This window comes from Eikenella sp. HMSC061C02 (assembly GCF_001809035.1).
Lineage (GTDB): Bacteria > Pseudomonadota > Gammaproteobacteria > Burkholderiales > Neisseriaceae > Eikenella > Eikenella corrodens.
In genome coordinates, this window is record NZ_KV795572.1 from 1 (window position 1) to 57,671 (window position 57,671).

General features: G+C 56.3%; 49 protein-coding genes and 1 tRNA gene (1 of these 50 running past the window's edge). 26 read left to right on the forward strand and 24 right to left on the reverse strand.

From position 1 onward, the window contains the following. The 5 genes from HMPREF2541_RS09870 to HMPREF2541_RS09890 all read left to right on the forward strand — a co-directional run. The coding region (locus HMPREF2541_RS09870) for a tyrosine-type recombinase/integrase (protein WP_168161113.1) at positions 1 to 281 on the forward strand (281 nt) is incomplete at its 5' end. Between the two features lie 151 nt (positions 282 to 432). Beyond that, the gene (gene lpxB, locus HMPREF2541_RS09875) at positions 433 to 1,587 is read left to right on the forward strand and encodes a lipid-A-disaccharide synthase (protein ID WP_070543442.1); all 1,155 of its coding nucleotides are present in this window, start codon (positions 433 to 435) and stop codon (positions 1,585 to 1,587) included. After that, the gene (gene rnhB, locus HMPREF2541_RS09880; protein WP_070543444.1) at positions 1,584 to 2,168 is read left to right on the forward strand and encodes a ribonuclease HII; all 585 of its coding nucleotides are present in this window, start codon (positions 1,584 to 1,586) and stop codon (positions 2,166 to 2,168) included. The genes lpxB and rnhB overlap by 4 nt, the downstream gene beginning before the upstream one ends. 227 nt (positions 2,169 to 2,395) lie before the next feature. Next, positions 2,396 to 2,472: transfer RNA gene (locus tag HMPREF2541_RS09885), tRNA-Met, on the forward strand. A 346-nt stretch (positions 2,473 to 2,818) separates the two neighbouring features. Continuing rightward, positions 2,819 to 4,237, forward strand: coding sequence for an OmpP1/FadL family transporter (locus HMPREF2541_RS09890; RefSeq protein ID WP_070543446.1), 1,419 nt, complete (start codon positions 2,819 to 2,821; stop codon positions 4,235 to 4,237). A gap of 234 nt (positions 4,238 to 4,471) precedes the next feature. Here HMPREF2541_RS09890 and hpf read toward each other — a convergent pair whose 3' ends face one another. The 8 genes from hpf to HMPREF2541_RS09930 all read right to left on the reverse strand — a co-directional run bounded on the left by hpf (position 4,472) and on the right by HMPREF2541_RS09930 (position 9,553). Next, the gene (hpf, locus tag HMPREF2541_RS09895; protein WP_003824407.1) at positions 4,472 to 4,792 is read right to left on the reverse strand and encodes a ribosome hibernation-promoting factor, HPF/YfiA family; all 321 of its coding nucleotides are present in this window, start codon (positions 4,790 to 4,792) and stop codon (positions 4,472 to 4,474) included. Between the two features lie 43 nt (positions 4,793 to 4,835). After that, positions 4,836 to 6,206, reverse strand: coding sequence for an RNA polymerase factor sigma-54 (gene rpoN, locus HMPREF2541_RS09900; RefSeq protein WP_003824408.1), 1,371 nt, complete (start codon positions 6,204 to 6,206; stop codon positions 4,836 to 4,838). 18 nt (positions 6,207 to 6,224) lie between these two features. Then, positions 6,225 to 6,959 (reverse strand): LPS export ABC transporter ATP-binding protein, encoded by a 735-nt coding sequence (lptB, locus tag HMPREF2541_RS09905; protein WP_003824410.1) that lies wholly within the window; start codon positions 6,957 to 6,959, stop codon positions 6,225 to 6,227. An 80-nt stretch (positions 6,960 to 7,039) separates the two neighbouring features. Then, positions 7,040 to 7,423: a hypothetical protein gene (locus HMPREF2541_RS09910; protein WP_064088203.1), complete on the reverse strand. Its 384-nt coding sequence runs from the start codon at positions 7,421 to 7,423 to the stop codon at positions 7,040 to 7,042. A gap of 116 nt (positions 7,424 to 7,539) precedes the next feature. Next, on the reverse strand, positions 7,540 to 7,920 hold the full coding sequence (locus HMPREF2541_RS09915) for an MmcQ/YjbR family DNA-binding protein (RefSeq protein WP_003824413.1): 381 nt from the start codon (positions 7,918 to 7,920) through the stop codon (positions 7,540 to 7,542). Positions 7,921 to 7,930: 10 nt separating this feature from the next. Next, positions 7,931 to 8,449: a lipopolysaccharide transport periplasmic protein LptA gene (gene lptA / locus HMPREF2541_RS09920; RefSeq protein WP_088383463.1), complete on the reverse strand. Its 519-nt coding sequence runs from the start codon at positions 8,447 to 8,449 to the stop codon at positions 7,931 to 7,933. Beyond that, positions 8,427 to 9,008: an LPS export ABC transporter periplasmic protein LptC gene (lptC, locus tag HMPREF2541_RS09925; RefSeq protein WP_070543448.1), complete on the reverse strand. Its 582-nt coding sequence runs from the start codon at positions 9,006 to 9,008 to the stop codon at positions 8,427 to 8,429. Before lptC ends, lptA begins: the two co-directional genes overlap by 23 nt. Continuing rightward, positions 9,005 to 9,553: a KdsC family phosphatase gene (locus HMPREF2541_RS09930; RefSeq protein ID WP_003824416.1), complete on the reverse strand. Its 549-nt coding sequence runs from the start codon at positions 9,551 to 9,553 to the stop codon at positions 9,005 to 9,007. The genes lptC and HMPREF2541_RS09930 overlap by 4 nt, the downstream gene beginning before the upstream one ends. 683 nt (positions 9,554 to 10,236) lie before the next feature. Here HMPREF2541_RS09930 and putP point away from each other — a divergent pair. The 3 genes from putP to HMPREF2541_RS09945 all read left to right on the forward strand — a co-directional run bounded on the left by putP (position 10,237) and on the right by HMPREF2541_RS09945 (position 16,485). Then, complete coding sequence (putP, locus tag HMPREF2541_RS09935) at positions 10,237 to 11,754, forward strand: sodium/proline symporter PutP (RefSeq protein WP_003824420.1); 1,518 nt, start codon at positions 10,237 to 10,239, stop codon at positions 11,752 to 11,754. A 274-nt stretch (positions 11,755 to 12,028) separates the two neighbouring features. Continuing rightward, a complete protein-coding gene (gene putA / locus HMPREF2541_RS09940) occupies positions 12,029 to 15,628 on the forward strand; it encodes a bifunctional proline dehydrogenase/L-glutamate gamma-semialdehyde dehydrogenase PutA (RefSeq protein ID WP_003824421.1) in 3,600 nt (1,199 codons plus the stop codon). 104 nt (positions 15,629 to 15,732) lie between these two features. Continuing rightward, positions 15,733 to 16,485, forward strand: coding sequence for a hypothetical protein (locus HMPREF2541_RS09945; protein WP_070543450.1), 753 nt, complete (start codon positions 15,733 to 15,735; stop codon positions 16,483 to 16,485). 573 nt (positions 16,486 to 17,058) lie between these two features. On the opposite strand, the gene HMPREF2541_RS09950 is transcribed toward HMPREF2541_RS09945, so the two are convergent. The 5 genes from HMPREF2541_RS09950 to HMPREF2541_RS09970 all read right to left on the reverse strand — a co-directional run bounded on the left by HMPREF2541_RS09950 (position 17,059) and on the right by HMPREF2541_RS09970 (position 20,842). Further along, entirely contained in the window at positions 17,059 to 17,925 is an 867-nt protein-coding gene (locus HMPREF2541_RS09950; RefSeq protein ID WP_003824424.1) for a DUF808 domain-containing protein, read from the reverse strand. A 233-nt stretch (positions 17,926 to 18,158) separates the two neighbouring features. Further along, positions 18,159 to 18,458, reverse strand: coding sequence for a DUF6968 family protein (locus HMPREF2541_RS09955; protein WP_003824425.1), 300 nt, complete (start codon positions 18,456 to 18,458; stop codon positions 18,159 to 18,161). An 83-nt stretch (positions 18,459 to 18,541) separates the two neighbouring features. Further along, a complete protein-coding gene (locus HMPREF2541_RS09960) occupies positions 18,542 to 19,375 on the reverse strand; it encodes an HlyC/CorC family transporter (protein WP_070543452.1) in 834 nt (277 codons plus the stop codon). 1 nt (position 19,376) lies between these two features. Then, complete coding sequence (gene ybeY, locus HMPREF2541_RS09965) at positions 19,377 to 19,904, reverse strand: rRNA maturation RNase YbeY (RefSeq protein ID WP_003824428.1); 528 nt, start codon at positions 19,902 to 19,904, stop codon at positions 19,377 to 19,379. 104 nt (positions 19,905 to 20,008) lie between these two features. Then, positions 20,009 to 20,842 (reverse strand): hypothetical protein, encoded by an 834-nt coding sequence (locus tag HMPREF2541_RS09970; protein WP_070543453.1) that lies wholly within the window; start codon positions 20,840 to 20,842, stop codon positions 20,009 to 20,011. A 186-nt stretch (positions 20,843 to 21,028) separates the two neighbouring features. Here HMPREF2541_RS09970 and HMPREF2541_RS09975 point away from each other — a divergent pair, with 186 nt between their 5' ends. The 8 genes from HMPREF2541_RS09975 (at position 21,029) to gnd (ending at position 32,207) form a co-directional block, all read left to right on the forward strand. After that, positions 21,029 to 23,866 (forward strand): valine--tRNA ligase, encoded by a 2,838-nt coding sequence (locus HMPREF2541_RS09975; protein WP_070543455.1) that lies wholly within the window; start codon positions 21,029 to 21,031, stop codon positions 23,864 to 23,866. 61 nt (positions 23,867 to 23,927) lie between these two features. Beyond that, positions 23,928 to 24,341, forward strand: coding sequence for a hypothetical protein (locus tag HMPREF2541_RS09980; protein WP_023887468.1), 414 nt, complete (start codon positions 23,928 to 23,930; stop codon positions 24,339 to 24,341). Positions 24,342 to 24,649: 308 nt separating this feature from the next. Further along, positions 24,650 to 25,174, forward strand: coding sequence for a 3-hydroxyacyl-[acyl-carrier-protein] dehydratase FabA (gene fabA, locus HMPREF2541_RS09985; RefSeq protein WP_035580833.1), 525 nt, complete (start codon positions 24,650 to 24,652; stop codon positions 25,172 to 25,174). Positions 25,175 to 25,267: 93 nt separating this feature from the next. Continuing rightward, positions 25,268 to 26,479, forward strand: coding sequence for a beta-ketoacyl-ACP synthase I (fabB, locus tag HMPREF2541_RS09990; RefSeq protein ID WP_070543457.1), 1,212 nt, complete (start codon positions 25,268 to 25,270; stop codon positions 26,477 to 26,479). Between the two features lie 458 nt (positions 26,480 to 26,937). Beyond that, the gene (hpaR, locus tag HMPREF2541_RS09995) at positions 26,938 to 27,384 is read left to right on the forward strand and encodes a homoprotocatechuate degradation operon regulator HpaR (protein WP_003824437.1); all 447 of its coding nucleotides are present in this window, start codon (positions 26,938 to 26,940) and stop codon (positions 27,382 to 27,384) included. 223 nt (positions 27,385 to 27,607) lie between these two features. Next, positions 27,608 to 28,405 carry a phosphatidate cytidylyltransferase gene (locus HMPREF2541_RS10000; RefSeq protein ID WP_070543459.1) on the forward strand — a complete coding sequence of 266 codons (798 nt, stop codon included), beginning with the start codon at positions 27,608 to 27,610 and terminating at the stop codon, positions 28,403 to 28,405. A 150-nt stretch (positions 28,406 to 28,555) separates the two neighbouring features. Next, entirely contained in the window at positions 28,556 to 30,424 is a 1,869-nt protein-coding gene (locus HMPREF2541_RS10005) for a ribonuclease catalytic domain-containing protein (protein ID WP_070543461.1), read from the forward strand. A 316-nt stretch (positions 30,425 to 30,740) separates the two neighbouring features. Then, on the forward strand, positions 30,741 to 32,207 hold the full coding sequence (gene gnd, locus HMPREF2541_RS10010; protein ID WP_070543463.1) for a decarboxylating NADP(+)-dependent phosphogluconate dehydrogenase: 1,467 nt from the start codon (positions 30,741 to 30,743) through the stop codon (positions 32,205 to 32,207). Positions 32,208 to 32,307: 100 nt separating this feature from the next. On the opposite strand, the gene lpxC is transcribed toward gnd, so the two are convergent. Further along, positions 32,308 to 33,225 (reverse strand): UDP-3-O-acyl-N-acetylglucosamine deacetylase, encoded by a 918-nt coding sequence (gene lpxC, locus HMPREF2541_RS10015; RefSeq protein ID WP_035580838.1) that lies wholly within the window; start codon positions 33,223 to 33,225, stop codon positions 32,308 to 32,310. Positions 33,226 to 33,420: 195 nt separating this feature from the next. Here lpxC and waaC point away from each other — a divergent pair, with 195 nt between their 5' ends. The 10 genes from waaC to lpdA all read left to right on the forward strand — a co-directional run bounded on the left by waaC (position 33,421) and on the right by lpdA (position 47,133). After that, the gene (waaC, locus tag HMPREF2541_RS10020; protein ID WP_003824447.1) at positions 33,421 to 34,410 is read left to right on the forward strand and encodes a lipopolysaccharide heptosyltransferase I; all 990 of its coding nucleotides are present in this window, start codon (positions 33,421 to 33,423) and stop codon (positions 34,408 to 34,410) included. A gap of 119 nt (positions 34,411 to 34,529) precedes the next feature. Continuing rightward, the gene (locus tag HMPREF2541_RS10025) at positions 34,530 to 35,279 is read left to right on the forward strand and encodes an electron transfer flavoprotein subunit beta/FixA family protein (protein WP_003824449.1); all 750 of its coding nucleotides are present in this window, start codon (positions 34,530 to 34,532) and stop codon (positions 35,277 to 35,279) included. Between the two features lie 10 nt (positions 35,280 to 35,289). Beyond that, the gene (locus tag HMPREF2541_RS10030; protein ID WP_070543465.1) at positions 35,290 to 36,225 is read left to right on the forward strand and encodes an electron transfer flavoprotein subunit alpha/FixB family protein; all 936 of its coding nucleotides are present in this window, start codon (positions 35,290 to 35,292) and stop codon (positions 36,223 to 36,225) included. 113 nt (positions 36,226 to 36,338) lie between these two features. Next, positions 36,339 to 36,977 (forward strand): IMPACT family protein, encoded by a 639-nt coding sequence (locus HMPREF2541_RS10035; protein ID WP_064088192.1) that lies wholly within the window; start codon positions 36,339 to 36,341, stop codon positions 36,975 to 36,977. A gap of 66 nt (positions 36,978 to 37,043) precedes the next feature. Beyond that, positions 37,044 to 38,309 (forward strand): phosphoribosylamine--glycine ligase, encoded by a 1,266-nt coding sequence (gene purD, locus HMPREF2541_RS10040; RefSeq protein WP_064088191.1) that lies wholly within the window; start codon positions 37,044 to 37,046, stop codon positions 38,307 to 38,309. A gap of 177 nt (positions 38,310 to 38,486) precedes the next feature. Continuing rightward, positions 38,487 to 43,151: an ATP-dependent RNA helicase HrpA gene (gene hrpA / locus HMPREF2541_RS10045; RefSeq protein WP_070543467.1), complete on the forward strand. Its 4,665-nt coding sequence runs from the start codon at positions 38,487 to 38,489 to the stop codon at positions 43,149 to 43,151. A gap of 136 nt (positions 43,152 to 43,287) precedes the next feature. Continuing rightward, positions 43,288 to 43,587, forward strand: coding sequence for a toxin-antitoxin system YwqK family antitoxin (locus tag HMPREF2541_RS10050; RefSeq protein WP_070543468.1), 300 nt, complete (start codon positions 43,288 to 43,290; stop codon positions 43,585 to 43,587). A gap of 201 nt (positions 43,588 to 43,788) precedes the next feature. Continuing rightward, a complete protein-coding gene (locus HMPREF2541_RS10055; protein ID WP_064088188.1) occupies positions 43,789 to 44,550 on the forward strand; it encodes a hypothetical protein in 762 nt (253 codons plus the stop codon). 160 nt (positions 44,551 to 44,710) lie between these two features. Beyond that, on the forward strand, positions 44,711 to 45,598 hold the full coding sequence (locus HMPREF2541_RS10060) for a toxin-antitoxin system YwqK family antitoxin (protein ID WP_064088187.1): 888 nt from the start codon (positions 44,711 to 44,713) through the stop codon (positions 45,596 to 45,598). A 104-nt stretch (positions 45,599 to 45,702) separates the two neighbouring features. Continuing rightward, positions 45,703 to 47,133, forward strand: a complete 1,431-nt coding sequence (lpdA, locus tag HMPREF2541_RS10065) for a dihydrolipoyl dehydrogenase (RefSeq protein ID WP_064088186.1) — start codon at positions 45,703 to 45,705, stop codon at positions 47,131 to 47,133. 268 nt (positions 47,134 to 47,401) lie between these two features. Here the strand turns inward: lpdA and HMPREF2541_RS10070 are convergent, their stop codons facing one another. The 10 genes from HMPREF2541_RS10070 to HMPREF2541_RS10115 all read right to left on the reverse strand — a co-directional run. Then, positions 47,402 to 48,067 (reverse strand): YiiX/YebB-like N1pC/P60 family cysteine hydrolase, encoded by a 666-nt coding sequence (locus HMPREF2541_RS10070; RefSeq protein ID WP_064088185.1) that lies wholly within the window; start codon positions 48,065 to 48,067, stop codon positions 47,402 to 47,404. A gap of 2 nt (positions 48,068 to 48,069) precedes the next feature. Continuing rightward, positions 48,070 to 48,474 carry a DUF4878 domain-containing protein gene (locus tag HMPREF2541_RS10075; RefSeq protein ID WP_035580848.1) on the reverse strand — a complete coding sequence of 135 codons (405 nt, stop codon included), beginning with the start codon at positions 48,472 to 48,474 and terminating at the stop codon, positions 48,070 to 48,072. Between the two features lie 144 nt (positions 48,475 to 48,618). Beyond that, on the reverse strand, positions 48,619 to 49,302 hold the full coding sequence (locus HMPREF2541_RS10080) for a hypothetical protein (RefSeq protein WP_003824467.1): 684 nt from the start codon (positions 49,300 to 49,302) through the stop codon (positions 48,619 to 48,621). 50 nt (positions 49,303 to 49,352) lie between these two features. After that, positions 49,353 to 50,126: a ParA family protein gene (locus HMPREF2541_RS10085; RefSeq protein WP_023887486.1), complete on the reverse strand. Its 774-nt coding sequence runs from the start codon at positions 50,124 to 50,126 to the stop codon at positions 49,353 to 49,355. A gap of 60 nt (positions 50,127 to 50,186) precedes the next feature. Then, entirely contained in the window at positions 50,187 to 50,816 is a 630-nt protein-coding gene (gene rsmG, locus HMPREF2541_RS10090) for a 16S rRNA (guanine(527)-N(7))-methyltransferase RsmG (protein WP_003824470.1), read from the reverse strand. Between the two features lie 123 nt (positions 50,817 to 50,939). Then, positions 50,940 to 51,365, reverse strand: coding sequence for a PACE efflux transporter (locus tag HMPREF2541_RS10095; protein WP_064088184.1), 426 nt, complete (start codon positions 51,363 to 51,365; stop codon positions 50,940 to 50,942). Between the two features lie 161 nt (positions 51,366 to 51,526). Continuing rightward, positions 51,527 to 52,438: a tRNA glutamyl-Q(34) synthetase GluQRS gene (gluQRS, locus tag HMPREF2541_RS10100; protein ID WP_064088183.1), complete on the reverse strand. Its 912-nt coding sequence runs from the start codon at positions 52,436 to 52,438 to the stop codon at positions 51,527 to 51,529. An 84-nt stretch (positions 52,439 to 52,522) separates the two neighbouring features. After that, positions 52,523 to 53,767: an NAD(P)/FAD-dependent oxidoreductase gene (locus HMPREF2541_RS10105; RefSeq protein WP_070543470.1), complete on the reverse strand. Its 1,245-nt coding sequence runs from the start codon at positions 53,765 to 53,767 to the stop codon at positions 52,523 to 52,525. A 244-nt stretch (positions 53,768 to 54,011) separates the two neighbouring features. After that, positions 54,012 to 55,361 (reverse strand): TIGR00341 family protein, encoded by a 1,350-nt coding sequence (locus HMPREF2541_RS10110; RefSeq protein WP_064088181.1) that lies wholly within the window; start codon positions 55,359 to 55,361, stop codon positions 54,012 to 54,014. 180 nt (positions 55,362 to 55,541) lie between these two features. After that, positions 55,542 to 57,671, reverse strand: partial view of an MMPL family transporter gene (locus tag HMPREF2541_RS10115; protein WP_064088180.1) — the 3' portion only. The gene runs 183 nt beyond the window's last position; the window shows 2,130 of its 2,313 coding nt (coding positions 184-2,313); the start codon falls outside the window, past its right edge; it ends in the stop codon at positions 55,542 to 55,544.

A 57,671-nucleotide genomic window follows, 5' to 3' on the forward strand; every position in this document is an offset into this window, starting at 1 on the left:
AAGATAACGGCTACCTGTTTCTCAACAGCCACGGAAAACCACTGACCCGCGACTCTTTGGGCAGACAGTTTCTGGAGTTGCGCAAAACCGTTATGCAACAACGACCGGAGCTAGCGGAAGAGTTGTCCAATTTCCAGTTTCGAGATTTGCGCGCCAAAGCCGCCACGGATATTTACTTATCTGCCGATACCCGCAGCGCTTCTGACCAACTTGGCCACACCTCTGAGCAGATGACCAAAACCTATATCCGGCGCGGTAAAATACTCAAGCCGCTAAAATAGCGTTTTGCGGAACGCTTCTAAAAATTGCGGAAATATAACGGCTGCCAAAAGATGAATTATGCTTATGCAGCATATATTTATCTATGGCAGCCATCTTGATGTTTGATTATTCGGTACAATACCGCATCTTCATTTTCCAGCCGCTCCCACCATGAACACTTCCCCCCTTATCGCCCTGTGTGCCGGCGAAGCTTCGGGCGACCTGCTCGGCGCACACCTGATTGAGGCCATCCGCGCGCGCTGCCCGCAGGCGCGGTTTACCGGCATCGGTGGCCCGCGTATGCAGGCGGCAGGGCTGGAGAGCCTGTTCGACCAAGAAACGCTGGCGGTGCGCGGCTACGTGGAGGTGTTGAAAAACCTGCCGGCGATTTGGCGCATCCGCAAAGGCTTGATTGCAGAAATGAAACGGCAACGGCCAGATGTGTTCGTTGGCATCGATGCACCGGATTTCAACCTAGGCGTGGCTGCCGCACTCAAGGCTGCGGGCATCCCCACGCTGCATTATGTGAGCCCTTCGGTGTGGGCGTGGCGGCGCGAGCGGGTGCATAAAATTGTGCAGCAGGCAGATGAAGTGCTGTGCCTGTTCCCGATGGAGCCGGAGCTATACCGGCAGGCCGGCGGGCGGGCGCGATTTGTGGGACATCCGTTGGCGCAAACCCTGCCTTTGGAAGCCGACCGCGCCGCCGCACGCCGCGAATTGGGGCTACCTGAAAAACAGCCCGTATTCGCCCTGCTGCCCGGCAGCCGAGTGAGCGAAATCGACTATATGGCACCGCTGTTTCTGCAAGCCGCTCAGCTGGTGCGGCAACAAATTCCCGAGGCGCAGTTCCTGCTGCCCTACGCCACCGAAGCCACCCGCACGCGCCTGCAAAGTCTGCTCGCCGCCGAGCCGTATTGCCGCCTGCCCTTGCAACTGCTCCCGGGCGGCACGGCGCAAGCCTGCACGGCGGCGGATGCGGTGTTGGTCACCAGCGGCACCGCCACGCTGGAAGTGGCGCTGTGCAAACGGCCGATGGTAATCAGCTACAAAATCTCGCCGCTCACCTATGCGCTGGTGAAGCACAAAATCAAAGTGCCCTATGTGGGGCTGCCCAACGTGCTGCTCGGCCGCGCCGCCGTGCCGGAGCTGCTGCAGCACGATGCCGAGCCGGAAAAGCTGGCCGCCGCGCTGCTGGATTGGTATCGCTCGCCGGAGAAAACCGCCGCGCTGCAGCAGGATTTCACCGAGCTGCACCATTTATTGCGCAAAGACACCGCCGCCGAAGCCACAGCGGCAGTATTGGCCGCCGCGGGGGCAACCCCATGATTTGGCAGGCCGGTGTGGACGAGGCCGGACGCGGGCCATTGGTCGGCAGCGTGTTTGCCGCCGCAGTGGTGTTGCCAAACAAATACGATTTGCCGGGGCTTACCGACTCGAAAAAACTGAGCGAACGCCGCCGCGACGAATTGGCGGTGTTGATTAAACAGCAGGCACTGGCTTGGTGCGTGGCCGCCGCCTCGGTGGAAGAAATCGACCGGCTCAATATCCTGCACGCCACCATGCTGGCGATGCGCCGCGCCGTACACGGGCTGGAAAGGCTACCTGAAAAAGTGTGGATAGACGGCAACCGCGTGCCGCCCGATTTGGGCTGCGAAGCCGAAGCCGTAATAAAAGGCGACAGCAAAATCATCCAGATTTCCGCCGCCTCCGTGCTGGCCAAAACCGCGCGCGACGCGGAAATGTATGCCCTGGCCGAACGTTATCCGCAATACGGCTTCGAGCGGCACAAAGGCTACGGCACCGCCGAACACCTCGCCGCCCTGCAACGCCACGGCGCGCTGCCCGAACACCGCCGCAGTTTTGCTCCGGTGCGGGAAATCTTGGCGCAGGGGCGGCTGTTTGAGTGAATCAGGTTTGCGCCCGCAGAAACTTAGCTTTGCCTTCGTCAAACCATCGCTTTAGCTTCGCAGAAGCTCGGCCTTGGCTTCGCCAAGACATCGCTTTCAGGTAGCCTGCTGGGCAGAACAGCCAAATTGCGCAAACAAGATTAATCAAACAATGCAGGCCAATAGCCTTTATCTTGCGCACAAACTTGACAAGCTCCACCAAGGCGCGTATAGTCCACTTTCCCTGACGCGGGGTGGAGCAGCATGGTAGCTCGTCGGGCTCATAACCCGAAGGTCGTAGGTTCAAATCCTGCCCCCGCAACCAATTTCAAACCTCTCGGCAGATTGCCGGGAGGTTTTTGCATTCCGGCAATCTTATGCCCGTATATGGCTCAAAAATAAAACGATGTGTCGCAGTTCGGCCGAGAGCTGGCAATCTGTTGGAATTTTACCAATCCTAACATTACCAACCCCAGCTGTTTTGGCCGCTGGGTTTTATTTTTGTACAAAATTTCCTGTAGAATAGTTATTCAACGTTAATAGCCAAACAACTGCGAAAGGATGCAGATGTTTAGCTATATGGCGTAATGTTTCAGGTAGCCCCTTCACAAGGCTACCTGAAAATATGCCTGTTAATTGATAAATAGCTTTTTTCTTCAACCAAATACATCATGACAACCCGCCATTTCTCCCGCCTAGCCCTGTTGCTGGCCACCGCTTTTTCCGCCCAAGCCTGGGCTTCCGGCTACCATTTCGGCACTCAATCCGTGAGTAGCCAATCCACGGCCAATTCATCCGCCGCCGAAGCTGCCGATCCTTCCACCCTGTTCCACAACCCCGCCGGCCTCACCAAACTCGAAGGCACGCAGGTTAGCATCAACGTCAACCTTGTTGCGCCCAGCGTGAAATACAGCGATGCCGAAGCCTACTACCCCGGCACCAACCAACCCGTGCAAGGCGCCACTTCCGGCAATATCCGCCCGAAGAGCATAGTGGTTGCGCCACATTTTTATTTGTCGCACCGCCTAAATGATAACGTTGCCCTCGGCTTGGGCATGTATGTTCCCTTCGGCTCCGGCACCGAATACCAGCATGACTCTGTTTTGCGCTACAACCTGAACGAGTTGAGCGTGAAAACCATCGCCATCCAGCCCACCGTTGCCTATAAAATCAACGATCAGCACTCCGTTGCCCTCGGCCTGGTGGCGCAGCACACCACCGCCAAGCTGCGTCAATACGCCAACTTCGGCGCCTTCCCCCCACTGCGCCGCAACGGCTTTGCCGATGGTTATGCCAGCGTGGAAGGCAGCGATTGGGGCTTCGGCTACAACCTCGCCTGGCTGTGGGACGTAAACGACTCCCTGCGTTTGGGCGCAAACTACCGTTCCAAAGTAAGCCACAACCTGCGCGGCGATGCCGAATGGAAACTGGTGGGCGCAGCCTTCCAAACTCCGATGGGCGGCACCCTTTCCAACGCCATTCGCGCCAATGGCTACGCCGAATCCGAAGCCGCCAACGTACGCATCGTTACCCCCGAATCCTTCTCCCTGCACGGCATGTACAAACTCACGCCGCGCTGGTCGCTCTATGGCGACGCCACCTGGACACGCCACTCCCGCTTCAACCGTGCCGAACTGAATTTCGGCAACAGCAAAGCCGTGGCCAACCCGCAGAATCCTGCCGCACCCGCCCGCAGTAACCAAACCATCCTCACCCCCCAGTGGCGCAACACTTATAAACTCTCCCTTGGTGCGTCTTACCAAATCACCGATCCCCTGCAACTGCGCTTCGGCATCGCCTACGACCAATCCCCCGTACGCGGCGCCAACACCCGCATGAGCACCCTGCCCGATGCCGACCGCCTCTGGCTCTCCCTAGGCGGTAAATACGACATCAATCAGCAGCACAGCCTCAACCTCGCCTACAGCTATGTGCACGTGAAAAACACCTCTGCCAACGTAAACGGCTGGTGCGGCGGCACAGCCTCCGGCCCCGGCTCGCAAGCCTGCGTGTCCAGCCGCACCCACGGCTCCGCCAAATTCAGAAGCCACTCCCATATCTTAGGCTTGCAGTACACTTACAAATTCTAATTCGATTCATGGCAGTAAAAAGGCTACCTGAAAGCATGGCTTCAGGTAGCCTTGTCTAATCCTCCCATCCCTAGTATAGTGAATTAAATTTAAACCATTACAGCGTTGGCTCGCCTTGCCGTACTATCTGTACTGTCTGCGGCTCGCCTCCTTGTCCTGATTTAAATTTAATTCACTATAAAAAAGCAGGCTTTTCAGCCTGCTTTATCTATACCCTATTGGGCGGTTCAAAGCTTATTCGATGCTCACCTTGCCGCTGGGTTCAGCGCGGTGCTGTTGTTTTTTCTCTTTGTGTTTGAGTACGGCGCGGTCGAGTTTGTCTACCAAGAGGTCGATGGCGGCGTACATATCTTTGTCGGTTTGGTCGAGGTGCAGGTCTTTGCCGGCCATATGCCAATCCACTTCTGCTTTCTGCACCAGTTTGTCCACCGATAGGGTTACGGTGGCGGAAATCACGTTGTCGCTGTGGCGGACGATGCGTTCAAGTTTACCGCTGATGTAATCTCTCAGGGCTTCGGTAACCTCGATGTTGATTCCGTTGATTTTTAGGTTCATAGCTCACTCCTTTACAGGTGGGTTGGCTGCGCACGGCGGCAAGCTAAGCTTTCTGCTTGCGTTGGTGCGCAGGCGGGAAATTCAGTTCTTCGCGATATTTGGCTACGGTGCGCCTGGCGAGCATGATGCCTTGCAGGGCGAGCCGGTCGGACATGGCTTGGTCGGAGAGCGGTTTGCGTTTGTCTTCGCCGGCAATCAGACTTTCGATCAGGGCTTTCACGGCGTTGGCGCTGATGCCGTCGCCGTCTTCTTCGCTGCTGTAGGCGGCTGCCTGGCTGAAAAAATAGCGTAGCGGAAATACGCCTTGCGGGCAAGCCAAATATTTTTGGTTTACGGCGCGGGACACGGTGCTTTCGGCCAGGCCGAGGTTGGCAGCGGTTTCTTTAATGGTGAGCGGCACGAGGCCGATGGCGCCGAAAGAGAAGAAGTCGGCCTGACGCTCCAGAATGGTTTCGGCCAGCCGCAACACGGTGCTTTTGCGCTGTTCCAGCGAGCTTAGCAATACTTTAGCTTCATTGAGCTTTTGTTTCAACTCCGGCGCTTCGCTGCCGTATTCGGCGAGCAGGTCGGAATATTCCTGATTGAGCTGCACCTGCGGCCAGGCTTGGCGGTACATGCCCACCGTCCATTTGCCGGTTTCGGGATCTGGGCGGATCCACACGTCGGGATCGACGTATTCGGTATGACCGGAGCCGGAAAGGCCGTAGGCGGGGAAGGGGTTGAGGGAGGCGACGAGGGCTTGGGCGGCTTCGATGGTGGCGGCGCTGTATTGGGGGAATTTTTTGCGCACTTGCTGCGGCAGGCTGCTTTTGGCGATGTCGAGCAGGAAGTGTTTCACCAGCTGCACGGCGCAGAATACGGTGTCGTCCGGCTGCCGCCGCGCCAGTTGGAGCAATAATGATTCGCCCAAATCACGCGCGCCCACGCCGGGGGGGTCGAACTGTTGCAGGTGGCGCAGGGCTTCGGCCATATCGTCTTCATCGAGCATCCATTCCAGCGGGGAATTTTCCACGATGTCGGTGAGGCTGTCGTTCAGGTAGCCTTGATCATCGAGGTAGTCGATGAGCAAATGCACGCGGGCGGCCTGGTCTTCGTCTAGCGGGTGTTCGCACACCTGCTCGTGCAGCATGCGGCGGAAATCGGCTTCGTCGGCCACGGTTTCCCACACGTCGCTCTCTTCCATGCTGTTGGTTTTGCGGGTAACCGGTATGGCGGCGGAGTAATGGGGTTCGGGCTCGCCGCTGTCGGCCGGATCGTGTTCCGGCCGTTCGAGCAGTGGGTTGTCGGCCAGCCAGCTTTCCACTTCTTCAGCCAATTCCAGCGACGACATATGCAAAATGCGCAATGATTGCTGCTGCTTCTGGTTGAGCTGCTGGGTTTGGCGCAGTTTGAGTTTGACGGATTGCTGGGTCATGTGAGGCTACCTGAAACCTTAGTAATCGAAGTTTTCGCCCAGATACACGGCGCGTACTTCTTCGTTGCCCACCAATTCTTCGGGGCGGCCGCTGGCCAGCACGGCGCCGTTGTTGATGATATAGGCCCGGTCGCAGATGCGCAGGGTTTCGCGCACGTTGTGGTCGGTAATCAGCACGCCGATGCCGCGCTGTTTGAGGAAGTTGATGATGTTTTGAATGTCGATAACGGCAATCGGATCGACGCCGGCGAAGGGCTCATCCAACAGGATGAAACGCGGGCTCATGGCCAGCACGCGGGCAATTTCCACACGGCGCCGTTCGCCGCCGGAGAGGGCGGGGGCGGGGCTTTGCCGCAGGTGGGTGATGTTCAGGTCGCCCAGCAGGTCGTTGAGGCGCGATTCGATGGTATGGCGGTCGGTTTCGTGCAATTGCAAGATGGCGCGGATGTTTTCTTCCACCGTCATCTTGCGGAAAATTGAGGCTTCCTGCGGCAGATAGCCCAGGCCTAAGCGGGCGCGCTGATACACGGTCATGTGGCGCAGCTCGTGCTCGTCCAGCCGGATGGTGCCGTGATCGGCAGCCACCAGGCCGACAATCATATAAAAGCTGGTGGTTTTGCCCGCGCCGTTGGGGCCGAGCAGACCGACTACTTCGCCGCTTTCGATATCGAGCGAGAAATCCTGCACCACTTGGCGCTGTTTGAAGCTTTTGCGCAGCTGTTTAACACTGAGGCGGCTGTGCGGTGTGGTCATGGTTTGGTTTTCCCTTGTGTTTGTTGGGTATCACGGGCAGCGCTGAGGCTACCTGAAAAATAGGGCTGCCATACGCAGGTTCAATGTGCGGCAGGGTTTTGCAGCTGCATTATTTGGTCGCGTTGCACCTGCAACACGCCCGGTACGCGCTCCAAGCGGCGCATGGCCTGTGCCATATCCTGCGGCGGCGGGATGCGGGCGGCAATGCCGTTGATGTTTGTATAACGGTACACCAGCTCGGCCTGCATTTCGCATACGGCTTGAAGCAGCGGCTCCGCGCCGACGGCAGGGTCGTATAACACAATCAGCACGCGGTCGGCTGCCTGTTCCGGCTGGCTGCTGGGCGTGTTTGGCGCGGCAGGCTGCGGGGCAGCGCAGGCGGTAAGCATGGCTAGGCAGGCGAGGAGGAGGACGCGGATATTCATGGTTGCTTGGTTTTCGGTTTCAGGTAGCCTGTGCGGCATGGGGCTACCTGAACATCTTGTTCAGCGATGCAAAAAGCGTTTTATTTTTTCAGGTAGCCTCAAATGCGGGCTGCCTGAAACTGTTTGAGGCTACCTGAAACCGGTATTGCAGGCTTTCAGGTAGCCTGTTTTCTGATCTTGGCTTTGCCCTGCGTGAGGCGGAAGCTGTCGTCGATCAGCTGGCGGATGAGCGCGTCGTCGGCCTGTTCCAATTCGATGCTCAGCCAGTGTTCTTTGCTCATGTGGTAGGCGGGCAGGATGCCGGCTTGGGCGCGCATGGCACCGATGTGTTCGGGGCGGCATTTCACATTGAGCAGGGGCACGGTGCGGCCGGGGGTGCGCCCGAGCTTTTCCGCCGGCACGGGCAGGTACACGCCAAACCATTTGCGGCTGCCGCCGTGGCGGAATACGGCGTATTCGGGAAAGCGGGAAAAGGGATGGTCGGGCGCGGCGTGGTAGCGTTCGGCCATTTCGGCAAACAGGGTCTCGGCCTTCATCCCGCCTCCCTTATTTCTGCTGCGGCTGGATGGTGATGCTCACGCGGCCTTTGTTAGCGTTGCTGCGACTGCCGCCCAGCACGGTATAAACTTCGGTGCGGGTGTTGTAGGTAATGGTGTCGCCGCTGGCCCGGTCGCCGCCGCGCTCGAGCTTGGCGCCGCCGCTGAGTTTCACGATGCCAGTGGCGGATTGGTATTCCACGCGGGCGGCCTGGCCTTTCACGGTGCCTTGGCGGTCAAGCTGCTGGCCGAAGTGTACCGGGCTGCCGGAGGCGGTCATGGTTTGCGCGCCGTCGGCGGCTTTCACCACGCGCACCTTGGCGGCGCGGATATACATGGTGCCCTGCTGGATAACCACGTTGCCGGAAAATTCGGTACTGCGGTTGCCTTGGTCGAGCGAGCCTTGGTCGGCTTCGATTTGGATAGGCTGGTTGCGGTCGGAGGTGAGCGCAGAAGCCGCGGCGGGCAATAGCAGGGCGGCGGCGAGGAGAAGGGCGCGGGCGGGTTTAATGTTGTTGTTTGGGGTCATAAATCACGGCCTTAATGCGGGAGGAAAGGTTGAGCAATCCTTGTTTGTGGTTGTAGGTCATGCCTTGGGCGGTGCCGTGGGAGGCGCCGTATTGATAGTTCACCAAATCTTGGGTATGGGCGGTTTGAGTTTGGGTGTTGACAGTGAGGCTATTAGTTTTAAGGCGGCCGGCGGGCTGACCGTTCATAGCGGGTTTGTCGAACACCACGTTTTTCTCGAACACCACTTGGTTTTCACTGCCGATATAGTGTGCCTGATCGGCGCTGATGCGGTACACCATCTGCCCGCCTTGCGAAAACATCACGTTGGGTTCGGCCAGGTAGCCGTCTTGGCGGTTGGGGAACTGCCAGGCGCAGGTGGCGGTGAGCTGCTGGGCCAGGCTGCCGTCGGCAGCGAAGCGGCGGCCTCGGATGCCGAAAATCTGGTATTGCGGCTCATGCGGATCGAGCGGGGTTTCTTCAGTTTCGAGCTGGCTGATGCGGTCGAGCCAAAAGCTCACGCCGCCGAGCGCGAGTGCCAACACCAGCGGAAACCACCAGCCGCCGAATCGTTTAATCATTCTGTGTATTGCTCCCAAGCGGTTTTCAGGTAGCCTTTGGCCTGCATGATGACTTCACACAATTCGCGCACGGCACCGGCGCCGGCCGGGCGGCGGGTGATGTAGGCAGCGTGTTGCAACACCCATTCGTGCGCTTCAGGTACAGCAGCGGGCAGGCCGCAGCGCACCATCACGGGCAAATCCACCACGTCGTCGCCGATGTAGGCGCATTCATGTTCGGCCACGCCGGCAGCTTCTCGCAATTCGGCGTAGGCAGCGCGTTTGTCACTGATGCCTTTGAAGTAGTGCCGGATGCCGAGCTGCTTGGCGCGCACGGCCACAGAAGGGGCATCGCGGCCGGTGATGATGGCGGTTTGCACGCCGCATTGATGCAACATTTTGATGCCGTGCCCGTCGAGCGTGTGGAAGGCCTTGATTTCTTCGCCGTTGTCGCGGATGAAGATGCGGCCGTCGGTGAGCACGCCGTCCACGTCCATAATCAGCAGTTTGATTTCGGCGGCGCGGCGGCGCAGGTATTCGGGCAATTCGGGCAGAATAGGGCTCATGCGGGCAATCTCAATTTCAAATTAGACCCATGATAACATGCTCTAGCACGGGCACAAACCCGTTCGGCATGGTTTTTGCTTGGCACGGCGGAGCAAAGAAAAGGCTACCTGAAAACATCAAATGGTTTTCAGGTAGCCTTTTTTGGGTTTGAGGTGCAGTAATAATATGATAACAATAGGAAATATATTTCCATCTAGCCTATTCGGCCTAGTATCTTGCTTGTACGAGCCACTTCAGCAGCAATCGGCTTGACGCCTGGCGTACTTCATCCGAGCTTGCGCTTTCATCTCATCAAAATACCAGCCTGAGCTTCATCAAAACATCAGTTCAGTTCGTTAAAACATCATTTTAACCCCGCTGAAGTTCCATACTTTCAGCTAGTATTTTTCATTCTTAATTACATTTATTTTGTTCTCCTTCCGCAAGTTATTTGCAAGCTTCTTTACGCATATTGACTTATTCTGTTGTTTTCCAGTATAAGCAAAACTAGGTTGCTCGTTTTTACAGCAGGCGGCCATAGCTGAAGCACTTATTTTTTCATACCGGGCGGCGAGCCGAAGACAGTACGAGCAGTATGGCAGGGCAAGCCGACGCGGTAAGAAGAAATAGGTGCTTTAGCGATACACCATCAAACCGCCCCGAGGCGGTTTAGGAAATCAAAGATAACAACAAGGAGCAGCTCATGAACCCGATGTATATCACCTTCGGCATCTATTTGGTTGCCGTTCTGTTAATCGGCCTCGCGGCCTATTTCTCCACCCGCAATTTTGACGACTATATCCTCGGCGGCCGTAGCTTGGGCCCGTTTGTTACCGCCATGTCGGCCGGGGCTTCGGATATGTCCGGCTGGCTGCTGATGGGCCTGCCGGGCGCAGTGTATTTGAGCGGCCTGAGCAAATCTTGGATTGCCATCGGCCTGATTATCGGCGCGTATCTCAACTGGCTCTTGGTGGCTGGGCGGCTGCGCGTGCACACCGAATACAACAATAACGCGCTCACCCTGCCTGATTATTTCCACCACCGCTTCGGTGCACAGGGGCAGGCAATGAAAGTAATTTCCGCATTCATCATTCTGTTTTTCTTCACCATTTACTGCGCTAGCGGCATTGTGGCCGGAGCACGCCTGTTCCAAAGCCTGTTTACCGACATGAGCTACACCAGCGCCATGTGGCTGGGCGCGGGCGCCACTATTGCCTACACCTTTATCGGCGGCTTCTTGGCGGTGAGCTGGACAGACACTGTGCAGGCCACGCTGATGATTTTCGCCCTGCTGCTCACGCCGGTGATGGTGTATTTGGGCGCGGGCGGCGCAGATGAAGTTTCCGCCCTCATCCAAACCACCGCCGCTGCCAACGGCAAGGAGTACGGCAGCCTGCTGCACGGCACGACCTTCATCGGCATCATTTCCACCGCCGCCTGGGGCTTGGGCTATTTCGGCCAGCCGCACATTCTGGCGCGCTTCATGGCTGCCGAAAGCGTGAAATCGCTGGTGGGTGCTCGCCGCATCGGCATGACTTGGATGATTTTGTGCTTGGGCGGCGCAGTGGCCGTGGGCTATTACGGTATCGCCTACTTTGGCGCTCACCCCGAGCAAGCCGCTGCCATGCAGGGCAACCACGAGCGCGTATTCATCGCCTTGTCCACCCTGTTGTTTAACCCGTGGATTGCCGGTGTGATTTTAAGCGCGATTCTGGCTGCCGTGATGTCTACTTTGTCTTGCCAGCTTTTGGTGTGCTCCAGCGCCATCACTGAAGACTTCTATAAAGGCTTCCTGCGCCCGAACGCGCCGCAGAAAGAATTGGTGTGGATTGGCCGCATCATGGTGCTGGCCGTGGCCGTTATCGCCATTTTGATTGCTGCCGACCCCGAAAGCAAAGTGCTACAACTGGTGGAGTTTGCCTGGGCCGGCTTCGGCGCGGCATTCGGCCCCATCGTTATCCTTTCCCTGTTCTGGAAACGCATGACTGCCAACGGCGCATTGGCAGGTATGATTGCCGGCGCTGCGGTGGTGGTGCTGTGGGTGCAGGTGGTGAATCCTGCGCTGGCCAACGCCGGCATGGCTACGCTGTATGAAATCATCCCCGGCTTCATCGCCTGCGGCCTGACTACCGTAGTCGTATCGCTGGCTGGCAAAGCGCCTGCCGAGGAAATCTGCCAACGCTTCGAAAAAGCCGATGCGGATTACCGCGCCGCAAAATAAAGGACGGCAAAAGGCTACCTGAAAAGTTTTCAGGTAGCCTTCAAACTGCCCGTATCAAAAGGCTTCAGGCTAGCTGAAACCGCTCCCGGCCTTTTCAGGTAGCCCTTAACCGATTAACCAACCCCCACTCCTGCCAAACATTCTTTCACATTATCCGCAGTTTGGTTTATGATGCCGTTTTACCGACGTTCAAACCAAGCAGCTATTCATAACGAAACAGAGGCTACCTGAAAAGCGGTTTATCGGGCAGCCCCACCAACCACGGAGACCAACCATGTTCCAGTTTGCCCATCCCCAACAAACCAGCCTGCGCCAAGCCGTTACCGATGCCTACCGCCGCGACGAAGTCGAAGCCGTGCAGGATATGCTCGAACGCGCCCAGATGAGCCAAGACGAGCGTACCGCCGCCGACCGGCTCGCCCGCCGGCTGGTGAAGCAGGTGCGCGAAGAGCGCCGCCGTGCCAGCGGGGTGGATGCATTGATGCACGAGTTCTCCCTTTCCAGCGAAGAAGGCATCGCCCTGATGTGTTTGGCCGAAGCCCTGCTGCGTATTCCCGATAAAGCCACCCGCAACAAACTCATCCACGACAAAATCTCCGGCGGCGACTGGAAAAGCCACCTCGGCAACAGCCCCTCTTTATTTGTAAACGCCGCCGCCTGGGGCTTGCTGGTTACCGGCAAGCTCGCTGCCGCCCCCAGCGGCCAAAGCCTCGGCAATGCGCTCACCCGCATCGTGAGCAAAGGCGGCGAGCCGCTCATCCTCAAAGGCGTAGACTACGCCATGCGCATGCTCGGCAAACAGTTCGTTACCGGCCAAACCATCGAAGAAGCCCTGAAAAACGGCAAAGAACGCGAAAAACTCGGCTATCTCTATTCCTTCGATATGCTCGGCGAAGCCGCCATGACCGAAGCCGATGCCGAACGCTACTATCAAGACTACGTCAACGCCATCCACGCCATCGGCCAAGATGCAGCCGGCAAAGGCATTTATGAAGGCAACGGCATTTCCGTCAAACTCTCCGCCATTCACCCGCGCTATTCCCGCGCCCAACACGACCGCGTGATGAACGAGCTGCTGCCGCGCCTGAAAGAATTGTTCCTGCTCGGCAAAAAATACGATATCGGCATCAACATCGACGCCGAAGAAGCCAACCGCCTCGAACTCTCGCTCGATTTGATGGAAGCCCTGGTTTCCGACCCCGACCTGGCCGGTTACCACGGCATTGGCTTCGTGGTGCAGGCTTATCAGAAACGCTGCCCCTTCGTAATCGACTATTTAATCGACCTCGCCCGCCGCAACAATCAGAAGCTGATGATCCGCCTGGTGAAAGGCGCGTATTGGGACAGCGAAATCAAATGGGCGCAAGTGGACGGCATGAACGGCTACCCCACCTACACCCGCAAAGTCCACACCGACATTTCCTACCTGGCCTGTGCACGCAAACTGCTCGACGCGCAAGATGCCGTATTCCCGCAATTCGCTACCCACAACGCCTACACTCTGGCCGCCATTTACCAAATGGGCAAAGGCAAACAGTTCGAACACCAATGCCTGCACGGCATGGGTGAAACCCTGTACGACCAAGTGGTCGGCCCGCAAAACTTGGGACGGCGCGTACGCGTGTATGCACCGGTGGGCACGCATGAAACCCTGCTGGCCTACTTGGTGCGCCGCCTGCTGGAAAACGGCGCAAACACCTCGTTTGTAAACCAGATTGTGGATGAAAACATCAGCATTGACACCCTCATCCGCAGCCCCTTCGATACCTTGGCCGAACAAGGCATTCATCCCAACAACAGCCTGCCATTGCCGCGCAATCTGTATGGCAACGAACGCCTCAATTCGCAAGGCCTCGACCTGAGCAACGAAAGCACGCTGCAAGAGCTGCAAACCATTATGAACAATGCCGCTGCCACGCCCTTGCATGCCGTGCCGCTTTTGGCCGTGGCCGCCCCAACCCAGGCCGCGCATGAAGTGCGCAATCCGGCCGACCACAGCGAAGTGGTGGGCAGTGCCGCCTTCGTAGAGGCCGCCGCCGTACCGGAAATCATCGCCGCCGCCAAAGCCGCCGAAAGCAGCTGGGCTGCCGTTTCCGCCGCCGAACGCGCCAACATGCTGCGCCGCCTGGCCGACCTGATGGAAGCGCACATGCCCGAGCTGATGGCCTTGGCCGTGCGCGAAGCCGGCAAAACGCTGAACAACGCCATCGCCGAAGTGCGCGAAGCCGTGGATTTCTGCCGCTACTACGCCGACGAAGCCGAACACACGCTACCTGAAAACAGCCAAGGCGTGGGCACCATCGTTACCATCAGCCCGTGGAACTTCCCGCTGGCCATCTTCACCGGCGAAGTGGTGGCCGCATTGGCCGCAGGTAACACCGTGGTGGCCAAACCCGCCGAACAAACCAGCCTGATCGCCTACCGCGCCGTGCAGCTGATGCACGAAGCCGGTATTCCGCGCAACGTGCTGCAGCTTGTGCTCGGCGCGGGCGACGTGGGCGCTGCCCTCACGCAAGACGAACGCATCAACGGCGTGGTGTTCACCGGCTCCACCGAAGTGGCCCGCCTCATCAACCAATCGCTCGCCCGCCGCAGTGGCCAGCCCGTGCTGATTGCCGAAACCGGCGGCCAGAACGCCATGATTGTGGACAGCACCGCGCTGGCCGAGCAGGTATGCGTTGACGTACTTGCCTCCGCCTTCGACAGCGCCGGCCAGCGTTGCTCCGCCCTGCGTATCTTGTGCGTGCAGGAAGACGTGGCCGACCGCATGGTGAACATGATTCGCGGCGCAATGGACGAATTGCGCGTGGGCAACCCCGCCGAACTGAGCACCGATATCGGCCCGGTAATCGATGCCGAAGCGCAGGCCAATCTGCAAAGCCATATCGACCGCATGAAAGGCATCGCCAAATCCAGCCACCAAATCAGGCTACCTGAAAATGCCGATAACGCCACCTTCATCGCGCCCACACTGTTTGAATTGAACAATTTGAACGACTTGCAGCGCGAAGTGTTCGGCCCGATCCTGCACGTTATCCGCTACCGCGCCGACGAGCTCGACCAGCTCATCGACCAAATCAACGCCAAAGGCTACGCCCTCACCGGCGGCATCCACAGCCGCATCGACGGCACGGTGGAACACATCCGCCGCCGCATCGAAGCAGGCAACCTTTATGTGAACCGCAACATCGTCGGCGCCGTGGTGGGCGTGCAGCCCTTCGGCGGCCACGGCCTCTCCGGCACTGGCCCCAAAGCCGGCGGCCCCTTCTACCTGCAACGCCTCAGCCGCCTCGACAGCTGGCGCACGCCCCCGCTCACCCGCAGCGGCCAGGCCGACGAAGACGCACTCAACCGCCTGCAAACCCTGCTGCAAAGCCTGCCGCTCACCCAAGAGCAGAAGCTGGACTTGGCCGGCAGCCTCGGCCGCGCCCGCGTACACACCCTGCGTCAAGCCGAGCAAGTGTTGCGCGGCCCCACCGGCGAACACAACGTGTTGAGCTGGCAGGCGCCCAAACGCGTATGGCTCTATGGCGGCAGCCTGCCGCAAGCCTTCGCCGCCTGGATTGAGCTCGCCGGCTCCGGCATCACCGCCCTCGTGTCCGACCAGCATCCATTGGCCGCCTACGCCGAACAGGCTCCCGACCTGCTGGAAACCTCAACCACTCCCGCTTCCGCCGGCATCAGCCACGTGGTTGCCCTGGAAGAATTGCCGGTGGAACTCAAACAGACACTGGCCGGCAGCGACGGTGCACTGGTGCGCATCATCAACGCCCAACACGGCGTGGACGTGCTGCAGCTGTTTGAAGAAACCTCCTGCAGCATCAACACCACTGCCGCCGGCGGTAACGCCCACCTGATGGCCGCAGGCGATTAAACCAGCGTTTGTGTAGGCAATGAAAAGGCTACCTGAAAGTTTCAGGTAGCCTGATTTATAAATGGCTCCAAACATGATGGAATTAATATTATCAAGGACTGCTTATGGAAAATCTCAGCCAAATCTTACAAATCACATATAAAATCCTAGCCGACATGCCAGGGAAGCAAGGACATGTATCTGATATTGCTATTGAAGCTGTCAGAATAAATCACAATATGGGAATGGATGCGGATACATTCAGCAACAAACTATCATCAGCGCTTGCTGCTCATGTGAAAAAGAAAGACGCCGTCTTTACTAAGGTTGCCAGTAAAAAAGATGCGAAAGGAAAGGTTGTTTCCTACAAGCGTGGCGTGTACCGCCTGAAGAAACTGAGAGTAGCCAACCCTACAGAACAAAATATTGCTCCGCCCGTAGATTCTGCCTTTTTAGGCAAAGCCGGCGAGTTGGCCGTGATGAGTGAACTATTATTCTGGGGATTTAATGCTTCATTGATGGTGGTGGATAAAGGAATTGATATTGTTGCCTCAAAGGAAAATATCTATTACCACATCCAAGTGAAAACATCTCAGCCGCGTGCCAATGGCAGTTTTGGTTTCAGCATCAATCAAAAATCTTTTGAAGCCAACCACAGCGGCAATACCTATTATGTCTTCGCCCTGCGTGAGCTCACAAAAACATCTTTCGCCGTTATCCCGAGTAGCCACATTACTACGCTTAAAAACCGAGGTATCATCAAAGGCCAAGACTCTCTATCCATCAGCATCTCTATTTTAGATAAAGGGAAGCGGTATCTACTGAATAACAAAGATGATATTTCTACATTTATCAACAATTTCGGACAAATTAAATAGAGATAACCATGAGGAAGCTGATATTTTATTGTTCTTTCATTGTTCTATCCGTCATGTCGCAAGCTCAGCCAACCCCAGACCCCGATAGATGGGCGCTGTTCACAGAATCATATGATGGAGCAACAAACGTATTCATTGATAAACAAACTGTTGGTAGCGATAGCGCATGGTTCCTTTTAACTAATACCATTGATGCAGACGGAAATAAAACTAATGCGCTAGGGCATGTATTCTTTCGCTGCGGCCAACACAAGATAGCCTTTGGTAGGCAATCCGTGATAGATGCTGCGACAGGGCGAGTTATAAGGGTTGAATCGGGAGACCCGAGTTATTTTGTAGATGTTTTCCCATCCTCGGTACAAGAAAATATATATTTTTATTTCTGTAATAACTATTACCATAAATAAAAAAGACAGTAGAAAGCCCGCGATGAGCGGGCTTAATTTGATTATTTCACTGTCTCCATAGAGGAACTACGGTCTTGCTCAATAAACTGGATAACTAATTTTGATGGGTAAGGGGTACTATCAATGCCTACTTTTTAGTTAGCCTTTCCATTGTTCTATGCGCCGCTCAATCCTGCCGCCGCTTTTCCCACAATTTCATTAGTGGCAACACCACCGCGCAGGCAACCGCGCCCACGACGAGGCCGGTGATTAGGTAGGCAAGTGTGCTGGTGAGGCCGCTGTCCCAGTGGTGTTCGTGCAGCCAATGGTGCAGCGCGCCCCAGTTGTGGGCGAAGATGCCGCCGCCCACGAGGAACATGGCCAGCGTGCCAACGATGCTGACGCCGCGCATAAACCACGGCATAAACAAAATAATGGCTTTACCAACCGCAGCGGTGGCCGGGCGGCGCATCAGGGCGAAGCCGAAGTCGTCGGCCTTCACAATCAGCGCCACGATGCCATACACAAATATGGTGAGCCCGATGCCGATGAGCAGCAGGCTGATGATTTGGGTGGTGAGGCTGGATTCGGCCACCACGCCCAGGGCGATGATGACGATTTCGGCGGAGAGGATGAAGTCGGTGCGGATGGCGCCTTTGATTTTGGCATTTTCGTCGATCAATTCGTCGGGCACGCTGTGTGCGCTGCCGTCGCGGCGGTGCATCAGCTTGTGCAGCAGTTTTTCCACGCCTTCGAAACACAAATAGCCGCCGCCGAGCATTAAAAGCGGCGTAATCAGCACGGGCGAGAACACGGAAAGCAGCAGGGCGGCGGGAATCAGAATCAGCTTGTTCACCAGCGAGCCCTTGGCCACCGCCCACACGATAGGTAGCTCGCGGTCGGCGCGCACGCCAGTTACCTGGTTGGCATTGAGCGCCAAGTCGTCGCCCACCACGCCGGCGGTTTTTTTGGCGGCTACTTTGGTCATCAAAGCCACGTCGTCGAGCACGGAGGCGATGTCGTCGAGCAGGGTGAGGAGGGAGGAGAAAACCATTTTGAATCCTTGTGATATAAATTTCAGGTAGCCTTTTGGACATGGCGGAAGGCTACCTGAAAATCGTGATGCTGTTGCTCTCGGGTGTGTTGGGCTGGAATACGGCGGTATTATAGCCAAAGTGCTTATTTCCTCATACGGCGTCGGCTCGCCTTGCCGTACTGCCTGCGGCTTGCTGCTTTGCCCCGTGCTTAATTGTTGCCCGACGGGGTTAAAAATGCAGTTGCTATTCGCTAGTTTAAATGATCGGGTAAGGGAAACCCAAGATTTTTGTCCCCATACCAAGATAAATTTTCCTTTTTCCAATAATCTGTGTGAGACAGGATGACACCTAGTTTGATCATGGCCAAATAAATAGCTTGCAGCATATCTTCACCGATTACCCTGCCCTCATCCAAATAATCCTGTTTGCTTATTTTATATTGGCAAACATATGCCTTGTATTCGTCGGAAAAAAAGGGCTGATACAAGGTAATCTCGACAGCTTCGCCATTTCCTGTACGTAATTCTCTATATCCTATGATTCTATGCATACATTCACCATACGGGCACGTTGGCACGAAAGGCTACCTGAAAAATGGAAAATCCGGTTTCAGGTAGCCTTTATCATGCGGGCTTATTCGGGCTTGGCTTTCACCGCCATCAGCGTGTGCAGGCGGCGGTTGTCGGCGCGGGCCACGGTGAATTGCAGGGGGCCGATAACGGCTTTTTCGCCGCGCACAGGCAGATGGCCGAGCTCTTTAATCACCAGCCCGCCGATGGTGTTCACTTCTTCGTCGCTGTAGTCCGTGCCGAAGAATTCGTTCACGTCTTCGATTTCGGTAACGGCGTTGATGCGCCAGCGGTCGGGGGAAACGGCGAAGATATTGTCTGCGCTGTCGTCTTCGTCGAATTCGTCTTCGATGTCGCCCAAAATCTGCTCGATTACGTCTTCCAGCGTTACCAGGCCGCTGATGCTGCCGTATTCGTCCACCACCACGGCCAGGTGGTTGTGCATATCGCGAAACTCTTTAAGCAGCACGTTCAACGGCTTGCCCTCGGGCACGAACACGGCTGGGCGCAGCACGTTTTCGAGCTTGAACTGTTCGGGATTGAGGGTGTATTTGAGCAGGTCTTTGGCGTGCAGGATGCCGAGTACGTTGTCTTTGTCGTCGGCAATCACGGGGAAGCGGGAGTGGGTGGTGCCCACCACATAGGCGATAATGCGGCTGATGCTGTCGCCGGCCTTCACCACGTCCATCTGGGCGCGGCTGATCATGGCGTCGCGCACTTCCAGCCCGCGGAAATCAATGATTTTCTCCAGCCATTGCTGGGTATCTTCATCGAAGATTTTCTGTTCGCGCGCTTGGCGCAGCAGGGCGAGTATGTCTTCGGGGGAGTCGGGGCTGTCACCGGCGAGGCGGCCGAACAGCCGTTCAAAAAATCCGGGCTTGTCCGGGTGGTCGTCCATTTCAGTCTGCATCCTGTGCGTAGGGGTTGGGGTATCCTAACTGATTCATCAGGCGGATTTCAAGTGCTTCCATGGCTTCGGCTTCATCGGGCTCGATGTGGTCGTGCCCCATCAGGTGCAGCACACCGTGCAGGGTGAGGTGGGCGAAGTGCGCTTCCAAAATTTTGCCTTGTTCGGCAGCCTCGCGCACCACCACTTGCGGGCAGATAACCAGGTCGCCGCGCAAAACGGGCAGGCTACCTGAAAGCCCGGCCAAAGCAGCCTGTTCGCCTTCATCCAGAGCAAAGCTGAGCACATTGGTGGCGTAGTCTTTTTGGCGGTAGTCGCGGTTGTAGGCGCGGGCGGTTTCTTCATCGAGCAGCAGCAGGCCGATTTCGGCACGGCGGTACTGCGATTTCACGGCCTGCCACGCCCAACGGCGGAATTGCGCCTCGCCCGGGCAGCCGGGCAGCCGGGCTTGATCGGCAAAATACAGTTGCAAGCGTTGGCGCAACAAGGCGGGAAAGGGATAACGTTTGGCGGTTTTCATGGTTTGGGTTGAATTGAAAAACGGGCGCTATTATAGCGGGAAAGGCTACCTGAAAACCCGGAAATGCGTTTTCAGGTAGCCTCTATTTTATGCCAAACCGCACACTAGCATTCTGCCTTTGCCGCTGCTGCCGCCCGCTTCAATTCGGCAGCCAGCTTGCTTTTCTCTTCCTTGTTCAAGCCTGCCACCGCCAGCAGCTTTCTATCCAGCGCCACCGGCACGCCGCCGCTATTGGGCACGAAAGCCAGCAGGTAGTGCTGCCCGCTGGGGGTTTGAAACGTCCAAGCACGGTTTTCCTGTTTGCCGAAGCTGAGGCCGATCTTATGGGTTTTGCCGTCGATTTCCGCTTGATATACCGCGTCTTTACCCGCATTACCGGTACTCAGGCAGGGCACGGCTACCAGCTGCCAAGGCTGGGCTTCGGGTCGGTTGATGGCGGCCAAAATCCGGCGGTAGCGCGGCACACGCACCAGCGCGACATAAAACGCGGCGCCAATCATCAATAGCCCCAGCCCGCCAAACAGCAACACACCCATGCTGCGGTTACCCACTTTCTCCACCGCCACATCCAGCGTCAGGCGTGATGGATCATTAGCGTCGGCCACTGCACGGGCATAAATATCGCCGCCAGTACCGAAAAAGCTAAAGGATTTTTTCACCGTATGACCGCGGTATGTGATGGTAGTTTTGCAGCTGGTAAAAATGGATTTGCGAGTGGTGCATTCACCATCGATCCGCGCGTTTACCGGCACGGCGTGTTGGCCGATTTGGTAGTCTTGATAGATTTCGGCGGCAACATGACCCTGCCACGCAACAAATATCGCGCCCACCGGCAGTATCAGCAACAGCGCCACCAAATCCATCATAATCGGCCGATGCGGCCCGATACCCCGCATGGTGAAGGGTTTAACCGGCATGGAAAAAGGCAGAATGTGCATAAATGGTTCTCCTCGAGAAATAAATGGCACTATAAAAGAAGCCGGTATAGTTTGCCAAATTGGCAAAGGCTACCTGAAAGCAGAAATGGTTTACAGCTAGCCTTATCCCTCGCTCCGGGCTACCTGAAAACCATCTGCTTCCACTATAATTCGCCCTTTACGCCAATAATTTTCAGGTAGCCTCCGATGCTCGACAAATACAATCCCGCCGAAATCGAATCCAAACACTATCAAAACTGGGAAACCCAAGGTTATTTCCAGCCTGATATGGATTTGACCAAACCTTCTTTTTCCATCCAACTGCCGCCGCCCAACGTAACCGGCACGCTGCACATGGGCCATGCCTTCAACCAAACCATTATGGACGGCCTGACCCGCTACTACCGCATGAAAGGCTGCAACACCGCCTGGATTCCCGGCACCGACCACGCGGGCATCGCCACGCAAATCGTGGTCGAGCGTCAGCTTGCCGCGCAAAATGTGTCCCGTCATGACTTGGGGCGCGAAAAATTCTTGGAAAAAGTGTGGGAATGGAAAGAAGTTTCCGGCGGCACGATTACGCAGCAGATGCGCCGCGTGGGCTGTTCCGCCGACTGGACGCGCGAGTATTTCACGATGGACGACGTGCGTGCCGAAACCGTAACCGAAGTGTTTGTGCGCCTGTTTGAACAGGGCTTGATTTACCGCGGCAAACGCTTGGTGAACTGGGATCCCGTGCTTGGCACGGCGGTATCGGATTTGGAAGTGGAAAGCGTGGAAGAACAAGGCTCTATGTGGCACATCCGCTATCCGCTGGCGGACAATCCCGCCGAAGCCGTTATCGTGGCGACCACCCGTCCCGAAACGCTGCTGGGCGACGTTGCCATTGCCGTCAATCCTGAAGACGAACGTTACACCCACTTAATCGGCAAAGAATTAATCCTGCCGCTGACCGGCCGCTCCATCCCCGTGATTGCCGACGAATACGTTGAAAAAGACTTCGGCACAGGCTGCGTGAAAATCACGCCTGCGCACGACTTCAACGACTACGAAGTCGGCAAACGCCACGACACGCGCTTGGTTAATGTGTTCGACTTGGAAGCCAAAGTGCTGGCAAACGCCGAAGTGTTCAACTTCAAAGGCGAAGCGCAACAAGGCTTTGCCCTGCCTGAAAAATATGCAGGCTTGGACCGATTTGCCGCGCGCAAACAAATGGTTGCCGATTTGCAGGAACAAGGCTTGTTGGTCGAAATCAAAGCGCACACGCTGATGACGCCGAAAGGCGACCGAACCGGCTCAGTAATTGAGCCGATGCTGACCAGCCAATGGTTTGTCGCCATGTCCGCCACACCGAACGGTGGCGAACCTAACAGCGAATTCAAAGGCTTGAGCCTCGCCGACAAAGCCAAAAAAGCCGTCGACAGCGGCGCGGTACGCTTTATCCCCGAAAACTGGGTCAACACCTACAACCAATGGATGAACAACATCCAAGACTGGTGCATCTCGCGCCAACTGTGGTGGGGCCATCAAATCCCCGCGTGGTACGACGAAGCAGGCAATGTTTACGTTGCCCGCAATCAGGCGGAAGCCGAAAAACAAGCCGGCAAAACTGGTTTGACCCGCGAAGAAGACGTATTGGACACATGGTTCTCCTCCGCGCTCGTGCCGTTCTCCACGCTCGGCTGGCCGTCTGAAACCGACGAACTCAAAGCCTTCCTGCCGTCCAACGTCTTGGTAACCGGCTACGAAATCATCTTCTTCTGGGTGGCGCGCATGATTATGATGACCACCCACTTCACCGGCAAAGTGCCGTTTAAAGACGTGTACATCCACGGCATCGTGCGCGACCACGAAGGCAAGAAAATGTCCAAATCCGAAGGCAACGTCATCGACCCCGTCGATTTGATCGACGGCATCGACTTGGACAAGCTGCTGGTGAAACGCACGACCGGCCTGCGCAAACCCGAAACCGCGCCGAAAGTGGAAGAAGCAACCAAAAAACTCTTCCCCGAAGGCATCCCCAGCATGGGCGCGGACGCATTGCGCTTCACCATGGCGAGCTACGCCAGCTTGGGGCGCAGCGTAAACTTCGACTTCAAACGCGCCGAAGGCTACCGCAACTTCTGCAACAAAATCTGGAACGCCACCAACTTCGTCTTGATGAACACCGAAAACCAAGACTGCGGCTACGGCGCAACCGCCACCGAACCGCGCGGCTACTCCTTCCCCGATATGTGGATCATAGGTCGTCTGAATCAGACCATCGAGCAAGTAACGCAAGCCTACGAAACCTACCGCTTTGATTTGGCAGCAGAAACCCTGTACAGCTTCGTATGGAACGACTATTGCGACTGGTATCTGGAACTCGCCAAAGTGCAGCTTCAAACCGGCTGCGCCAGCCGTCAGCGCGCCACACGCCATACCTTATTGCGCGTACTCGAAGCCGCCCTGCGCCTGCTGCACCCGATTATCCCGTTCATCACCGAAGAATTGTGGCAAACCGTCGCCCCCATGTGCGACGCCAAAACCGCCGACAGCATCATGCTTGCCCGCTTCCCCGAAGCCGACCGCGAACAAATCGTTCAGACGACCTTCGAGCAAATGACCGTGTTGCAAGATTTGATCGGCGCCATCCGCAACCTGCGCGGCGAAATGGGCATCCAGCCTAATGTCAAAGCCCCGCTGTTTGTCGAAAGCGCGGACGACTTGGCGGACTACCTCAAATACCTGCCGATGATGACCCGCCTGACCGAAGCACAGCAAGTCGCCGCCCTGCCCGAAAGCGAAGACGCCCCCGTCGCCGTCTGCAACGGCGCGCGCCTGATGCTGAAAGTCGAAATCGACAAAGCCGCCGAAACCGCCCGCTTGAGCAAAGAAGCCGAAAAGCTGCAAAAAGCCTTGGACAAACTCAACGCCAAACTCTCCAAACCCGGCTACACCGAAAAAGCCCCCGCGCATCTGGTGGAAAAAGACAAAGCCGATTTGGCGGAATTGGAGGCGAAAATGGCGAAGGTGCAGGCTGCTTTGGAGAAGTTGAAAGGATAAACCTTTTCGGCAATCCAAGAGGCTACCTGAAAATTCAATCTGCCACCAAGAAGTGAAAAATATGAAGCCTTATCTGAAAAGCTTCCTGCTGATTGCCTTCGGCCTACCCCTGCTGGCTGGCTGGCTGATGATAGCCACCGCGCTGCTGAATGGTGATTTGTTTATGGATTTGTCTTCGCCCAAACACCGCCACTTTTATGCCAGCCTGCTGCTGATATTGTGGGGATACTGCCTGCCCGCGGCGGCCACGTATATTTTGCTGGCAATATGGCTGAAGCTTCAGCGCGGTTGGCGCGGAGCAGGCGTGTCTGCGGCGTTAGGGTTGGTCTTGGCAATATCGTCTATCGTATTGGGTGAGATGTTTTGGGGCGATGGCTTCGTGGAATGGGAGCTGACCTTGGCCATCGGCACTATCTCGGCCTTTGCGGCAGCCATCATGTTGCTCTGTCTGCCCAAAAGGCAATCCTTGGAATAATATTTGTCGGCATCACCGCCGTTTCAAAAAGTTTCTCCCGCTAACACCGACTTGCCAAAAGGATAAAAGGGGCTACCTGAAAAACACAGCTAGTATTTTTCAGGTAGCCTTTCTGTTATACAAGCCGTGCCGATAGGATTAAAATGCCGCTGGCAAAGCTATCGGCCAGATTGCGCGGCACGGCATAATCAAATAGAATGCTTAATTTAGAGCTAAAACCTAAATTGTGCCGTAAGCGCTTCGCTAACCAACGATTCTGGTTTTTCTCCCATTATATCAAGCTGCCTTTGGCAGCATTAAGGATACCCATGAGCAATTTCGTTCCACAAAACAGCTACTCCAAAGAAGAACTCTTGGCCTGCGGCCGCGGCGAACTTTTCGGCGCGGGCAACGCGCAGCTGCCAATGCCCGATATGTTGATGATCGACCGCATTGTTGAAATCAACAGCACCGGCGGCAAATACGGCAAGGGCGAAATCATCGCCGAATTGGATATCCACCCCGATTTGTGGTTCTTCGGCTGCCACTTCATCGGCGATCCGGTAATGCCCGGCTGCTTGGGTTTGGACGCCATGTGGCAATTAGTGGGCTTCTTCCTGGGCTGGACGGGTGCGCCTGGCCGCGGCCGCGCCTTGGGCTGCGCCGAAGTGAAATTCACCGGCCAAGTATTGCCCAAGCACAAGAAAATCACTTACCACATCCACATGAAACGCGTGATGAACAGCAAACTGGTGCTGGGCATTGCCGATGCGGAAATGAGCGTGGACGGCCATAAGATTTACGAAGGCAACGGCCTGCGTGTAGGCTTGTTTACCAGCACAGACGATTTCTAGCCAACGGGCTACCTGAAAACGCCGGCTTTAAACCAATAGAAGCTTCTGCGTTTACTTTTCAGGTAGCCTACTTTCCTAACGGAGTTCATTATTATGAAACGAGTAGTCGTAACCGGTATCGGCATCGTGTCCAGCTTGGGCAACAACTGCCGCGAAGTGCTCGAATCGCTGCGCCAGCTCAAATCCGGCATCGCTTTTGACGAAAGCTACCGCGAAATGGGCTTGCGCTCACACGTGGCCGGCAACATCAATATCGATACCAAAGAGCACATCGATCGCAAAATCCTGCGCTTTATGGGCAACGCTGCCGCCTATGCCTATATCGCCATGAAAGAAGCCATCGCCCACGCCGGGCTCACTGAAGAACAGGTATCAAACGTACGCACCGGCATCGTGGCCGGCAGCGGCGGCGCCTCTTCCGCCTCGCAAGTGGAAGCAGCCGATACCTTGCGCGAGAGCGGCGTGAAGCGCATCGGCCCCTACGGCGTAACCAAAACCATGGCCTCCACTGTGGCCGCCTGCTTGGCTACCCCGTTTAAAATCAAAGGCGTGAACTATTCCATCAGCTCCGCCTGCTCCACTTCCGCCCACTGTATCGGCCACGCCGCCGAACTGATTCAGCTTGGCAAACAAGATATCGTGTTTGCCGGCGGCGGCGAAGAAGTATCGTGGCAGATGAGTTCCCTGTTTGACGCCATGGGCGCATTATCGAGCAAATACAACGATACGCCCGAACAGGCCAGCCGTGCCTACGATGCCGACCGCGACGGCTTCGTGATTTCCGGCGGTGGCAGCATTTTGGTGATGGAAGAATACGAACACGCCAAAGCGCGCGGTGCCAATATCCTGTGCGAACTCACCGGCTACGGCGCCACTTCCGACGGCCACGATATGGTGCAGCCGTCCGGCGAAGGCGCGGTGCGCTGCATGCAGATGGCACTCGCCCAGCACGGCGGCAGCGTGGACTACATTAATGCCCACGGCACGTCCACCCCGGTGGGCGACACCAAAGAACTCGGCGCCATCCGCGAAACCTTTGAAGGCAAAGAAGTACCGCTCATCAGCTCCACCAAATCCCTTTCCGGCCACGCATTGGGTGCTGCCGGTTCCAATGAGGCGATTTATTCCATCCTGATGATGCTCAACGATTTCGTGTGTGCCAGCGCCAATGTCCTGAATTTAGATGAAAAAGCTGCCGGTCTGCCGATTGTGCGCGAAAACATCGCCAAAAAGCTCAATGCCGTGATGTCGAACAGCTTCGGCTTCGGCGGCACCAATGCCACGTTGATTTTCAGCCGCGTGTAGTAAAGGCTACCTGAAAAATAGCCGAACCCGTTTTGGGGTTCGGCTGTTTTTATATGGTTTTTTCTGGCGTGAAAACCGGCAACTTCAGCATACCGTATCCGTTTACCTGATAATGAGGCAAAGCATGCAACAGTGTTTGTAAAGTTTTTGCTAATTTTTTCAGGTAGCCTTGATAATTATCCGGCCTACCATTATCTTAATAACGATAGATTTTTAAAAATACACTTGCTGATGTGATTTATTCTGATTTTTTGGTCAAGACGATCCTTTTTAGCTAGATAATTTTGCCAAGCATGGTCAATAACTTGACCTTAATCAAGAAAATCAATAATCCGCATATTATGGGCTTGAGTTATATAATAAACTGAACCAATACCCTGATCGTTAACAGGGAATTAATTATAAAAAACCACACAAAAATGTTGCCAACTACTTCGTCTGTACCAAGGGAGATCGCGATGATCAAGCATTCCAAACATTCTTCGCTAAATATTGCGTTAATACAGGCGCGCGAAGCGTTGATGACGCATTTTCGCCCGCTGCTCAACGAAATCGGCCTCACCGACCAGCAATGGCGTATCCTGCGCCTCTTGGCCGAAAACGGTACGATGGATTTTCAAGACTTGGCCCGCAGCGCCTGCATCCTGCGCCCCAGCCTTACCGGCATCCTTACCCGCCTGGAAAAAATGAAGCTGGTGGTACGCCTGCGCCCGGCCAACGACCACCGCCGCGTTTACCTCAAACTTACCGAAGAAGGCGAGCGTACTTTCAACGACTTTGTCGGCAAAATCGATGCTTGCTACGACGACATCGAAAGCCAGCTTTCTAAAGAAAAACTGGAACAGCTGCACGAATTGCTGAACCAAATGGCTGCTATCCATGTGGCCACAATGGCGCGGATGTAAGGCCTACCGTATTCCGTAAAGGCTACCTGAAAACCTCTGTCCGGTTTTTCAGGTAGCCTTTTCCTATAGCTAAAGCATTCGCTGCTTACTTTATATTGGCCTGCCTGCTACGGCTCACCACCGAGTAGGAAAAAATCATTGTTTTAGCTATAGGTAAGGCAGTTTCGCTTATAATCCTGCAATCAAAACAAATACGCCAAAGGCCACCTGAAAGAACCCAACCATGCTCAAACAACGAATCCTCACCGCCCTGGTTTTACTGCCGCTGATGCTCGGTATGCTGTTTGCCGCCGGCAGCAGCCTGTGGGCACTGTTTTCCGGTCTGATTGCCCTGCTTGCCCTGTGGGAATACAGTCGGCTGTGCAGCATGCCGGAACAAATGCAGCGGCCTTATTTGGCCGGTACCGCGCTGTTTATGGCGCTGGCGTGGAGTGGCGGTTGGCGGCTGCCGACAGCGGCATGGGCAATCGTGCTCGCCTTCTGGCTGCTCGGCATGCCTGCCTGGCTGCGTTTCAAATGGCGGTTACAGGCCGATTGGAAAGGTATGGCCGCCGGCTGGCTGCTGATGCTGCCTTTCTGGTTTGCCCTGCTGGAGCTGCGCCCCAACAGCCAATCTGCGCTTTATCTCTTGGCCGTGATGATGCTGGTGTGGATTGCCGACGTGTTTGCCTATGTATTCGGCCGGCTGTGGGGCAAACACAAACTGGCCCCCACCATCAGCCCCGGCAAAAGCTGGGAAGGCGTGTTTGGCGGGCTGTTGTGCGGGCTGGTGTATGCCTCATTGGCACGCGCTGCCGGCTGGTTCGGCTTCAATATTTCCTGGCTCGGCATCATGCTCACTGCCACTGTACTTACCTTTGTGGGTATCGGCGGCGACCTTCTGGAGAGCTGGTTTAAACGTGCTGCCGGCGTGAAAGACAGCAGCAACCTGCTCCCCGGCCACGGCGGCGTATTTGACCGTGTGGATTCGCTGATAGCCGTATTGAGCGTATATGCCGCCATCGGTGCATTGTTCGGCTAAATAGAGGCTACCTGAAAAATTTTGGCTTTGCAGAAACCCTGCTGCATTTTCATCTCGCTTTCAGGTAGCCTTCCTGAGAAACTGCCTGTTTCTATGCTAAAATCCGCCCCCCTCAATATTTCAACCCGACAAAGCGGTTTCCCCTTTTAAATGAATATATTCTACGAAGAAAGCGGCCAATTCAAAGTGGCCGCTGTGGTGCAGAAAAACGATAGCACCTATCAGGCCACCACCCAACATGGCAAACGCGCCAAAATCAAAGCCAACAACGTTTTCGTGGAATTCACCGAGCCGATGGACGCTTTTCTCGAACGCGCCCAGGCCGAAGCCGCACAAATCGACACCGACCTGCTGTGGGAATTTTGCGGCGAAGACGAATTTACTGCCCAAAACATCGCAGCCGACTACTTCGGTCATCCTCCAAGCCAGCACGAACTGGCCGCCACCCTGATTGCGCTCTATGCCGCACCGATGTATTTCTATAAAAAAGGCAAAGGCGTGTTTAAAGCAGCGCCGGAAGACACCCTGAAACAGGCACTGGCCGCCATCGAGCGCAAAAAACAACAAGACGCACAAATAGCCGCTTGGGCAGAAGAATTAGCACAAGGCCGACTGCCCGCTGAAATTGCCGCTGATTTACGCACCATCCTGCACAATCCGGACAAACAATCGCCCACCTACAAAGCCTTCGCCAAAGCCGCCGCCGAACTGAAGATTTCCGCCTATCAGCTCGCCCGGCAAACCGGCGGCGTGGGCTCGCTGCCTCAATACCTGCTCGACGGCTTTTGCTGCAAACACTTCCCACAAGGCACCGCCGCACCGGAAACCGCCGTGCCCGCTGTCCCCGAACTGCCGGATGCCGCCGATTTGTCCGCATTCTCCATTGATGATGTCGAAACCAGCGAAATCGACGACGCGCTTTCCGTGCAAGACCTGCCGGGCGGCGGCAAACGTGTCGGCATCCACATCGCCGTGCCCACGCTGGCCATTGCCGAAAACAGCCCGATTGAAACCCTTATTAAACAAAGGCAAAGCACTGCCTACTACCCCGGCGGCAAAATCACCATGCTGCCGAACAACTGGATTCAAACCTTCAGCCTAGACGAAGGCAAACGGCCGGTATTGAGCCTGTATGTGGAAGTAGACAAGGATTTTCAGGTAGCCTCAGCGCCGCAAACCCGCCTCGAAAACCTAAGCATCAAGCACAACCTGCGCATCCAAGACATCGAGCCGCATTTCAACGCCGACACCGGCCTCTCCGAAAACGAACCCGTACGATTCCCCTGCCAGCCGCAGCTGCGCTGGCTGTACCGCTTCGCCGTCGAACGCCAAAAACAGCGCGATCGCTACGAAGAAAACCGCGCCCCGCAATACGACTACGGCATCGAATTCAATCCCGACGGCAGCGTGCGCATCAGCCGCCGCGAACGCGGCTCGCCCATCGACACGCTGGTATCCGAAATGATGATTCTGGCCAACAGCACCTGGGCACAAATGCTGGATGAGAACGGCCTGCCCGGCCTTTTCCGCGTGCAAACCGTCGGCAAAGTGCGCATGAGCACCCAATCCGAGCCGCACAGCGGCATGAACTTGGCGCACTACGGCTGGTTCACCTCCCCGCTGCGCCGCGCCGCCGACTGCATCAACCAGCGCCAGCTGCTCAGCTTAATCGAGCCCGATTTGCCGCCGCGTTTTGAAAAAAACAGCAGCGATCTGTTTGCCGCCCTGCGCGATTTCGATGCTGCCTACACCGTCTACGCCGATTTCCAACGCCAGATGGAAGCCTATTGGAGCCTGGTGTATATGCAGCAGGAAAACCTGCTCGAGCTGACCGCCGTATTGCTGAAAGAAGATTTGGTGCGCATCGAAGGCCTGCCGCTGGTGGGCCGCGTGCACGGCGTGCCGATCGACATCCCGCCCAAAACCCGCATGAAACTGGCCGTTACCCAATTGGATGCCGAGCAGCAGCTTTTGTCTTTGAAATATTTGAACGTATTGCCGCCGGAATCAGCTGCTTAAATGATAGGGTACTGGCTCAATACAACAACGGCTTATTTCCACTATTCTCTGCGGACAAAGCAGGCAAATAATCGATTTATCCACAAACAGCCAATTAGCCCAGCCATTATTCCACAATAATCCACAGTCGAACGGCAACCAAACAACAAGGTTTACTTATCCTATCTAAATGGTTTTAATGAATTTTCTGGATAATCCACTATTTCTATACTGCTCCAATATAAACAACAAAAATAAATTAGAAAATTAGATATAAAAACGACTTAGTTCAACTTACCCCGATACTAAATTTCAAACTTCGTAATCTAAAAACATTATGCAAAACCCTCTTCACAATAAAAGCGATATTGCCGTTATCGGTTTGGCCGTTATGGGACAAAACCTGATTCTGAATATGAACGATCACGATTTCCAAGTGAGTGCCTACAACCGCACGGCGGCTAAAACTGAGCAATTCCTTAATGGCCCGGCCAAAGGTACAAAAATTATCGGTGCCTACAGCTTGGAAGAACTAATCGGCCAATTGAAGCAGCCCCGCAAGGTGATGCTGATGGTGCAGGCCGGGCAGGCAGTAGACGAGTTGATTGCGCAGCTGGTGCCGCTCTTGGATAAGGGCGACATCATCATCGATGGTGGCAATGCCCATTATCCCGATACCGAACGGCGTACTGCTGAGCTGGCTGCACAAGGTATTTTATTTATTGGTACCGGTATTTCCGGTGGTGAAGAAGGCGCGCGCCATGGGCCGTCTATCATGCCTGGCGGCAACCCGGAAGCTTGGCCGGCAGTAAAGCCGATTTTGCAGGCAGTAGCCGCCAAAACGGCCAATGATGAGGTATGTTGCCACTGGGTAGGCAAAAATGGTGCCGGCCATTTTGTGAAAATGGTGCATAACGGCATCGAATACGGCGATATGCAGCTTATCTGCGAAGCCTACCAGTTTATGAAAGACGGCCTGGGTATGAGCCATGCCGAAATGCAGGCTGTTTTTGCTGAATGGAATAAGACCGAACTTAATAGTTATCTGGTTCAAATTACTGCCGATATTTTGGGCACAAACGACGTAGACGGCACACCGCTGGTAGAAAAAATCCTCGATCGTGCCGGTCAGAAAGGCACTGGGAAATGGACCGGTATCAATGCCTTGGATTTGGGCACGCCGCTCACACTGATTACCGAAGCAGTGTTTGCTCGCTGTATTTCCGCCCTAAAAACCCAACGGGTGCAGGCCGAAACGGTTTTCGAGCATAAAATCGAGCCGGTGGCCGGTAAGCGGGAAGAATGGCTGGCTGCTTTGCGCCAAGCATTGCTGGCTTCCAAAATTATTTCTTATGCTCAAGGCTTTATGCTGATGCGTCAGGCCAGTGAGCATTACGGCTGGGATTTGGATTATGGGAATACTGCTTTGTTGTGGCGCGAAGGCTGCATCATCCGTAGCGCGTTTTTAGGCAATATCCGCGATGCCTATGCCGCCAATCCGGATTTGGTATTCCTTGGCAGCGATGCCTATTTCAAAAACCTGTTGCAGCAGGCCATGCCGGGCTGGCGCAAAGTGGCTGCTGCCGCGATGCAGCATGGTTTGCCGATGCCCTGCACCGTATCCGCCCTCTCCTTCCTCGACAGCTACACCTGCGGCCGCCTGCCCGCCAACCTGTTGCAGGCGCAACGCGACTACTTCGGCGCCCACACCTATGAGCGCATCGATCGGCCGGAAGGCGAGTTTTTCCACACAAACTGGACAGGCACCGGCGGCGATACCGCTTCCACCGCCTACAATGTTTGAGGCTACCTGAAAGCTGATGTAGCTTAGTGGCACTCCAAAATTAAAGGCTACCTGAAAACCGTTTGTTGATTTTCAGGTAGCCTTTTATCTGCTTGCCGGTTTACGCTGCAGCAGGCAGGGCGTGGAAAGCGGCGGGCAGGTTTTGGTTATGTGGGAAAGTGACCCATTCGTAGCTTTCCGGGTCGGCGAGAATGGCACGTAATAAGGCGTTATTGATGGCGTGGCCGGATTTGTGGCCTTCGAATGCGCCGATTATTGGCGCGCCGATGACATATAAATCGCCCACGGCATCGAGGATTTTGTGGCGTACGAATTCGTCGGGGTAGCGCAGGCCTTCCGGATTGAGCACGTCATTGTCGTCAATCACCACGGCATTGCTCAAGTTGCCGCCCAAGCCCAGGCCGTGTGCGCGCATCATTTCCACTTCCTGCATGAAGCCGAAGGTACGGGCGCGGGCGATTTCTTCCACATACGATGCGCCGGCGAAATCGATTTCAAAGGTGGGGTTGCTGCGGTTGAATACGGGGTGGTCGAAATTGATGGTAAGGCTGACTTTAAAGCCGTCGTACGGAGTAAAGCGCACCCATTTGCCCGGCTCCTGCACTTCCACTGGCTTCAAAATACGCAGGAAGCATTTTTCGGCCTTTTGATCCACGATGCCCGCATCTTGCAGCAGATACAAAAAAGGCAGGCTGGAGCCGTCCATAATCGGGATTTCCGGCGCATTCAATTCAATCAACACATTATCGATGCCGTAGGCGGCCAGTGCCGACATTAAATGCTCGATTGTGCCCACCCGCACGCCGTCTTCGGTAACGATGGTGGAGGAGAGGCGGGTGTCGTTGATCAGTTCGGGCACGAGCTTGATCGGGCGGTTTTGTTCGCCGGCCAAATCGGTGCGGCGGAATACGATGCCGCTGTTTTCGGCAGCCGGATGCAGGGTAAGCAAAACCCGCTCGCCGGAATGCAGGCCGACGCCGGTGGCTTGAACGGATTGGGCTAGGGTGCGCTGTTTCATAAAAACTCCGAGAAATCTGCATAAAGCAGCTGCCATCATACGGGAAATATGTTTGCCTGTCTTTCCGATTAAATTTGGCTATGGTTTGTTTTCAGGTAGCCCTAGGAAAAAGGCTACCTGAAAATGTAATGCGGCCTATTTATCAAGCTTCATCTTGTATAATTCCACCCGTTCCAACCACAGGCTTTCTCTCCGATGAAGATTTTACTGGTGCGCCTCTCCAGCATGGGCGATCTTATCCACACCCTGCCGGCAGTACAGGATTTAGCGCAGCATTGCCCGCAGGTGGAGTTGCATTGGCTGGCCGAGGCAGGGTTTGCCGATATTGCGCGCTTGCATCCGTTTGTGGCCAAGGTGATTCCGATGCGATGGCGGCAGTGGCGCAAACGGCTGTTTGCGGCGGATACGCGGCGGCAGATACGCGCGCTGAAGCAGGAGTTGGCCGGTGGCGGCTATGATTTCGTGCTCGACAGCCAAGGCTTGATAAAAAGCGCATGGTTTGCCCGCCAAGCGGGTGTGCCAGTGAAGGGTTTGGACAAACACAGCGCGCGTGAGGGTTGGGCGGCGGCGTTTTATGCGCAAGGTTTTCAGGTAGCCAAAGGGCGTGATGCGGTGTGGCGCAACCGCGAGCTGTTTGCCCAAGTGTTCGGTTATCGGTTTGACGGCGCGGCGGATTTCGGCATGCGTGTGCCGGAAGGCGCGGTGGTGCAGGGGCTATCTGAAAACTACCGTGTGGCTTTGCACGCCACCAGCCGTGAGAGCAAATTGTGGCCGGACAAATATTGGGTGGAATTGCTGAATCGGCTGCATGCAGCAGACGGTGCGGCGGTGTGGCTGCCGTGGGGCAGCGAGGTAGAACGGCAGCGCGCATTGGCCTTGGCGGATCAGATAGAGGCGGCGCAGGTGCCGGAAGAAAAGCTCAGCCTGCTGCAGGCGGCCTATGTATTGCGCGGCGCGCGCAGCGTTATCGGTGTGGATACTGGGCTGCTGCATTTGGCCAATGCGTTGGATAAGCCGCTGATCGGTATTTATACCGACAGCGATCCGGCAAAAACCGGCGTGCAGCCCTCGGCTTGGGCGGAGAATATGGGCGGTATCGGCTGCCTGCCGCAGCCAGAGGAAGTGTTTGAACGTTTGCTCCTGCTTGAGCAGGTTTATCAAGATAGCCAGGAGATTTTCAGGTAGCCTCAGGAGTTTATGGCCGTGTTTTAGCCATACTTGCATTATTTCCGCTAAATCGGCACAATCAGCCCGTTTTGCCGGATAAGTGAATCACTAACTAGATAGAAGGAAAAGGAAATTTCATGAAAGCACTGGTTGCCGTAAAGCGGGTGGTGGATTACAACGTGAAAGTGCGGGTGAAGGCCGACGGTTCGGATGTGGATATCGGCAATGTGAAAATGTCGATGAACCCGTTTGACGAAATTGCTATGGAAGAGGCGGTGCGCCTGAAAGAGGCCGGGAAGATTAGCGAAATCGTGGTGGTATCGTTGGGCGTGAAGCAGTGCGAAGAAACGCTGCGTACCGCGCTGGCCATGGGCGGTGATCGCGCTATTCATGTGCAAACCGATGATTATTTGGAGCCTTTGGCCGTAGCCAAGCTGCTGCGCAAAATCGCCGAGCGCGAGCAGCCGCAGCTGATTTTGCTGGGCAAACAGGCGATTGACGATGACGCCAACCAAACCGCGCAAATGCTGGCCGCCTTGCTCAATGCGCCGCAGGGTACGTTTGCCAGCAAGGTGGAATTGGGTGAAAACGAAGTAACCGTGGTGCGCGAAGTGGATGGCGGTTTGGAAACCGTGGCTCTGAAGCTGCCGGCAGTGGTCAGTGCGGATTTGCGTTTGAACGAGCCACGCTATGTGAAATTGCCTAATATCATGCAGGCCAAGAAAAAACCGCTGGAAAAGCTTGCGGTGGAAGAATTGGGCGTGGATATTGCACCTAAATTGCAGCAGCAGAAAGTGGCCGAGCCCAAACCGCGCAGCGGCGGCGTGAAGGTGCAAAGCGTGGCCGAACTGGTGGCCAAATTGAAAAACGAAGCCAAAGTAATTTGAGGATAAAGCCATGACTGTATTGATTATTGCCGAACACGACAACCAACATTTAGCCGCCGCCACGCGGCATGCCGTTACTGCCGGCAGCAAGCTGGGCGAAGTGCATGTATTGGTGGCCGGTAGCGGCGCGGCAGCGGTGGCCGAGCAGGCCAAACAAGTGGCCGGGGGGGCTAAAGTATTATTGGCTGATGCCGAACATTATGCCGGTGGCTTGGCTGAAGAGCTTGCACCTTTAGTAGTGAAATTGGCAGCGGGCTACCGCTACATTACCGCTGCTGCCAGCACCTTCGGTAAAAACCTGCTGCCGCGCGTGGCCGCCTTGTTGGATTGCCCGCAGGTTTCCGATTTAACCGAAATTGTGGACGACAAAACTTTTGTGCGCCCGATTTATGCCGGCAATGCTTTTGCCACCGTTTCCAGCGATGCGGAAACCTTGGTGCTCACCTTCCGCACCACTGCCTTTGCCGAAGCTGCCGCCAGCGGTGGTCAGGCCGAAGTGGTGCAGGTAGAGGCCGCTCCGGCTCAGGGTTTGAGCCGTTTCATTAGTCGCGAACTGGTGAAATCCGACCGCCCGGAGCTTACGCAGGCCAGAGTGGTGGTTTCCGGTGGGCGCGCCTTGGGTAGTGTTGAGCAGTTTAATGAGTTGTTGCTGCCTCTGGCTGATAAACTTGGTGCTGCCATCGGCGCTTCACGCGCGGCGGTAGATGCGGATTATGCACCCAATGATTACCAAGTAGGACAAACCGGCAAAGTGGTGGCGCCGGAGCTGTATATTGCCATCGGTATTTCCGGCGCCATACAGCACACCGCCGGTATGCAGGACAGCAAAGTCATCGTGGCCATCAACAAAGATCCAGAAGCGGCTATTTTCAATATTGCCGACTACGGCTTGGTGGCCGACTTGTTTGAAGCCGTGCCGGAGCTGACTGCGGCATTGGGTAATTAAGCGTTTCATGCGTTCGTGTTTCACGTGAAACACAGCAGGCTACCTGAAAACAATCTGCTTTCAGGTAGCCTGTTTCTTATATAATCAGCTTATTTCCTGATACCACCATTGCTATGTCAACTTCTGATACTCCCTGCACCTACCGCACTTTGGCTGAACCCGGCCAGGCTGAGTTTAAAGACAAAGGCAGCCGTTTTATTGCCTTTGCCTATCCCGTGCGCACGGCAGCAGAAGTGAAAAACTATGTGGACGCACTACGGCAGGAACACCACAAGGCTCGACATTGGTGTTATGCCTACCGTTTGGGCACAGATGGTTTGCAGTTTCGTGTCAACGACGATGGCGAACCTTCCGGCAGCGCCGGCCGGCCGATTTTGGGCCAGATTGATTCGGCCGGGCTAACCGATGTTTTGGTGGTGGTGGTGCGCTATTTTGGCGGCACGCTGCTGGGCGTACCCGGCCTGATTCATGCCTACAAAACCTCTACCCAAATGGCGTTGCAGCAAACCGCGCAGGTGGAAAAAAATATTGAAAAACGGGTAACCCTGCGCTGCGACTACCCGCATTTGAGCGAGGTTTTACGGCTGGCCAAACAGCATGGCGTGGAAGTGTTGCAGCAGGATCTACAACTGGATTGCCGCCTGCATTGCGCTGTGCCGCTGGCCAATTATGCTGCTTGTATTGATGCCTGGCAGAAAACACGTGCAGTGGAAATTTTAGAAGACACGCAAAGCAATGAAGAGGCTACCTGAAAACCGGAAGCAGGTTTTCAGGTAGCCTTTATTACAAATTACACCTTACTTTAAAAGGATACTCTAATGAAATTACTCGTTATCGGCAGCGGCGGGCGTGAGCACGCGCTAGCGTGGAAGCTGGCACAATCGCCCAAAGTGCAAACCGTGTTTGTCGCACCCGGCAATGCCGGTACGGCGCAAGAACCCAAGCTGCAAAACCTGCCTTTGAAAACGCATCAGGAACTGATTGATTTCTGCCGCCGTGAGCAGATTGCCTTTACTGTGGTCGGCCCCGAAGCGCCGCTGGCAGCCGGTATAGTGGACGACTTCCGCGCCGCCGGTCTGCCCGTGTTCGGCCCTACCCGCGCTGCTGCACAGTTGGAAAGTTCCAAAGATTTTGCCAAGGCCTTTATGGCGCGGCACGGCATCCCCACCGCGCAATATCAAACCTTTGCCGATGCGGCTGCCGCCCATGATTATGTGGCTGCTAAAGGCGCACCGATTGTGATCAAGGCAGACGGTTTGGCCGCCGGCAAAGGCGTGATGGTGGCGCAAACCGAAGAGCAGGCGCACCAAGCCATCGACCAAATGCTGCTCGACAATAAAATGGGCGATGCCGGTGCGCGCGTGGTGATTGAAGACTTTTTGCAGGGCGAGGAAGCCAGTTTTATCGTGATGGTGGACGGCACAAATGTGCTGCCGATGGCCACCAGCCAAGACCACAAACGCCTGCTCGACGGCGACCTTGGCCCGAATACCGGCGGCATGGGCGCATACAGCCCCGCGCCCATCGTTACGCCTGAGGTGTATCAGCGTGCCATGGAAGAAATCATCCTGCCAACCGTGCGCGGCATGCGCGAAGAAGGCCATGAATTTACAGGATTTCTCTACGCCGGCCTAATGATTGATGCAGATGGTGCGCCTTATACCGTGGAATTCAACTGCCGTTTCGGCGACCCGGAAACCCAGCCGATTATGAGCCGTTTGGACAGCGATTTGGTGGATTTGATTCAAGCTGCGCTGGATCGGAAACTGGATACGGCCAAAGCCGAATGGAAAGCGCAAAGCGCCGTGGGCGTGGTGCTCGCTTCGGAGGGTTATCCCGAACGTTCCAACAAAAACTACATCATCGAAGGCATCGAAGCCGCCAACCGCATCGGCAAAGTATTCCACGCCGGTACGGCCGCAGATGCCGACCACACCTTTACCAACGGCGGCCGCGTGTTATGCGTGGTGGGTTTGGGCGACGATTTGGCCGCTGCCAAACAGCAGGCCTACCGCGCCGTGGCAGAGATTGATTTCCCTGGCATGCAATATCGCCGTGATATTGCTGATAAGGCTTTGCGTTGAAACGATGTTTGAAAAATAAAAACGCGGCTCTGGTTGGGTCGCGTTTTTTTGCGTAGATGGATTAATCTATAGATTAATAAGTTTCAGGTAGCCTTTATGGCCCTGTTATCTATCAAATAGCTAAGCGCTTTTTGCTATAATTACATCCTTTGTTTTCCCTAAATTTTTCTCAGCGCAATGCAACAACCCGATTTCTCCCAAACCCTCTCCAAAGACCGCCACTTCCTGCAATCCGCCTTCAAAAATCCCAACAAATACGGCGGCTTGTCCAAAGTCGAAGAAAAATACCGAAAATCGCACGAAATCTTTTTGAAGCGCTTGGCAGCATTGCCCAAACCCGAGTTCGACAACACCCTGCCCGTTCACGAGAAGCTCGAAGAAATCAAAAAAGCCATTGCCGAACATCAGGTAACGATTATTTGCGGCGAAACCGGCTCGGGCAAAACCACGCAGCTGCCCAAGATTTGTTTGGAACTCGGACGCGGGGCGGCGGGGCTGATCGGGCATACCCAGCCGCGCCGTTTGGCCGCGCGGTCGGTGGCGGAGCGGATTGCCGAAGAGCTGAAATCGGAAATCGGCAGTGCGGTCGGCTATAAAGTGCGCTTTACCGACCACACCTCGCGTGATGCCTGCATCAAACTGATGACCGACGGCATCCTGCTGGCGGAAACGCAGACCGACCGCTACCTCGCCGCCTACGACACGATTATCATCGATGAAGCACACGAACGCAGCCTGAACATCGACTTCCTGCTGGGCTACCTGAAACAGCTCCTGCCGCGCCGCCCTGATTTGAAAGTCATCATCACCTCGGCAACGATAGACGCAGAACGTTTTTCCCAACACTTCAACGGCGCGCCCGTGCTGGAAGTGAGCGGGCGCACCTATCCCGTCGAAATCCTCTACCGCCCGCTGACCAGCAAAGACGAAGACGACGCAGAAGTGGAGTTGACCGACGCGATTGTCGATGCGGCGGACGAATTAGCGCGACACGGCGAAGGCGATATTTTGGTGTTCCTGCCGGGCGAACGCGAAATCCGCGAAGCCGCCGAAGCCCTGCGCAAATCCACACTGCGCCGCAACGACGAAATCCTGCCCCTGTTCGCACGCCTGTCGCACGCCGAGCAGCACAAAATCTTCCACCCCTCAGGCGCAAAACGCCGCATCGTGTTAGCAACCAATGTCGCCGAAACCTCGCTCACCGTACCGGGCATCAAATACGTCATCGACACCGGCCTCGCGCGCGTCAAACGCTATTCCGCACGGGCAAAAGTAGAGCAGCTTCATGTCGAAAAAATCTCCCAAGCCGCCGCCCGCCAACGCTCCGGCCGCTGCGGACGCGTCTCCGCAGGCGTGTGTATCCGACTGTTTTCAGAAGAAGACTTCAACAGCCGCCCCGAATTCACCGACCCCGAAATCGTCCGCAGCAACCTGGCCGCCGTCATCCTGCGCATGGCAGCGTTGAAACTGGGCGACGTGGTGGCATTCCCATTTTTAGAAATGCCCGATTCACGGTATATCAATGATGGATTTCAGGTGTTGCTGGAATTGGGGGCGGTTAATGAACACAACGGACTGACCAAACTCGGCGAACAAATGGCGCGTCTGCCCATCGACCCGAAAATCGCGCGCATTTTGTTGGCGGCGAAGAAGCACGACTGCATGGCGGAAATATTGGTGATCGCGTCTGCGCTGTCGATTCAAGACCCGCGCGAACGGCCGCTGGAAGCGCGGGATGCCGCTGCCAAGGCACACGAGCGTTTTACCGACAAGCAGTCGGATTTCCTTGCCTACCTGAACATTTGGGACAGTTTCCAGCGCGAGCGCGACAAAGGTTTGTCCAACAAGCAGCTGGTGCAGTGGTGCCGCCAATATTTCCTGTCGCACCTGCGGATGCGCGAGTGGCGCGAGCTGCACCACCAGCTTGCCCAAACCGCGATTGAAATGGGTTTGACCACTAAGGAAGCCGCTTTCAGACGGCCTCCCGAAGCCAAACAGCTTACGTCGTCTGAAAATGCGGGCGACCAAGACCTATCCGCCAAACTCAAACAAAAACAACTGGATAAGAAGCAACACCGCGCCCAAATCCGAGCCGCCAAAGAAGCGGGCTACGAACAAATCCACCGTGCCCTGCTCACCGGTCTCATCGCCAACGTCGGCATGAAATCGCCCGACGGCAACGACTATACCGGCGCGCGCGGCAGCCGCTTCCACCTTTTCCCCGCCTCCGCCCTGTTCAAAGTCAAACCCAAATGGGTGATGGCGGCAGAACTCGTTGAAACGACAAAACTTTATGCCCGCGATGTGGCCGCCATCCAGCCCGAATGGATCGAGCGGGAAGCGCCGCACCTCGTCCGCTACCACTATTTCGAACCGCACTGGGAACAAAAACGCGGCGAAGTCATCGCCAGCGAACGGGTTACGCTCTACGGCCTGACCGTCTTACCGCGCCGCCCCGTGTCCTACGGCAGAATCGCCCCCGAAGAAGCGCGCGAAATCTTTATCCGCAGCGCGCTAGTGGCGCAGGAATGCGATTTGAAAGCAGAATTTTTTGTCCACAACAAAAAGCTGATTAAGGAAATTACCGAACTCGAACACAAATCGCGCAAGCAGGATGTACTGGTCGATGATGAAGCCCTGTTCACGTTTTATCACAAACGGCTGCCCGATTTTTATACGGCGGATGCGGTTTCAGGCGGCCTGCACACCGAAAGCAGCCTGCACCCCCGAAGGCTACCTGAAAATCCGCAGCAACCAACCCCCTCCCCCGTGGGGGAGGGTTGGGGAGAGGGCAAAACAGTTACCACACAAAACAACTTTTCCGCAGCCGCAACAAACCCTCTCCCTACCCCTCTCCCACAGGAGAGGGAACAGAGTGCCGCAACCTCAACGGTTTCAGACGATCCCAAAGCTCAAAGGCTACCTGAAAACTCCCTATGCTACGTCGACGGTAAACCGATACTGCTGGGTGACCGTGTAACTATCGACAGCAAACAATGGCACGGCAAAATCGTTGCCTTGATTGCCGAGCAGCAATGCGACCCGTCCATCGGTTCTGCCGAAGAATGGGCGACATTACAAAGTGGCGTAATGGCGCGATTTGACGAAGCAGGCTTGGTGCACTATCCCGATGCTGAGACTGCCGGCGAACTCATCTTATTAGCACGAGCAGATGCAGCAGATGTCCTAAAATCTCAAAAGCACAACGTAGAATGTGTGGCGCAAGCCACGCACGCGGATTCCAAAGATATGGACAACCGCGTGCGTGAACCGAGTTCACACACCCTACAAAACGTTTCAGACGAGCCCAAACCCCAAAAGCAGCCTGCACCCCCCAAAGGCCGTCTGAAACCCCTCCCTCTCGCCGACATCCGCACCTTCCAAGCCTGGCTCAAAACCGCCGAGCGCGACAACCCGCACCTGTTATTCCTCAGCCGCGACGACCTCATGCAGCACGCCGCCGCGCACATCACCGAAGAACAATTCCCCAAACACTGGCAAACCGCAGACGGCAAATTCAAACTCAGCTACCGCTTCGAGCCGCACCACCCGCTCGACGGCGTTACCCTCACCCTGCCGCTCACCGTGCTCAACCGCATCAGTCCTGCCGCCCTCGAATGGCTCGTGCCCGGCATGATACGCGAGAAAATCCAGCTACAAATCAAAGCACTGCCAAAACAAATCCGCCGCATCTGCGTGCCCGTGCCCGAATTCATCACCCAATTTTTAAGCCAAAACCCCGACCGCAACGCCCCCATCCTGCCCCAACTCGCCCAAGCCATCGCCAAAACCGCAGGCGACCTCCGCATACTCGAGCAAATCAACCAAGACGAATGGGCCGCGTTCAGGCTGCCCGAACACTGCTATTTCAACCTCCGCATCATCGACGACGGCGGACAAGAATTAGCCATGGGGCGCGATTTAATCCAAATCCAACAACAACTTGGCAAAGCCGCCGCTACCACCTTCCGCGACAACACCCAAGAATTCGAGCGCGACAACGTTACTGCATGGGACATCGGCATCCTGCCCGAATCCATCAAATTCGCCCGCGGCAAACAACAGCTCACCGGCTACCTCGGCCTGCAAAAAGAAAAAGATGGCCGCATCGCCCTACGCCTGTTCGACACGTCCGCCGCCGCCGAACAAGCCCACCGATTAGGCGTGATCGAACTCATGAAACTACAACTAAAAGAACAAATTAAAGACCTGAACAAAGGCATCCAAGGCTTTACCCAAGCCGCCATGCTGCTCAAACACATCAACGCCGACACCCTGCGCGACGACCTCACCCAAGCCGTCTGCGACCGCGCCTTTATCGGCGAAGACGAGCTGCCGCGCAACGAAAAAGCCTTCAAAGAACAAATCAAACGCGCCCGCAGCCGCCTGCCCGCCGTCAAAGAAGCCCTCAGCCGCTACTTGCAGGAAACCGCCGCCGCCTACGCCGAACTGAACGGCAAACTCGGCAAACACCCGCTCACCCACCTCATGCGCCAACGCCTGCAAACCCTGCTCGCCGCCGGCTTCGCCACCCGCACCCCGTGGGCACAATGGCCGCGCCTCCCCATCTACCTCAAAGCCATGACCCTGCGCCTCGAAAAATACAGCAGCAACCCCACCCGCGACGCAGCCCGCGAAGCCGATATTCAAGAGCTGGAACAAATGTGGCAGGAGAAAACCGACAGCTTGGTAAAACAAGGACAACCCATTTCAGACGACCTTGCCGCATTTAAATGGATGATTGAAGAATTGAGAGTGTCGCTGTTTGCGCAGGAATTGAAGACACCGTATCCGGTGTCGGTGAAGCGGTTGTTGAAGGAGTGGGATAGGTTGGGTAACTAAGCTGTTTTAGCTGAGTTTCTGGCTACCTGAAAAATCAGCTTTTTATTGATAACGAGTTTACTGCGCACGAAATTAAAGACGCTTATTGTTACATAGCCTTATCTAGATTTCAGATAGTTATTTAGAGGATGGCGGAATGATAGATAGTACGTTGAAAAATCTGCATATCGCAGAAATCTTAGACGATAATGGAAACATTAAATATCGGTATACCCGATATTTGTCGGAAGATGGCACACACTGGATAAGGCATGGGTTATTTGTGGCTTATTATGAAAACGGCACGATTGCATCAAAAGGTATGTATAAACATGGTCTCGAAGACGGCCTTTGGCAAGATTATTATGATAATGGCCGTTTGGCGGCTAAAGGCTATTACAAAGATGGTGAGCAGCTGGATGGCTGGGAATACTGGGATAATGTGCCCGAGACATAGGTTCGCAATAGGCTCAATATCTTTTCAGGTAGCCTCAAACGAAGAAAGGCTACCTGAAAACTGAAATTTCAACGAAATTAATCATAGTTGCTTAAAAATATTCATATAAAACAAGCTAAAATATTCTCATGTAAACACGCCGTTTATCTTTTGGTGTAGACTGCGCGCCACCCAGCGTTTTTATTTAGGAGTAAACCCACTATGCTGAAAAATATTCTTACCGCCGCTGTATTGTCTGCCTTGCTTGGTGCCTGCGCCGCCACCGGCAGCGGCAATGCCTTCCCCGCCCGTGCCGACCAGCTTTCCGCCCGTACCGAGCAGGCGGCTGCCGCCGTGCGCCAACGCGAAGCGCAAGAAAATATCATTGCCTACTACGATGCCGACGGCGACGCTGCCGACCGTCCGATGAAAGGCGGCTACTACCGCGTGCTGATCGGCCGCACTGCCGACGGCCGCGCCGTGGTGCAGGATTTCTATCAAGACAGCCGCACCAAGCAGATTAACCCGGTTATCATCGCTAAAGACAGCGAGCTGAAAAACTTCAGTTCCGACGTGATTGAAGGCTTGGTGGTGTGGTACACCCCCGAAGGCCGCCTCACTAATTTTGCCGAAATTCATGACGGCAAATCGCAACGTGCCGGCATGTATGCTGAAAATGGCCAGCTGGTGTTGAGCATTGCGGGCGAGCCGGATGTGAAAGACATGCCCTTTGAAATGAGAGGTTTCTACGAAAACGGCAAACCGATGTTTGAGCTAATCGACAACCACACTGAAAACGGCTTGGTGCGCACCTACTACTACGCCAACGGTAACAAGCTGATGCAAAGTGTGGGCAAAGAGGATGCGGTTAAAACCGAATTCTGGAAAGAAGACGGCAGCAGCGCCACGGCAGAAGAGGTGCAAACCCAGCTGCGCGAAGGCCTCCAACGTGTGAATTATTTGATGAGCAAACACCTGCGCTAAGACCGGTGTAATCCATCAAAAGGCTACCTGAAAGTTTTCAGGTAGCCTTTTGCTATGGTGCTGCGGGCAGCATCCCGTATGGAAAAATAATGTGTTTGGCTATAGAATTGCATCAATCTGCCAATCGCGCGGATACTCACCAATTCCAATGGGGAACTCTATGAACAAACTCTTTGCCATTGTGGCAACGGCTCTATTGCTGGCCGCCTGCAATCCCAATCAAAACAATAGCCAAAACAATGCGGCATCTGCGCCGCCGGCTGCTTCCAGCCCGGTTGCCGGTCAAGCCGAAGGCCAACAGGCGCCTGCTATGGCCCTGCCTGCCGATGCAACAGAGCTTGAAGCCGCTGCCGCCAAAGCCGTGGAAGGCTATCAGCCTGCCGCTGAGAAGCAGGTGATTTATTTCGACAAAGATTCCAAACCCACCGACAAACCCAGCGCCGGCGGCTATTACCGCGAAGTGTTGGGCACCATGCCCGACGGCCGCTTAGTGGTGCAGGACTTCTACCAAGACAGCGGCAAACCGCAGATTCTGCCCGCCATTCTCTCTAAAGACGGCGATCCGAAAAATTTCTCCACCGATGTGAACGACAGCCTGGTGGTGTGGAAAGAGGAGGATGGCACGGTATCTTCCGCCGGAAAATTCATCCAAGGTAAACTGGACGGTTGGATGAGCTTATACCGCGACGGTCGCCTGGTTATCCAAGGCCGCGACAGCGATTCTGAGTTGGAAGGCGAAGTTGTATTCTTCTATAACGACGGCAAACCGATGATGTGGGTGCGCCCTGCTGCCGACAAACAGCACGTTATCCTCAGCACCTACTACCCGGGCAGCGGCAGCATTCTATTCAGTGCCATCCATAATGCTAATGGTGAAGGAGATCCTGTGATGTCCGCCTGGGACAAACAAGGCAAACCTACCGAACTGCCTGCCGTTCGGGCGGATTTGGAAGCTGTGCAGGCGGCCATGACCGATCTGCAGGAATATGCAAATCGACACGGAGCCTTGAAGGATGGCGGCGGGCAATCCGCTTCCGCACCTAAGTAATTTTATAATCTTACAGCCGCTTAACACGGAGTGATGCCAACGTTCCCATGCTAAGCGGCTGATTCTTTCCTCACCCCCGCTTTTCACACATAAAGGAGCTTCAAATGTCTCAATTCGACGTAGTGGTAATCGGCGCCGGCCCCGGCGGTTATGTTGCCGCCATCCGCGCCGCACAGCTGGGTTTCAAAACCGCCTGTATTGATGCCGGCGTGAACAAGGCCGGTGATGCCCCCGCTTTGGGCGGCACCTGCCTGAATGTGGGCTGCATCCCTTCCAAAGCCCTGTTGCAATCATCCGAGCATTTCCATGCCGCGCAGCATGACTTTGCCGAACACGGCATCACCGTGGGCAATGTGCAGTTTGATGCCGCCAAGATGATCGAACGCAAAGACGGCATCGTCACCAAGCTCACCGGCGGGATTAAATTCCTGTTTCAGAAAAACAAAGTAACCAGCCTGTTCGGTACGGCCTCTTTCGTGGGCAAAAACGGCGATTTCTGGCAGCTGGAAGTGGATAACAAAGGCGAAAAAACCACGGTTGAAGGCAAACACATCATCGTGGCCACCGGCTCCACCCCGCGCGCGCTGCCCTTGGTGGATATCGACAATGTGAACGTGCTGGATAACGAAGGCGCGTTGAATCTGACCCAAGTGCCGGCCAAGCTCGGCGTGATTGGTGCTGGCGTCATCGGTTTGGAAATGGGCTCGGTGTGGAAACGCGTGGGTTCAGAAGTCACCATTTTGGAAGCCGCTCCCGTGTTCCTTGGCGCTGCCGATCAGCAGATTGCCAAAGAAGCGTTCAAATACTTCACCCGCGAGCAAGGGCTGAATATCCAGCTGGGCGTGAAACTGAACAAAATCACCAGCGGCAGCAAAGTGGTGGTGGAATACAACGATACCAAAGGTGAAGCGCAAACTGCCGAGTTCGATAAGCTCATCGTGGCCATCGGTCGCGTGCCCAACACCCACGGCCTGAATGCCGAAGCGGTCGGCCTGCAAAAAGACGAGCGCGGCTTCATCGTGGTGGACGGAGAATGCCGCACCAATCTGCCCAACGTATGGGCCATCGGCGACGTGGTACGCGGCCCGATGCTGGCACACAAAGCCAGCGACGAAGGCGTGGCCGTGGCCGAACGCATCGCCGGCCAGAAACCGCACCTCGATTTCAACACCATCCCGTGGGTCATTTACACCGATCCGGAAATCGCCTGGGTGGGCAAAACCGAAGAGCAGCTCAAAGCCGAAGGCGTGGACTACAAAAAAGGCACGTCCGGCTTTGCCGCCAACGGCCGTGCTATGGGCTTGGGTAAAGCGAAGGGTACGGTTAAAGTGCTGGCCGATGCCAAAACCGACCGCATCTTGGGCGTGCACATGATCGGCCCGATGGTGAGTGAGCTGATTAGCGAAGGCGTGGTGGGCATGGAATTCTGCGCCAGCAGCGAAGACATCGCCCGCATCGTCCACGCCCACCCGACCCTGTCGGAAGTGGTGCACGAAGCCGCCCTGGCCGCTGACAAGCGCGCCCTGCACGGCTAATCCCGCCGCCTGCCTGTCTTGGGCGAAATGGCACGTAGGGCAGGCAGAGTGTGATGAAGGCTACCTGAAATGGTTTGCAGATTTCAGGTAGCCTTTTGTATGCCTGTGCGTTATTAAGTAGATTGGGAGGGTGAGAAAGTGTATTGTGATGGATTGGGCGTAATCCTTATGCTGCGTGGGTGCAGCAAGACTGATTGGTTGATTTTTTCAGGTAGCCTCAAAGCGGGATGAGGCTACCTGAAAACATGTGGCAGGCAGGTTTGCGGCTTTAGCGGGCATCGGCGGCGGCTTGGGTGGGGATGACGGCGAGCCATTCGATATCGCTTTGGACGAAGGCTTCGGGGAAGAGGTATTCGCCGCGAAATACGGCCAGGTCGATATTTTGCCAAGGCGGATTGAAGACGGGTGCTTGGGTGCGCACGGCATCAAGCAGGAGGATGGTGCAGTAGTAGGGCTGTTCGGCGCGGGCAGTGAGGCGGAAGGGGCGGCCGGCCTGGGCGGCGGCATGGCGGGCGCTGGCGCGGCGTTGTTCGGGGCTGAGGAAGCGGGGGCGGGCGTAGGCGGTTTGCCGGGAAAGGCGGGGTGCGGCAAATTCGGCCAGCGGGGTGAGCAGGACTTGGTTGGGATGGGCGGGGTCGTCGTCGGTGGTGGCGTGGGCAATCCATACTTCGGGCCGGGTTTGTACCACGATGCCGATGTGGGAGAAGCGGCTGCGGCTGAGCTCGCGGATGAAGCGGCTGTCGGTGGCGGTGCCGTGGCGGAATACCCAGTCGCCTTCCTGCAGGAGGCCGTTCGGGGGCAGGATGGCGGTGCGGGCAGGCAGCGGCGTATCGGCGCTGGGGCTACCTGAAAAGGCCGGGCGGCCGGCAAAAAAGATTGCCGCACACGCTGCAATCAGCAGGCAGGCGGCAATCGGGATGAGGCGGCGGCGCATGGTTAGAAGACTTGTACTTTCCAGTTGCCGTCTATTTTAATCAGCCTTACACGGTCGGTGGTGGATTCGCCGTTGCCGAATTCGATGGTGAGCTTCACGCGGGCGCGGTTTGGGTCTTGCTGGTCGATTTCGGCGGGTTCGGCGGTGATGTTTTTCACGCCGCCGCGTGTTTCGGCTTTGGCTTTCACTTCGGCGGCCGAGGAGCGCATTTTGCCTTCTACCATTTCTTTTTCGCCGGGTTTGGCATCGGCGGGGATATAGAGCATGGCCACCACGGCGTCGCCGTTGCCGTTGTAGGCGTTGCGGATAAATTGTTCGGCGGTTTTTTCGGGCGTGCCGCCGCCGGAACAGGCGGCAATAAACAGGGTAAGGGCGAAGGCGGCAAGGGCTTTAAACAGGGTGCGCATGGGCATCTCCGTGATGGTGGTGGGAAAATGGGACTTTACAAAGTGGGGCGAGGCTTGTCAAACGGGGTTTCAGGTAGCCTGCTATGTTTACGAGGCTATCTGAAAGTGTTGTAGCCATGGGGTTGTAAAGGGGTATGGCTGCCGCTAAAGAAAAACCATCTGGTGTTGCTGGAAAAAATAATGCTTTCCCACCTGCACTTTGGCTTGGTCGGAAATCCAAAAATTCGGTTTAAGGAGCAGTTCGCCCTTCATCAGTTTGGCTTTATGGCTGGTTTTCTTGATGTTTTTAACGATGTCTTGGTAGATGGCACACATCGGGTAGGCGTCGGTGGAATAGTTGCCACGTAGATTGTCGTTTTTATCGGCCAGGCTGATGGTTTTAGGGTAGCTCAGTTGTAGGCCGAAAGCATTTTGGCTTTCGAAGTAGGCGGTGGAGAGTTGCTGCTTGCCTTGCCGATAGAGCAGATAGAAGGGATCGAGCTCCATAAAGGGCTCTTTGCTCCGCACGAGTTTGTATTCTTCCGATACCTTGCCGCCGAGCACCACTTCCGGGAAAGCCAGCTTGCTGGTTTGGTCGATCATCCCCTGCCGCATTGTGTCTACGATGGTATTCAGCGTTTTATGGTCATATTCTGCTTCGTTGCGCAGTATTTTCTCGAAATACAAGCGATAGGCAGCGAAGATTTCCTGCTTTTCGGTGTGGGTGTAATCGATGCCCACGCGGGTGTTGTGGATAACAAACTCATAATCATCCCGGCCGAATATGGCCTCAAACTCTTGTGGGGTGATCACGAAGTTAAATTTGTGCCAAGTATTTGCGAAGTACATGGATCACGCGATATTGAGAGGGCAGGTTTCAGGTAGCCTGCGCTGTTGGCTTAAGCCGCTTTGCAGCGGGCGATGACTTCGTCGGCCAGTTCCAGATAGGCGATGCTGCCTTTGGCTTTTGGGTCGTAGGCCAGGGCGGGCATGCCGTGGCTGGGGGCTTCGGCCAGGCGCACGTTACGCGGGATGATGGTGTTGAACACGAGGCGGGAGAAGTGTTTTTCCAGCTGCTCGCCCACTTCCAGCGACAGGCGGCTTTGCGGGTTGTACATGGTGCGCACGATGCCGAGGATGTCGAGCTTGGGATTGATGGCTTTGCGGATTTTGCGCACGGTGGCGATGAGGTCGGAAATGCCTTCGAGGGCGTAGTATTCGCATACCATGGGCACGATGAGGCGGTCGGCGGCCACGAGGCCGTTGAGGGTGAGCAGGGTGAGGGTGGGCGGGCAGTCGATGAGGATGTAGTCGTATTCCGGCAAAAGCGGCTTGATGGCGGTTTTGAGGCGCATCTCGCGGGCGATTTCCTGAATCAGCTCCACTTCGGCGCCGGCCAGGGAGCGGTTGGCGCCGAGGATGTGGTAGCGGCCGTGCGGGCTTTTGAGGCGGGAATCGGCGGCTGCGGCTTGCTCTAGCAGCACTTGATAGGTGCCGCTGCGCAGGCTGCTTTTGTCGATGCCGCTGCCGGTGGTGGCGTTGCCCTGCGGGTCGAGATCCACCACCAGTACGCGTTGTTTGCGTTCGGCCAGGGAAGCGGCCAGATTGACGGCGGTGGTGGTTTTGCCCACGCCGCCTTTTTGGTTGGCTATGGCGATAACGGTAGCGCTCATCATCTGGCCTTTCTATGGGAAGGGGTTGGGGGAAACTGAAAATTCAGGCTAAGTGCGATTTCATGCACGCTTGGGGCGCATAATCACCATATGCCGCTCGGCTTCCAGCATGGGCACATCGAGCTTATCGGCAGACACCACTTCGATATTCGCGGGCAGCTGCTCGATTTCTTCGTAGGGATACACGCCTTTCATGGCGGCCCAGTAGCCGTTTTCGTTGAGCAGGTGTTTGGTGAGCGCGGCAAAATCGGCCAGCTCGGCAAAAGCGCGGCTGGTGACCACGTCCACTTTTTTATCGTAGATGGTTTCCACACGGCCGGCGGCCACGGTAACGTTGCTCAAGCCAAGCTCAATCACGGTTTGCTGCAAGAATGCGGTTTTTTTGGTGTTGGCGTCGAGCAGGGTGATTTGAAGGTCGGGGCGGCAGATGGCGGTGGGAATGCCGGGCATGCCGCCGCCGGAGCCAACGTCCATCAGGGTTTTTGCCTCTTTCACATAGGGCAGCAGGGTGAGGCTGTCGAGAATGTGGCGGCTGATGATTTGGTCGTTTCGGCGCAGGGCGGTGAGGTTGTAAGTGCGGTTCCACTTTTGCAGCAGCGAAGCGTGTTCGAGCAGCAAAAGCTGCTGGGCGGTGGAAAGGTTGAGGCCGAGGGCGGCAAGGCCTTCTTGCAGTTGTTGTTTGTTGTCCATAATTGTGTGTTTGAATTTTGGATAAAGATTAGGGCTACCTGAAAAGGGTTCGGCTGTTTCAGGTAGCCTGTTGGAATGTTGGGCGGATTTTACTCCATCTATACAAAGAATAAAATCTGGCGGCTAGGAAACCTTGTGCCGACTGGCCAGCCAATAGGCACGGATGTGGTCGAACGCCCAGTTGTAGACCAGGGAGTAGAGCACAATCAAGAGGGTGAGGCTGATGTCGGTGAGCAGTGCCTGCCACAGCGTAATTTGCAGGAACCAGGCAATCAGCGGCGTGGTGAAAAACAGCAGCCCGCCTTCAAACGCGCCGGTTTGCAACATCCTCACGCCCCAACCGCGCCGCTCGCGCCGGCCGGTGAAGATTTTGTCGAACCCCCAGTTGAACAGGAAATTCCACACCATCGCCGTGACCGACACCGCCACGCTCATGCCAAACGCCGTGCCGGCATGGGAAAGCCCAAACAGCAGCACGGCCACGGCAGAAATCAGCACCGCGCCGGTTTCAAACAGCAAGGCATGAATAAAACGCTCGAAAAAGCTCACGATTCGGCTCGTGTGGGGGAGAAGCCAATATTATATAGCGGATTAAAATGAGAATGGGGTAAGGCGGCGGGCCGTAGATAGTACAAGGAAGTACAGCAAGGCGAGTAACGCAGTAGCATTCTTATTTGAATCCACTATCACTGAGAGGCTACCTGAAAGTTTCAGGTAGCCTTATCTACTGCTGCCTCAGCTACTATCGGCCGGATAGGCACGGTTTGCAGCTGCCAGTGTTGCACTGCCCAGCCAAGCAGCTCTTGCGGTTTATCCACTGCGGGCGCAGGCGGCAGTTTCAGGTAGCCCATCACTTGGCGCAGCAGGGCTTCTTTGTGGTGTAAATCCAGCGCGGGGGCGAGGGTTTGTTTCGACCATTTCTGCCCTTCGGCATTGGTGAGCAGGGGCAGGTGGGCATAGTGCGGGGTGGGGAGGCCGAGGCAGCGTTGCAGCCAGATTTGGCGCGGGGTGGACACGAGCAAATCCTGCCCGCGCACGATGTGGGTGATGCCTTGTTCGGCGTCGTCGGCCACCACGGCGAGCTGGTAGGCCCACAGGCCGTCGGCGCGCAGGAGGACGAAATCGCCGATGTCGCGGGCGAGGTTTTGTACATAACGGCCGACGATGCCGTCGGTGAAGGTGACGGTTTCATCGGGCACGCGCAGCCGCCAGGCGGGCACTCTGCCGGCGGCTTTGGGCGGCGGGGCGGCGAGCCGTGCACAGGCGCCGTTGTAAACGAAGCCGTCCACGCCCTGCCGCGCTTGGGCATGCCATTGTTTGCGGCTGCAATAGCAGGGGTAGGCGAGGCCGCTTTGCTGCAGGCTGTGCAGGGCGGCGCGGTAGAGATGGTGGCGGCGGCTTTGGTAGGCCACTTCGCCGTCCCATTCAAAGCCGAATGCTTCGAGGGTGCGCAGGATATGGGCGGCAGCACCGGGCATTTCGCGCGGCGGGTCGAGATCTTCCATCCGCACCAGCCAGCGCCCGCCCGCCGCCCGGGCATCTGCATAGGAAGCCAGGGCGGTGAGTAGCGAGCCGATGTGCAAGAGGCCTGTGGGGCTGGGGGCGAAGCGTCCGATATACATGGGGAGGGCTTGGTTTAATAGCGTTAAAACTGGGTTTTCAGGTAGCCCCTGTGTGGGATGCAGGCTACCTGAAAATTCATCCGCTTATTCGCACTGCTGCACACCCACGGTTTCGGCCAGGGCTTTGAGGCGGCGTTTGGATTTTTCCACGTAGGGGTTGTTGCTGTCCCAGGCGTAGCCGGCGAGGATGGAACTGATCATGCGGCTGATTTCGGGGTTGCGGTTGGGGGCGTAGATGGCGTCTTGGAAGCTGCCGTCATACCAGCCGTTCACATAGGTGCGGAAGGCGTTGACGCCCGTCATCAGCGGTTCGGCGAATTCGCGCTGCCAATCGGTTTCTTGGCCTTTGAGCTGGCGGGCGAGCAGGTCGGCGGCGAGTTTGGCCGAGTGCATGGCGATGGTAACGCCGGAGGAGAAGACGGGGTCGAGGAATTCGGCGGCGTTGCCCAAGAGAGCGAAGTGGCGGCCGTGCAGGGTTTTGACGTTGGCGGAATAGCCTTTGATGTGGCGGAAGGGGAAGTCGTTTTCCCATTGGGCCTTGCCCAAAATGCGCACGAGCATGGGGATTTCGGCGGCGTAGCGGCGCAGGATGGCTTCGGAATCGCCCAGGCCGGCGAAGCGTTCGGGCAGGCCGACCACGCCGATGGAGCAGCGGTTGTCGCCGAAGGGGATGAGCCAGAGCCATACGTCGCGGTGCACCGGGTGGGTGGAGATGAGGATTTTGCTGCGGTCGAAATCAGGGTCGGTGATGTTGTCGTCGATGTGGGTGAAGTGGGCTTCGCGCATGGGCAGGTCGGACGGGGTGTCGAGGTTGAGCAGGCGGGGGAGCACGCGTCCGTAGCCGCTGGCGTCGAGTACGAAGTGGGCGGTAAGTTCGTAGGCTTCGCCGTTGTCGGTTTCCACGCTGAGGCGGGCGGTGTCGCCGCTGTTGTCGAAGGCGGTAACGGCGTAGCCGAAGCGCACGTCCGCCCCTTGTTTGGCGGCTTCGTCGATCAGGATTTTATCGAAGATGCCGCGGCGCACTTGGTAGGTGGTGCCGGGGCCGGGGGTGAATTTGTCGGTGAAGTCGAAATAGGTGTAACGGTTGCCCCAAGTGAAGGCAGCGCCGTTTTTAAACTGGAAGCTGGGCTCGGCTTCTACGGCTGGTAGGAAACCGGCTTCTTCGATGAATTCCATGCAGTGCGGCAACAGGCTTTCGCCGATCACGAAGCGGGGGAAATGCTGCTTTTCGAGCACGCACACGGAAAAGCCGTGTTTGAGCAGCAGGGCGGCGGCGACTGCGCCGGAGGGGCCGGCGCCGATGATGGCGATATCGCAGGATTGGGACATGTTTGGTCTCCTTAAGGATGGGGGTGTGGGTTTCAGGTAGCCTTTCAGACGGCCTGGAAGGCTACCTGAAAATCGTGGGATAAGGTTTGCGCGGCATCAATATATAAAACCGTATGGGTTTAAGTTTCAGACGGCCTTTTTGTAGTAGCGGGCGGGTTTCGTCATTCATAATGCACACTAGGGGAGGCTACCTGAAAAGTTCTAGCTAGCCTCCGGGGTTCAGGCGAAATATTTGAGGGATGGCCTATTTGTCCAAAACTTTGGTATTAATCAACAAGCGCACCGCTGTACCTTCATAACGTTGGTTCAGCCACGCCTGTAACCGTTCGTGGTCTTTGGCGGGCAGAGGTTGGGTGAATTCGAGCAAGACCACGACAATATTGTTATTGATGTCCGCCGGTTTGTTTTGACTGCTTTCAGGCTGCTCCTGTGTAGTGGGTGCCGTTTGCGTTTTCTCCCAAACCACGCTGCGTCCGACAACGATTTTTTCCGCTTCGGGATATTGGGCCTTTATTTCTCTCAGTACTGCTGTATCTACGCTACTAGCGGCTTTGTCTGTCAACCCTTCTTCTGTTTCTTCACCGTCTCCCCCCGCATAGGCTATTTTCACTTGCGGCTCTTTCACGCCTGCCGTTTCCAGACTTTTAACCAGCAGGGCGGTAATTTTATCGGCATTTCCCGTTCCGTTGACAATCAGCTCGACTGCATGCTGTTTGTGGTTCAATATCTTACGCAGCACCAAGAACCCTTCATGCTGCTGCACGGTGGCGATGGCGGCGTTGGCTTTGGTGTTGAACAATTCCTGGCGTACCAACTCTGAGGCCATATAGCCGCTCGGAATCATCACAGCCAGCACGATGGCAGTAATAATAATACTGTGCAGCCTGCGTTTGGATTCGGTTACCAGCCCCCTGCGCGGCAGCTTGAGCAGTTTGGAAACCAGCAAGGTGGCAAAAGCGATGAATACACAGTTGATGGAAAACAGATAAAAAGCACCGAAAAAATAGTGCCAGTTACCGTGTGCCAATCCGTAACCCGCAGTACACAGGGGCGGCATCAGTGCGGTGGCAATTGCCACGCCCGGTATGGCGTTGCCTCCTTCTTTTCGGGTCAGGGCCACAATGCCTGCGCCACCACCGAAAAAGGCAATCAATACATCCCAGATGGTCGGCTGAGTACGCGCCAAAAGCTCGCTTTGCGCTTCTTTCAGCGGAGTGAGCAGGAAATACAGTGTGGCGGTAACCAAACTGATGGCAACGCATACGGTAAGATTGCGCACCGCTTGGCGGATCAGTGCAGTATCGCCTACCGCCAAACCGTAACCCACACCGACGATCGGCCCCATCAACGGGGAAATCAACATTGCTCCAATCACTACCGCCGTGCTGTTCACATTCAAACCGATACTCGCCACCGCAATGGCAAACATCAATACCCACATATTGGTTCCCGACGCCTGCGTATTGGCACGGATGTCGGCATCGATTTTGTCGGGATGAGCTTGGTCATAGTCAAGGCTGAACACATCTTGCAGCTTGGCCATGGCGTCATTGTCTTCTGCTTCTTGTTCTTTATTATTCTCCTGTTCTTGCATCTACTTATCCTTAAATCTTAACGATGAGTTTTGAATGCTGTGCCAACAATTGCAATCAAATATCGGCAGCACACTTTTCAGTTGATTAAAGCCATCTTTAATTGCTTTGAAGAAACTCCAACTTGACTTGGCCAAAATATCGATCCATTCCGTTGAAGCTCATGCTTTCAGGTAGCCTTTTCAGACGGCCTCCCGCCCCGCGCCTTCCTTCTTCAGCAGCCAGGCCGAGAGCAATACGTTCAGCCCCACGCCGAGCGATACGGTGATGCCGAAGGCGGCGACGGCGGGGGTGGTGCTGATGGCGAGCAGCAGGAATGAGATGGCGGTGGTGAGGGCGGCGAGGAGGATGCCGCCGAGTTTGGCGGCGGGGGTTTCGCGGGCGGTGAGGGCGTAGACGGCGTAGTCCGCGCCCACGGCGGCCACCAAGAGCAGGCCGAACATGGCGAACAGGCTGATGGGCAGGCCGAGCCAGCCGAGCAGGCCGACGGTGGCGGCGGCGGAAATCATGGGCACGGCGAGGATGAGGCTGCCGCGCCGTGCGCCGAAGATGCGCCACAGCACGAGCCAGGCCAGGGCGAAGGAGGCGAGTTTGAGCCAGGCGGCGTGGTTGCGGGTGTGGCGGAAGAGTTCGTTCAGCCGGGAGCGTTTGTCCACCAGCCGGGCGCAGGTGCCGCCTTGGTTGCAGGGCAGCTCGGAGAGTGCGGTTTGCACGGCGGCGGCATCGTTCAGGCCTTGCACGCGCACGAGGGCGGCTTCTTGGCCTTGGATGTTGCCCAGATAGAGGGTGCGCCAGGCTTCGGCGGTTTGCCCGCTTAAGGCTTGATCAAGCGGGACGACGGGCTGGGCGGCGGCCTGTTGCAGGGCGGTTTGGATGGTGTCGGACTTCAGGCCGAGCTGGAGCATGGGCTCGGCCGACGGGGCGGGCTGTTCGGCTAGGCGGCGCAGTTGGGCGAGCAGAGCTTGCTGCTCTTCGGCGGGCAGCAGCCATTGGTTGAGCGACTGCACGCCGCCGAGTTCGCCTTTGCCGACCAAGGGTTGCAGGGCGGCTTCCACTTGCGCGCTGCGGCGCAAGAGTTCGTCTGCATTGCCGGCCTGCACGAGGATGCTGCGGCCGCCGGTGTCGTTGCCGCTGATGTCGGCCACTTGGCGCATTTCGGCGATGAGTTGGGGCGATAAGGCCGCCCAGTCGCGGATGTCGTCGCGCCAATCGGTTTTCAGGTAGCCTGCGGCGGCCAGCGGCAGGATGGGCAGGAGCAGCCAGTGCAGGCGGGCGGCAGCGAGTTTGTGCATGGCGGCGGCAAACCGGGCGGCGCGGGGGCGGTAGCCGTAGAACAGCGGTGGCAGCAGGAGCACGGTGGCGGCAAACGCGCCGCCGAGCGCGGCCACGGAAAACACGGCAGTTTGGCGCAGCACGGGCAGCGGGGTGAAGGCAAGCAGCAGGTAGCCGGTAGCGGTGATGCCCAAGCCGGCGAGGAAGGCGGGCAGGACGCGGCGCATGGCCTCTTTGGCCGCCCAGTCGGGAGAAAACACCGAGGGCGTGAGCCAGTGCAGCGGGAAGTCCACCAGCATCCCCACCAGGCTGGTGCCGATCACGACGGTGAGGATATGAATCTGCCCGAACGCGCCCACCACGGCCGCCGCACCGAGCAGCATGCCCGCGCCCAGCGGCAACACCAGCGCAAACACGCGCGGGCTGCGGAACACGGCCAACAGCAGGGCGAAGGTGAGCGACAGGCCGATGGCGGACATTAGGCCGCTTTCGCGTTCGGATTGGGTTTTGGCTTCGGCGGCAAACAATGCGCCGCCAGCGGCCAGCAGGCGGTAGCCGCCACGCTCGGCTTGGGCGCGGGAATCGGCCAGAAGCGGCAGCAGGCGTTCGGCCTGATCGGCGGCGGCTTTTTCAGGTAGCCTGGCACGCAGCCATACCCAAGTGATGCCGTCTTGTTCGCTATACATCATGCCGTTGCCGCTGTGCCATTGCAGGCGGCCGGAGGGCTGTTTTTGCTGCACGAAGCGGGCGAAGCCGAGCCAGTCGTCTTCCAGCGGCACGATTTGCGCGGCAAACGGGTTGGCCGCGTCTTCGGCGCGTTGTTGGAAATAGGCGGCGGGGTCGTGCAAGAGCAGCTGCTGCTGTTCGCGCGGCAGGGCGTTCACGCCGAGGCGGCCGATTTCCTGCCGCAGTTGCGCCAAATCGGGGTTTAAGCGGCTGTCCACCGCGGCGAACAGGCCGCTGTTCTGCCAGCGGCCGGCCACTTGTTCGGCGGCGGCAAAGGCGCGGTCGGCATCTTCGCTGCCCACCAAGAGCAGGAT

Coding starts and splice junctions, on each gene's coding strand:
- lpxB (WP_070543442.1), top strand. CDS start 433: ATGAACACTTCCCCCCTTATCGCCCTGTGTGCCGGCGAAGCTTCGGGC.
- rnhB (WP_070543444.1), top strand. CDS start 1,584: ATGATTTGGCAGGCCGGTGTGGACGAGGCCGGACGCGGGCCATTGGTC.
- HMPREF2541_RS09890 (WP_070543446.1), top strand. CDS start 2,819: ATGACAACCCGCCATTTCTCCCGCCTAGCCCTGTTGCTGGCCACCGCT.
- hpf (WP_003824407.1), bottom strand. CDS start 4,792: ATGAACCTAAAAATCAACGGAATCAACATCGAGGTTACCGAAGCCCTG.
- rpoN (WP_003824408.1), bottom strand. CDS start 6,206: ATGACCCAGCAATCCGTCAAACTCAAACTGCGCCAAACCCAGCAGCTC.
- lptB (WP_003824410.1), bottom strand. CDS start 6,959: ATGACCACACCGCACAGCCGCCTCAGTGTTAAACAGCTGCGCAAAAGC.
- HMPREF2541_RS09910 (WP_064088203.1), bottom strand. CDS start 7,423: ATGCCGCACAGGCTACCTGAAACCGAAAACCAAGCAACCATGAATATC.
- HMPREF2541_RS09915 (WP_003824413.1), bottom strand. CDS start 7,920: ATGAAGGCCGAGACCCTGTTTGCCGAAATGGCCGAACGCTACCACGCC.
- lptA (WP_088383463.1), bottom strand. CDS start 8,449: ATGACCCCAAACAACAACATTAAACCCGCCCGCGCCCTTCTCCTCGCC.
- lptC (WP_070543448.1), bottom strand. CDS start 9,008: ATGATTAAACGATTCGGCGGCTGGTGGTTTCCGCTGGTGTTGGCACTC.
- HMPREF2541_RS09930 (WP_003824416.1), bottom strand. CDS start 9,553: ATGAGCCCTATTCTGCCCGAATTGCCCGAATACCTGCGCCGCCGCGCC.
- putP (WP_003824420.1), top strand. CDS start 10,237: ATGAACCCGATGTATATCACCTTCGGCATCTATTTGGTTGCCGTTCTG.
- putA (WP_003824421.1), top strand. CDS start 12,029: ATGTTCCAGTTTGCCCATCCCCAACAAACCAGCCTGCGCCAAGCCGTT.
- HMPREF2541_RS09945 (WP_070543450.1), top strand. CDS start 15,733: ATGGAAAATCTCAGCCAAATCTTACAAATCACATATAAAATCCTAGCC.
- HMPREF2541_RS09950 (WP_003824424.1), bottom strand. CDS start 17,925: ATGGTTTTCTCCTCCCTCCTCACCCTGCTCGACGACATCGCCTCCGTG.
- HMPREF2541_RS09955 (WP_003824425.1), bottom strand. CDS start 18,458: ATGCATAGAATCATAGGATATAGAGAATTACGTACAGGAAATGGCGAA.
- HMPREF2541_RS09960 (WP_070543452.1), bottom strand. CDS start 19,375: ATGGACGACCACCCGGACAAGCCCGGATTTTTTGAACGGCTGTTCGGC.
- ybeY (WP_003824428.1), bottom strand. CDS start 19,904: ATGAAAACCGCCAAACGTTATCCCTTTCCCGCCTTGTTGCGCCAACGC.
- HMPREF2541_RS09970 (WP_070543453.1), bottom strand. CDS start 20,842: ATGCACATTCTGCCTTTTTCCATGCCGGTTAAACCCTTCACCATGCGG.
- HMPREF2541_RS09975 (WP_070543455.1), top strand. CDS start 21,029: ATGCTCGACAAATACAATCCCGCCGAAATCGAATCCAAACACTATCAA.
- HMPREF2541_RS09980 (WP_023887468.1), top strand. CDS start 23,928: ATGAAGCCTTATCTGAAAAGCTTCCTGCTGATTGCCTTCGGCCTACCC.
- fabA (WP_035580833.1), top strand. CDS start 24,650: ATGAGCAATTTCGTTCCACAAAACAGCTACTCCAAAGAAGAACTCTTG.
- fabB (WP_070543457.1), top strand. CDS start 25,268: ATGAAACGAGTAGTCGTAACCGGTATCGGCATCGTGTCCAGCTTGGGC.
- hpaR (WP_003824437.1), top strand. CDS start 26,938: ATGATCAAGCATTCCAAACATTCTTCGCTAAATATTGCGTTAATACAG.
- HMPREF2541_RS10000 (WP_070543459.1), top strand. CDS start 27,608: ATGCTCAAACAACGAATCCTCACCGCCCTGGTTTTACTGCCGCTGATG.
- HMPREF2541_RS10005 (WP_070543461.1), top strand. CDS start 28,556: ATGAATATATTCTACGAAGAAAGCGGCCAATTCAAAGTGGCCGCTGTG.
- gnd (WP_070543463.1), top strand. CDS start 30,741: ATGCAAAACCCTCTTCACAATAAAAGCGATATTGCCGTTATCGGTTTG.
- lpxC (WP_035580838.1), bottom strand. CDS start 33,225: ATGAAACAGCGCACCCTAGCCCAATCCGTTCAAGCCACCGGCGTCGGC.
- waaC (WP_003824447.1), top strand. CDS start 33,421: ATGAAGATTTTACTGGTGCGCCTCTCCAGCATGGGCGATCTTATCCAC.
- HMPREF2541_RS10025 (WP_003824449.1), top strand. CDS start 34,530: ATGAAAGCACTGGTTGCCGTAAAGCGGGTGGTGGATTACAACGTGAAA.
- HMPREF2541_RS10030 (WP_070543465.1), top strand. CDS start 35,290: ATGACTGTATTGATTATTGCCGAACACGACAACCAACATTTAGCCGCC.
- HMPREF2541_RS10035 (WP_064088192.1), top strand. CDS start 36,339: ATGTCAACTTCTGATACTCCCTGCACCTACCGCACTTTGGCTGAACCC.
- purD (WP_064088191.1), top strand. CDS start 37,044: ATGAAATTACTCGTTATCGGCAGCGGCGGGCGTGAGCACGCGCTAGCG.
- hrpA (WP_070543467.1), top strand. CDS start 38,487: ATGCAACAACCCGATTTCTCCCAAACCCTCTCCAAAGACCGCCACTTC.
- HMPREF2541_RS10050 (WP_070543468.1), top strand. CDS start 43,288: ATGATAGATAGTACGTTGAAAAATCTGCATATCGCAGAAATCTTAGAC.
- HMPREF2541_RS10055 (WP_064088188.1), top strand. CDS start 43,789: ATGCTGAAAAATATTCTTACCGCCGCTGTATTGTCTGCCTTGCTTGGT.
- HMPREF2541_RS10060 (WP_064088187.1), top strand. CDS start 44,711: ATGAACAAACTCTTTGCCATTGTGGCAACGGCTCTATTGCTGGCCGCC.
- lpdA (WP_064088186.1), top strand. CDS start 45,703: ATGTCTCAATTCGACGTAGTGGTAATCGGCGCCGGCCCCGGCGGTTAT.
- HMPREF2541_RS10070 (WP_064088185.1), bottom strand. CDS start 48,067: ATGCGCCGCCGCCTCATCCCGATTGCCGCCTGCCTGCTGATTGCAGCG.
- HMPREF2541_RS10075 (WP_035580848.1), bottom strand. CDS start 48,474: ATGCGCACCCTGTTTAAAGCCCTTGCCGCCTTCGCCCTTACCCTGTTT.
- HMPREF2541_RS10080 (WP_003824467.1), bottom strand. CDS start 49,302: ATGTACTTCGCAAATACTTGGCACAAATTTAACTTCGTGATCACCCCA.
- HMPREF2541_RS10085 (WP_023887486.1), bottom strand. CDS start 50,126: ATGAGCGCTACCGTTATCGCCATAGCCAACCAAAAAGGCGGCGTGGGC.
- rsmG (WP_003824470.1), bottom strand. CDS start 50,816: ATGGACAACAAACAACAACTGCAAGAAGGCCTTGCCGCCCTCGGCCTC.
- gluQRS (WP_064088183.1), bottom strand. CDS start 52,438: ATGTATATCGGACGCTTCGCCCCCAGCCCCACAGGCCTCTTGCACATC.
- HMPREF2541_RS10105 (WP_070543470.1), bottom strand. CDS start 53,767: ATGTCCCAATCCTGCGATATCGCCATCATCGGCGCCGGCCCCTCCGGC.
- HMPREF2541_RS10110 (WP_064088181.1), bottom strand. CDS start 55,361: ATGCAAGAACAGGAGAATAATAAAGAACAAGAAGCAGAAGACAATGAC.